The 57,671-nt window shown below is 33.7% G+C and carries 52 protein-coding genes and 3 tRNA genes (2 of these 55 only partly in view); 36 read left to right on the forward strand and 19 right to left on the reverse strand.

Features of this window, described 5'->3' with window-relative positions; translation table 11 throughout:
* Positions 1-2,922, reverse strand: partial view of a SusC/RagA family TonB-linked outer membrane protein gene (locus LUU93_RS01220; RefSeq protein WP_232677129.1) — the 5' portion only. 57 nt of this gene lie to the left of the window's left edge; 2,922 of the gene's 2,979 nt are visible here — the first part of the coding sequence; it begins with the start codon at positions 2,920-2,922; its stop codon lies beyond the left edge, outside the window.
* 235 nt (positions 2,923-3,157) lie between these two features.
* Between LUU93_RS01220 and LUU93_RS01225 the strand changes: the two genes are divergently transcribed.
* The 12 genes from LUU93_RS01225 (at position 3,158) to LUU93_RS01280 (ending at position 19,200) form a co-directional block, all read left to right on the forward strand.
* Positions 3,158-4,189, forward strand: a complete 1,032-nt coding sequence (locus tag LUU93_RS01225; RefSeq protein ID WP_232677132.1) for a LacI family DNA-binding transcriptional regulator — start codon at positions 3,158-3,160, stop codon at positions 4,187-4,189.
* A gap of 175 nt (positions 4,190-4,364) precedes the next feature.
* Positions 4,365-5,720: an MFS transporter gene (locus tag LUU93_RS01230; RefSeq protein ID WP_111379555.1), complete on the forward strand. Its 1,356-nt coding sequence runs from the start codon at positions 4,365-4,367 to the stop codon at positions 5,718-5,720.
* A gap of 18 nt (positions 5,721-5,738) precedes the next feature.
* A complete protein-coding gene (pgmB, locus tag LUU93_RS01235) occupies positions 5,739-6,392 on the forward strand; it encodes a beta-phosphoglucomutase (protein WP_160780788.1) in 654 nt (217 codons plus the stop codon).
* Between the two features lie 138 nt (positions 6,393-6,530).
* Complete coding sequence (locus tag LUU93_RS01240; RefSeq protein WP_232677144.1) at positions 6,531-8,834, forward strand: glycoside hydrolase family 65 protein; 2,304 nt, start codon at positions 6,531-6,533, stop codon at positions 8,832-8,834.
* A 26-nt stretch (positions 8,835-8,860) separates the two neighbouring features.
* Complete coding sequence (locus LUU93_RS01245; RefSeq protein ID WP_232677156.1) at positions 8,861-10,975, forward strand: glycoside hydrolase family 97 protein; 2,115 nt, start codon at positions 8,861-8,863, stop codon at positions 10,973-10,975.
* Between the two features lie 221 nt (positions 10,976-11,196).
* A complete protein-coding gene (locus LUU93_RS01250; protein ID WP_232677159.1) occupies positions 11,197-13,062 on the forward strand; it encodes a glycoside hydrolase family 13 protein in 1,866 nt (621 codons plus the stop codon).
* 218 nt (positions 13,063-13,280) lie between these two features.
* Entirely contained in the window at positions 13,281-14,942 is a 1,662-nt protein-coding gene (locus tag LUU93_RS01255) for an alpha-amylase family glycosyl hydrolase (protein ID WP_232677162.1), read from the forward strand.
* Positions 14,943-15,132: 190 nt separating this feature from the next.
* On the forward strand, positions 15,133-15,810 hold the full coding sequence (locus tag LUU93_RS01260; protein WP_232677163.1) for a glycerophosphodiester phosphodiesterase: 678 nt from the start codon (positions 15,133-15,135) through the stop codon (positions 15,808-15,810).
* A 226-nt stretch (positions 15,811-16,036) separates the two neighbouring features.
* Positions 16,037-17,245 (forward strand): BaiN/RdsA family NAD(P)/FAD-dependent oxidoreductase, encoded by a 1,209-nt coding sequence (locus tag LUU93_RS01265; protein WP_232677167.1) that lies wholly within the window; start codon positions 16,037-16,039, stop codon positions 17,243-17,245.
* Between the two features lie 6 nt (positions 17,246-17,251).
* Entirely contained in the window at positions 17,252-17,899 is a 648-nt protein-coding gene (locus tag LUU93_RS01270) for an HAD family hydrolase (RefSeq protein ID WP_232677169.1), read from the forward strand.
* Between the two features lies 1 nt (position 17,900).
* Positions 17,901-18,473 carry a Crp/Fnr family transcriptional regulator gene (locus tag LUU93_RS01275; RefSeq protein WP_232677171.1) on the forward strand — a complete coding sequence of 191 codons (573 nt, stop codon included), beginning with the start codon at positions 17,901-17,903 and terminating at the stop codon, positions 18,471-18,473.
* Between the two features lie 61 nt (positions 18,474-18,534).
* Positions 18,535-19,200 carry an MBL fold metallo-hydrolase gene (locus tag LUU93_RS01280; protein ID WP_232677174.1) on the forward strand — a complete coding sequence of 222 codons (666 nt, stop codon included), beginning with the start codon at positions 18,535-18,537 and terminating at the stop codon, positions 19,198-19,200.
* A gap of 28 nt (positions 19,201-19,228) precedes the next feature.
* On the opposite strand, the gene LUU93_RS01285 is transcribed toward LUU93_RS01280, so the two are convergent.
* A complete protein-coding gene (locus LUU93_RS01285; protein WP_232677177.1) occupies positions 19,229-19,705 on the reverse strand; it encodes a TspO/MBR family protein in 477 nt (158 codons plus the stop codon).
* Positions 19,706-19,856: 151 nt separating this feature from the next.
* Here LUU93_RS01285 and LUU93_RS01290 point away from each other — a divergent pair, with 151 nt between their 5' ends.
* The 8 genes from LUU93_RS01290 to LUU93_RS01325 all read left to right on the forward strand — a co-directional run bounded on the left by LUU93_RS01290 (position 19,857) and on the right by LUU93_RS01325 (position 25,729).
* On the forward strand, positions 19,857-20,960 hold the full coding sequence (locus LUU93_RS01290) for a diphosphomevalonate decarboxylase (protein WP_232677179.1): 1,104 nt from the start codon (positions 19,857-19,859) through the stop codon (positions 20,958-20,960).
* Positions 20,961-20,991: 31 nt separating this feature from the next.
* Entirely contained in the window at positions 20,992-21,210 is a 219-nt protein-coding gene (locus LUU93_RS01295) for a hypothetical protein (protein ID WP_232677182.1), read from the forward strand.
* Entirely contained in the window at positions 21,210-21,503 is a 294-nt protein-coding gene (locus LUU93_RS01300) for a type II toxin-antitoxin system RelE/ParE family toxin (protein ID WP_232677185.1), read from the forward strand. Before LUU93_RS01295 ends, LUU93_RS01300 begins: the two co-directional genes overlap by 1 nt.
* Before the next feature lie 15 nt (positions 21,504-21,518).
* Positions 21,519-22,457 (forward strand): mevalonate kinase family protein, encoded by a 939-nt coding sequence (locus LUU93_RS01305; protein WP_232677203.1) that lies wholly within the window; start codon positions 21,519-21,521, stop codon positions 22,455-22,457.
* A gap of 65 nt (positions 22,458-22,522) precedes the next feature.
* Positions 22,523-23,113 carry a DUF502 domain-containing protein gene (locus tag LUU93_RS01310; RefSeq protein ID WP_232677223.1) on the forward strand — a complete coding sequence of 197 codons (591 nt, stop codon included), beginning with the start codon at positions 22,523-22,525 and terminating at the stop codon, positions 23,111-23,113.
* Positions 23,114-23,174: 61 nt separating this feature from the next.
* Positions 23,175-24,131, forward strand: coding sequence for a geranylgeranylglycerol-phosphate geranylgeranyltransferase (locus tag LUU93_RS01315; protein ID WP_232677225.1), 957 nt, complete (start codon positions 23,175-23,177; stop codon positions 24,129-24,131).
* 6 nt (positions 24,132-24,137) lie between these two features.
* Positions 24,138-24,695: a hypothetical protein gene (locus LUU93_RS01320; protein WP_232677236.1), complete on the forward strand. Its 558-nt coding sequence runs from the start codon at positions 24,138-24,140 to the stop codon at positions 24,693-24,695.
* A 125-nt stretch (positions 24,696-24,820) separates the two neighbouring features.
* Positions 24,821-25,729: a pseudouridine synthase gene (locus tag LUU93_RS01325; protein WP_232677244.1), complete on the forward strand. Its 909-nt coding sequence runs from the start codon at positions 24,821-24,823 to the stop codon at positions 25,727-25,729.
* Positions 25,730-25,795: 66 nt separating this feature from the next.
* Here LUU93_RS01325 and LUU93_RS01330 read toward each other — a convergent pair whose 3' ends face one another.
* Positions 25,796-26,398 carry a DUF937 domain-containing protein gene (locus tag LUU93_RS01330; RefSeq protein WP_232677255.1) on the reverse strand — a complete coding sequence of 201 codons (603 nt, stop codon included), beginning with the start codon at positions 26,396-26,398 and terminating at the stop codon, positions 25,796-25,798.
* 283 nt (positions 26,399-26,681) lie between these two features.
* A complete protein-coding gene (locus LUU93_RS01335; RefSeq protein WP_232677280.1) occupies positions 26,682-27,182 on the reverse strand; it encodes a DUF456 domain-containing protein in 501 nt (166 codons plus the stop codon).
* Positions 27,183-27,227: 45 nt separating this feature from the next.
* Between LUU93_RS01335 and LUU93_RS01340 the strand changes: the two genes are divergently transcribed.
* Positions 27,228-27,608: a hypothetical protein gene (locus tag LUU93_RS01340; RefSeq protein WP_232677282.1), complete on the forward strand. Its 381-nt coding sequence runs from the start codon at positions 27,228-27,230 to the stop codon at positions 27,606-27,608.
* Between the two features lie 48 nt (positions 27,609-27,656).
* Positions 27,657-28,136 (forward strand): hypothetical protein, encoded by a 480-nt coding sequence (locus LUU93_RS01345; protein WP_232677283.1) that lies wholly within the window; start codon positions 27,657-27,659, stop codon positions 28,134-28,136.
* Positions 28,137-28,258: 122 nt separating this feature from the next.
* On the opposite strand, the gene LUU93_RS01350 is transcribed toward LUU93_RS01345, so the two are convergent.
* Positions 28,259-29,362 carry a glycosyltransferase family 2 protein gene (locus tag LUU93_RS01350; protein WP_232677294.1) on the reverse strand — a complete coding sequence of 368 codons (1,104 nt, stop codon included), beginning with the start codon at positions 29,360-29,362 and terminating at the stop codon, positions 28,259-28,261.
* On the reverse strand, positions 29,359-30,303 hold the full coding sequence (locus tag LUU93_RS01355; RefSeq protein ID WP_232677302.1) for a lysylphosphatidylglycerol synthase domain-containing protein: 945 nt from the start codon (positions 30,301-30,303) through the stop codon (positions 29,359-29,361). Before LUU93_RS01355 ends, LUU93_RS01350 begins: the two co-directional genes overlap by 4 nt.
* Before the next feature lie 139 nt (positions 30,304-30,442).
* Between LUU93_RS01355 and ruvC the strand changes: the two genes are divergently transcribed.
* From ruvC to LUU93_RS01390, 7 genes are all read left to right on the forward strand, one after another.
* Positions 30,443-30,997: a crossover junction endodeoxyribonuclease RuvC gene (ruvC, locus tag LUU93_RS01360; protein WP_053469969.1), complete on the forward strand. Its 555-nt coding sequence runs from the start codon at positions 30,443-30,445 to the stop codon at positions 30,995-30,997.
* Between the two features lie 80 nt (positions 30,998-31,077).
* Positions 31,078-32,229 carry a radical SAM family heme chaperone HemW gene (gene hemW, locus LUU93_RS01365; RefSeq protein WP_232677309.1) on the forward strand — a complete coding sequence of 384 codons (1,152 nt, stop codon included), beginning with the start codon at positions 31,078-31,080 and terminating at the stop codon, positions 32,227-32,229.
* Between the two features lie 78 nt (positions 32,230-32,307).
* Positions 32,308-33,084, forward strand: a complete 777-nt coding sequence (locus LUU93_RS01370; RefSeq protein ID WP_232677312.1) for a cyclase family protein — start codon at positions 32,308-32,310, stop codon at positions 33,082-33,084.
* 59 nt (positions 33,085-33,143) lie between these two features.
* Positions 33,144-33,542, forward strand: a complete 399-nt coding sequence (locus LUU93_RS01375) for a GNAT family N-acetyltransferase (protein ID WP_232677315.1) — start codon at positions 33,144-33,146, stop codon at positions 33,540-33,542.
* Positions 33,542-33,892 (forward strand): DUF4260 domain-containing protein, encoded by a 351-nt coding sequence (locus LUU93_RS01380; protein ID WP_232677813.1) that lies wholly within the window; start codon positions 33,542-33,544, stop codon positions 33,890-33,892. Before LUU93_RS01375 ends, LUU93_RS01380 begins: the two co-directional genes overlap by 1 nt.
* Positions 33,893-33,900: 8 nt before the next feature.
* A complete protein-coding gene (locus tag LUU93_RS01385) occupies positions 33,901-34,269 on the forward strand; it encodes an MmcQ/YjbR family DNA-binding protein (protein WP_232677317.1) in 369 nt (122 codons plus the stop codon).
* A 109-nt stretch (positions 34,270-34,378) separates the two neighbouring features.
* Entirely contained in the window at positions 34,379-35,086 is a 708-nt protein-coding gene (locus LUU93_RS01390) for a PH domain-containing protein (protein WP_232677330.1), read from the forward strand.
* 138 nt (positions 35,087-35,224) lie between these two features.
* On the opposite strand, the gene LUU93_RS01395 is transcribed toward LUU93_RS01390, so the two are convergent.
* Positions 35,225-36,325 (reverse strand): DUF4407 domain-containing protein, encoded by a 1,101-nt coding sequence (locus tag LUU93_RS01395; RefSeq protein WP_232677332.1) that lies wholly within the window; start codon positions 36,323-36,325, stop codon positions 35,225-35,227.
* Between the two features lie 263 nt (positions 36,326-36,588).
* Here LUU93_RS01395 and LUU93_RS01400 point away from each other — a divergent pair, with 263 nt between their 5' ends.
* The gene (locus LUU93_RS01400) at positions 36,589-39,399 is read left to right on the forward strand and encodes a TonB-dependent receptor (protein ID WP_232677341.1); all 2,811 of its coding nucleotides are present in this window, start codon (positions 36,589-36,591) and stop codon (positions 39,397-39,399) included.
* A gap of 75 nt (positions 39,400-39,474) precedes the next feature.
* A complete protein-coding gene (locus LUU93_RS01405; RefSeq protein ID WP_232677357.1) occupies positions 39,475-40,533 on the forward strand; it encodes a phytase in 1,059 nt (352 codons plus the stop codon).
* A gap of 199 nt (positions 40,534-40,732) precedes the next feature.
* Here the strand turns inward: LUU93_RS01405 and pckA are convergent, their stop codons facing one another.
* A complete protein-coding gene (gene pckA / locus LUU93_RS01410) occupies positions 40,733-42,337 on the reverse strand; it encodes a phosphoenolpyruvate carboxykinase (ATP) (RefSeq protein ID WP_232677370.1) in 1,605 nt (534 codons plus the stop codon).
* Positions 42,338-42,543: 206 nt separating this feature from the next.
* Positions 42,544-42,930: a DUF423 domain-containing protein gene (locus LUU93_RS01415; protein WP_232677372.1), complete on the reverse strand. Its 387-nt coding sequence runs from the start codon at positions 42,928-42,930 to the stop codon at positions 42,544-42,546.
* A 187-nt stretch (positions 42,931-43,117) separates the two neighbouring features.
* On the opposite strand from LUU93_RS01415, the gene LUU93_RS01420 reads away from it, so the two are divergent.
* Positions 43,118-44,482: a saccharopine dehydrogenase family protein gene (locus tag LUU93_RS01420; RefSeq protein WP_232677377.1), complete on the forward strand. Its 1,365-nt coding sequence runs from the start codon at positions 43,118-43,120 to the stop codon at positions 44,480-44,482.
* Positions 44,483-44,601: 119 nt separating this feature from the next.
* Here the strand turns inward: LUU93_RS01420 and LUU93_RS01425 are convergent, their stop codons facing one another.
* The 3 genes from LUU93_RS01425 to LUU93_RS01435 form a co-directional block, all read right to left on the reverse strand.
* The gene (locus LUU93_RS01425) at positions 44,602-46,017 is read right to left on the reverse strand and encodes an N-acetylmuramoyl-L-alanine amidase (RefSeq protein WP_232677378.1); all 1,416 of its coding nucleotides are present in this window, start codon (positions 46,015-46,017) and stop codon (positions 44,602-44,604) included.
* Entirely contained in the window at positions 46,014-46,385 is a 372-nt protein-coding gene (locus LUU93_RS01430) for a BlaI/MecI/CopY family transcriptional regulator (RefSeq protein WP_056207485.1), read from the reverse strand. Before LUU93_RS01430 ends, LUU93_RS01425 begins: the two co-directional genes overlap by 4 nt.
* A gap of 466 nt (positions 46,386-46,851) precedes the next feature.
* On the reverse strand, positions 46,852-48,240 hold the full coding sequence (locus LUU93_RS01435) for a dipeptidase (RefSeq protein ID WP_232677380.1): 1,389 nt from the start codon (positions 48,238-48,240) through the stop codon (positions 46,852-46,854).
* Between the two features lie 109 nt (positions 48,241-48,349).
* Here LUU93_RS01435 and LUU93_RS01440 point away from each other — a divergent pair.
* From LUU93_RS01440 to LUU93_RS01455, 4 genes are all read left to right on the forward strand, one after another.
* Positions 48,350-48,431 (forward strand) — tRNA-Leu (locus LUU93_RS01440).
* A gap of 156 nt (positions 48,432-48,587) precedes the next feature.
* Positions 48,588-49,346: a hypothetical protein gene (locus LUU93_RS01445; RefSeq protein ID WP_232677382.1), complete on the forward strand. Its 759-nt coding sequence runs from the start codon at positions 48,588-48,590 to the stop codon at positions 49,344-49,346.
* 41 nt (positions 49,347-49,387) lie between these two features.
* The gene (locus LUU93_RS01450; RefSeq protein WP_232677385.1) at positions 49,388-49,951 is read left to right on the forward strand and encodes a hypothetical protein; all 564 of its coding nucleotides are present in this window, start codon (positions 49,388-49,390) and stop codon (positions 49,949-49,951) included.
* Between the two features lie 184 nt (positions 49,952-50,135).
* A complete protein-coding gene (locus LUU93_RS01455; protein WP_232677387.1) occupies positions 50,136-50,981 on the forward strand; it encodes a class I SAM-dependent methyltransferase in 846 nt (281 codons plus the stop codon).
* A gap of 433 nt (positions 50,982-51,414) precedes the next feature.
* On the opposite strand, the gene LUU93_RS01460 is transcribed toward LUU93_RS01455, so the two are convergent.
* The 7 genes from LUU93_RS01460 to trxA form a co-directional block, all read right to left on the reverse strand.
* On the reverse strand, positions 51,415-51,648 hold the full coding sequence (locus LUU93_RS01460; RefSeq protein WP_232677393.1) for a hypothetical protein: 234 nt from the start codon (positions 51,646-51,648) through the stop codon (positions 51,415-51,417).
* Positions 51,649-51,867: 219 nt separating this feature from the next.
* Positions 51,868-52,527, reverse strand: coding sequence for an HAD family hydrolase (locus LUU93_RS01465; protein WP_232677394.1), 660 nt, complete (start codon positions 52,525-52,527; stop codon positions 51,868-51,870).
* 372 nt (positions 52,528-52,899) lie between these two features.
* Positions 52,900-52,973: transfer RNA gene (locus tag LUU93_RS01470), tRNA-Asp, on the reverse strand.
* Between the two features lie 548 nt (positions 52,974-53,521).
* Positions 53,522-53,595: transfer RNA gene (locus LUU93_RS01475), tRNA-Asp, on the reverse strand.
* Between the two features lie 86 nt (positions 53,596-53,681).
* Positions 53,682-54,608 (reverse strand): DUF58 domain-containing protein, encoded by a 927-nt coding sequence (locus LUU93_RS01480; protein WP_232677400.1) that lies wholly within the window; start codon positions 54,606-54,608, stop codon positions 53,682-53,684.
* A complete protein-coding gene (locus LUU93_RS01485; RefSeq protein WP_232677412.1) occupies positions 54,605-57,178 on the reverse strand; it encodes a M1 family aminopeptidase in 2,574 nt (857 codons plus the stop codon). Before LUU93_RS01485 ends, LUU93_RS01480 begins: the two co-directional genes overlap by 4 nt.
* A 226-nt stretch (positions 57,179-57,404) precedes the next feature.
* Positions 57,405-57,671 carry the 3' portion of a thioredoxin gene (gene trxA / locus LUU93_RS01490; protein ID WP_012023423.1) on the reverse strand. The gene runs 51 nt beyond the window's last position, so 267 of the gene's 318 nt are visible here — the last part of the coding sequence; its start codon lies off the right edge, out of view; it ends in the stop codon at positions 57,405-57,407.

Here is a 57,671-nt window from a genome sequence, read left to right on the forward strand (position 1 = left end):
ATCGATTCCGTTGAATCTTTCAGGATCTAAACCATTATATTTCGTAAGTACAAAAACATTTTGAACTCCCGCTGTAAATCTTAAAGAAGCAGCTTTGATTAATGATTTGTCGAAAGTATAACCAAGTGTAATATTATCTAATTTTATAAAAGAAGCATCTTTTATGTAGTAGTTAGATAAATAACGTTGTGTACCATTATCTTCATATCTAAAACCTGTGTTTAGATAATCTGCACTCACATTTGATAAATCTGTATCTCTTCTTAATGCAGCATCAGAATATCCTAAATTAGAACTTACGTTATCGAAAATATAATTTCCTAAACTTGCTCTCCAGTTCATTGTAAAATCAAACTTTTTGTAGTTTAAAGTAGAGAACAAACCAAATGTATAATCTGGAGCTGGTTTATGGAATCTGTAACGATCTGAAGCGTCAATTTTTCCATCACCATTTCTATCTACATAAGCACCTGCGATTGGTTTTTTATTGGCATCATATAATTGTTCGTATACCAAGAATGATCTAGGTGCATACCCTACAGAGTTTACCTGAATTTGATTTCCAGATCCTCCGGCAATATTGTCTCCTGTTAAATAACCTTGAAAACCAGGAACTGTAATACCTAAATCATCAATCTTTTGATCAATATATGTTGTATTAAAAGCTAAGTTCCAAGTTAAATTATCACTTTTAATAATATCAGATTGAATATTAAACTCAATACCTTTTGTTCTTACACTACCAATATTATAAGTACCCTGATTTCTGATATTAGCTCCATCAGGAACCACAACATCTGCTAATAAATCACTTGATTTTTTATCAAAATAGTTTACCGTTCCAGTAATTCTATCATTTAAAAATCCAAAATCAATACCAACATTCATCTCAGTTAACTCTTCCCATTTGATATTTTCATTATATCCTTCTGGTCTTGCAGTAGAATATACCTGACCACCAAAAATATACTGTGTATTAATAGTTCCAAGCGTTACTCTTTTTAAATAATCATATGAGGCATTAGCAACATCTTGCTGACCAGTTGATCCATAACCAAACCTTAACTTAAGACTTGATAATGTTGAATTGTCTTTTAAGAAAGCCTCTTCAGCAACATTCCATGCTAAAGCAACTCCACCAAAATCTCCCCATCTGTATTTTTCTGAAAAACGAGAACTTCCGTCTCTTCTATAATTCAGAGTTACTAAGTATCTACTATCATATCCTAAATTAACACGTCCAAAATAAGACTGTAAATTAATATCTGGACTAGTATTTACATCTTCATTAGGATTTGGCTGTCTTAACTCCCCAGACTGGTATCTTTCTCTTGAAAATAATTGGTAATTATAACCAGCCGTTGCATCAACTTTAAATTTTCCTAAATCTTTAGTATAATTAAAATAAGCATTCAAGTTTTTATTTTGAAGCATATCTGTGTATTTAGAGTAGTTCCCTAAATTCACATAATCAGGGCCATTAAATGGCTTTGGCTGATACCCTAAAATACTTTCTGTACTTACTGTAGTATTTCCGTTACTGTCAAATCTGTCGATACCAGCTTCAACAACAGCTCTTAAATCTTCGAAGAAATGGAATTTGTAGTCTAATCTAACATTTCCCCATTTTCTTGTTGAAGTAGCTCTTCTTTGATCCTGGTTTAATCTTGCAACAGGGTTTCTTGCTGGCAATAATGGTACATTTCCAGTAGGTTCTAACCATTCAAAATAGCCTCCATATCGAGAACCTGCTTCATAAACTGGCTGTGTTGGATCAAATCCGATTGCACTTCCAATAACTGCTCCTTCGTCCTGAAATTGGTTTTTACCAAAAGATAAATTTCCGTTAATGTCAATTTTTAAATGATTATCAAATAAAACAGGATTTAACGATATCGATGTCGTAGTTCTTTCAAAAGAAGTATTTCTTAAGATTCCAGGATTATCAACATTACCAACAGATAATCTAACAGGTAATTTATTAAATAAAGCACCACTTACAGAGATATTGTTGTTTGTTGTTAAAGCAGTATGGAAAATTTCGTCTTGCCAGTTTGTATTTGCTGTTCCAAGTAAAGATTTTTGAGCAGCTGAACCTTTTTCGTTAACTAACGCACGAAATTGATCAGCATCTAAAACATCAACCTGATTTGCAACTGTATTAATACCAACTTGAGAACTGAAATTAACTTTTACACCACCTTTTGAACCTTTTTTAGTCGTAATAACGATTACACCACTCGCTGCACGAGATCCATAAATTGCAGCAGCCGATGCATCTTTTAATACTGTAAAAGATTCAATATCGTTAGGATCAATAGTAGATAAAATACTTGTAGCTCCACTAGGTACATCATTACTTAAAGGAAGGCCGTCTAAAACGATTAAAGGCTCATTTGAAGCACTTAAGGAAGATCCTCCACGAATCCTGATATCAGCTTTTGCTCCAGGAGCTCCACCGCCTACTACGTTTACACCAGAGATACGACCACTAATTAAACTTTCTGGAGTTACGTTGATACCTTTGTTAAATTCTTTAGCAGAAATTTGAGATACTGACCCTGTTGCATCTTTTTTCTTAACAGTTCCATAACCTACCTGTACGACAACTTCTTTAAGTTGATTCGTATCTTCTTCTAAAGAAACGTTAAGAGTTTTTTGTCCGGTATAATCAATGGTTTGTGTTTTGTAGCCAATAAAAGAAACTACTATTTTATTTCCATTTTTAACATTTGACAGCTGGTAATTACCATCAAATCCGGTAGATGCACCGCTTGGGGCACCTTGTACATTAATATTTACTCCTGGTATTGGCTGACCTGTTGCTTTATCAACAACAGTCCCATTTAGAGTGTTTTGAGCTAACACAGTAAACGGCAACAATAGGAATAAAAATAACAACTTTTTGTAAATTGTTTTCATACTTTTTGTTTAAATTAGTTTGAGTTTGTGATTGTTAGTTAAGTTTTTAATTTTACTTCGAATTTCAAAATTAGGAATTTATTAACACGACCAACCACTCACGATTTTTATTGGTTTACGAAAACGTGGTAGTGTTGAAAACTTTCTATTTTTTGTAATCTTTTAAGTCAAAAATTGTCAATTATAAAAATTTCAGATACCTTTATTATTAATTAGATTTTTTTCAATTCACGCCATGAAACGCAAAATAACCTTAAAACAGATCGCAAAGGAACTCGATGTCTCTATTTCAACTGTCTCAAAATCACTTAGAAACAGCCTTGAAATCGGAGAAGAAACACGATTAAAAGTGCAGGCTTTTGCAAAGTTTTACAACTATAAACCAAACAATATTGCCCTTAGTTTAAAAAATCGAAAAACCAAAAGTATTGGCATTATTATTCCGGAAATTGTACATTATTTTTTCTCGACTGTCATTAATGGAGTTGAACAAGTGGCAAACGAATACGGATATAGCGTAGTTATCTGTGTATCAGACGATTCTTTTGATAAAGAAGTTCTAAATATGGAGATGTTGGCCAACGGAAGTATCGATGGTTTTATCATGTCCCTTTCTAAAGAAACACAATTTAAAGGCGACTTTCATCATATCACTGAAGTTATAAATCAAGGGATGCCTGTTGTAATGTTTGACCGCGTTACCAACGACATTTTATGTGATAAAGTAATTATTGATGATAAATCTGCAGCATACGAAGCTGTTCAGAGTTTAATTGACAATGGTCGCAAAAAGATTGCTTTGGTAACTACAGTTGATTATGTAAGCGTTGGAAAACTTAGAACTGATGGTTACGAAAAAGCCTTACTAGATAATGGACTGCCATTTAATGAGGATCTTATTATCAAAATTGAGGATGTAGATACCTGCGAAATTACAATCAGTCAGCTATTGCACGATCGTGCTTTTGATGCTGTTTTTGCTGTAAATGAGCTTTTTGCAGTAACTATTATCAAAACAGCTAATAAAATGGGATTAAAAGTTCCTGAAGATTTGGCCGTAATTGCATTTACCGATGGAATTATTTCAAAATACTCAACTCCAAGTATTACAACTGTAAGCCAAAACGGTGAAAAAATGGGGAATAAAGCCGCTAAAATGCTTATAGAAAGAATAGAAGCAGAAGAAGATGACGACGAAGAACACAATGAAAATTATATTACAGAAGTCATAGAAACTCATCTTATTAAAAGAGAATCTACTGACTAATTTTCTTAAAATCAATACTTTCTATAGCCATAAAAAATATTTATGACTTTTTTATTAGCATATATAAAAAAATAATTTATAATTTTACGCCCGTCAAGGCTTTTAGTTTTACTTCGAAAGGAACAAAGTTTTGATAAGCAAAGCGCTTATCGTATAATTTTCACAAATTACGATAATGGAAAAGCGTAAATTAAGTTTCTGGGAAATCTGGAACATGAGTTTCGGATTCTTAGGAATCCAAATGGGGTTTGCACTTCAGAATGCAAATGCCAGCAGAATTCTTCAAATTTTTGGTGCCGACGTACATGAACTTTCGTGGTTCTGGATTATTGCTCCTCTTATGGGATTAATAGTTCAGCCTATCATTGGTCATTACAGCGACAAAACCTGGGGAAGATTCGGCAGACGAAAACCTTTCTTTTTAGTAGGAGCTGTTTTAGCTTCGGTTGGATTAATTCTAATGCCGCAGGCTAACATTTTCATTTCTGTTTTACCAGCCTTATGGGTTGGAGCTGGAATGTTAATGATTATGGACGCTTCTTTCAACATTGCAATGGAACCTTTCCGTGCTCTTGTCGGAGACAATTTAAGAACAGACCAGCGTACTGCAGGATTTAGTATTCAAACTTCATTAATTGGTTTTGGAGCCGTAATTGGTTCTGCATTGCCATACATTCTTACGAAATATTTTGGCGTGCCAAACAGCACAGTTCCTGGAAGCGTTCCGTTAAATCTAACGTTGTCTTTTATTATCGGAGCGGCGGTTTTAATCGGCTCAATCTTGGTTACGCTATTCACAACAAAAGAATATTCGCCAGAAGAATTAGCAAAATTTGAAGATCCACAAAATGATGCAATTCCTGATTCTGAAGAAAAATCAAAAATCACAGACATCTTTACCGATTTTGCAAAAATGCCTGTTACAATGCGTCAGTTAAGCTGGGTGCAGTTTTTCTCTTGGTTCGGATTATTCGGAATGTGGGTTTTTACCACTCCGGCAATCGCACACCACATTTACGGTTTACCATTAGAAGATACGTCAAGCCAGCAATATCAAGACGCTGGTGACTGGGTCGGAATCCTATTTGGCGTTTACAACTTAGTTTCTGCCATTGTCGCTTTGTTTTTCTTGCCTTATATCGCTAAAAAAATCGGAAGAAAAGCGACACATTCACTTTCATTAATCATTGGAGGAATTGGATTAATTTCTATCTATTTCATGCCAAATGAAGACTGGGTTGTATTGCCAATGATTTTAATTGGTGTTGCTTGGGCAAGTATTTTGGCCATGCCTTATGCAATTCTTGCGGGTTCTATTACACCAAAAAAAATGGGAGTTTACATGGGAATCTTCAACTTCTTTGTTGTTATTCCTCAAATTGTAAATGCTCTAATTGGTGGTCCAATTGTAAAATACCTTTACAACGGAGACGCAATTTATGCCTTAGTTACTAGCGGAGTTAGTTTCTTAATCGCCGCAGCTTTAGTATCTAAAGTAAAAGACGTAGACGACTTTACTCAAAAATCATAATAAAGAATTTTCCACACAATGAGCAAAAAAGCATTCATATTCGATCTTGACGGAGTGATCGTTGATACCGCTAAATACCACTTTTTGGCTTGGCAGAAAATTGCCAAATCGTTAAATATCAATTTTACCCATGAAGATAACGAACTTCTAAAAGGTGTTAGCCGCGTTCGTTCGCTAGACATTATACTTGGGTTAGGCAATGTTCAGGCTACTCAAGAACAAAAAGATCAATGGTTAATTCAAAAAAATGAAGACTACTTATCTTATTTAGTTGACATGGATGAAAGTGAGGTTCTTCCAGGAGTTTTAAAAATTCTAAAACTATTAAAAGATAAAAATCAAGGAATTGCATTGGGTTCTGCCAGCAAAAATGCAAGACCAATTCTAGAAAAAACTGGGGTTCTATCTTACTTCGATGTTATTGTTGACGGAAACGATGTCAGCAATGCAAAACCAGACCCGGAAGTTTTCTTAAAAGCAGCTCAATTATTAAACATTGATCCAAAAAATTCAATTGTATTTGAAGATTCTGTTGCCGGAATTCAGGCAGCAAACATCGCAGAAATGGTAAGTGTGGGAATTGGTGAGGAAACAATTTTACATGAAGCTGATCATATTTTTAAAGATTTTACCCAAATCGAAACAAGCTTTATTGAAGAGTTAATTGGATAATTAGAAAATGTGTCAATGAGATAATGTTGCTCATCGACAAATATTCTAATCAACAATTTCTCAAATGAATGTAAAAAGTTAATAAGAAACCAAGGCAATTATCTAATTACCAAATTGCCGAATTATCTAATTTAAAAGATGAACCAAGATTATATAAAACCAGACAATTGGTATATTATTGAAGAAGGATTTGATGCAGAGAGAGTAAAATCTTCTGAAAGTCTTTTTAGTATCGGGAACGGCGCTATGGGACAACGCGCCAATTTTGAAGAATCTTATTCTGCAGAAACTTTTCAGGGAAGTTATATTGCTGGAATTTATTATCCAGATAAAACAAAAGTGGGCTGGTGGAAAAACGGTTATCCGAAATATTTTGCCAAAGTATTAAACGCTCCAAACTGGATTGGAATTGACATTGAAATCAACGAAGAAAATCTTGATTTAAATACTTGCACCGAAGTTAGAAACTTCCGCAGAGAATTGAATATGAAAGAAGGGTGGTACAACCGTTCTTTTGAAGCTGTTCTAAAAAACGGAACTGAAATCGCAGTTAACGTTCGTCGTTTTCTTTCATTAGATTTAGACGAAGCCGGAATCATTAAATACGATATTACACCTTTAAATAAAGATGCTAAAATCGTTTACAAACCTTATGTTGACGCAGGTGTAACTAATGAAGATGCTAACTGGGAAGAAAAATTCTGGGAACCGCTGGAAGTTAAAAAGGGCACAAACGAAGCTTTTGTAACGGCTCAAACGTTTAAAACGCATTTTAAAGTTACAACTTTCATGCACAATACGATTTTGGCAAACGGAGAAAATATCAATGTTTCGCCATCGACAATCGATTCAACGGTAGATAAAGTTCAGTACACTTACGGAACTATTATCGCAAAAGGACAAACCTCAACAATTCAGAAAATTGGAGGTTACACGGTTTCTTTAAACCACGAAAATACTTTGGCTGGAGCCGAAAAAGTAATCAAATCTGCAGTTGCTTTAGGTTATGAAACCTTGCTTCAAAACCAAATTGATGCTTGGGCAAAAGTTTGGGAAATGTCAGATATTACTATTGAAGGCGATGTAAAAGCACAACAGGGAATTCGTTTTAACATCTTCCAATTAAACCAAACGTATTCAGGAAAAGATTCTCGTTTAAATATTGGTCCAAAAGGTTTCACCGGAGAAAAATACGGCGGATCAACTTATTGGGACACTGAGGCATATTGCATTCCGTTTTACATGGCTACAAAAGATCAGCAAGTTGCAAGAAACTTATTGACGTACCGTTACAATCAATTAGACAAAGCGATTGAAAATGCTAAAGATAATTTAGGTTTCAAAAACGGCGCAGCATTGTATCCAATGGTGACCATGAACGGTGAAGAATGCCACAACGAATGGGAAATCACACACGAAGAAATCCACAGAAATGGTGCGATTGCTTTTGCGATTTACAACTATAACCGTTACACGGGCGATTACTCTTATATTCCAGAGAAAGGTTTAGAAGTTTTAATCGGAATTGCGCGTTTCTGGCATCAGAGAGCTTCTTTCTCAAAAGATAAAAATCAGTACGTAATTCTTGGAGTTACAGGGCCAAACGAATACGAAAACAATATCAACAATAATTTCTATACCAATTATATTGCAAAATGGTGTATTGATTTTGCTGCTGAACAAATTGAAAAAGTAGCTTCAGAATATCCTGCAGATCATAAAAGAATTCTTGAAAAAGTAAATCTTTCTGTAGAAGAGATTAAAGAATGGAAAAAAGTGGCAGATGATATGTACTTTCCTATTTCTGAAGAACTAGGAATCTACTTACAACAAGATGGTTTCTTAGACAAAGATTTAGTTCCAGTAAAAGATTTAGATAAATCACAACGCCCTATCAACCAAAAATGGTCTTGGGATCGCGTATTACGTTCGCCATATATTAAACAGGCTGACGTTCTACAAGGTTTTTATTTCTTCGAAGATCATTTTTCTAAAGAAGAATTAAAACGCAATTTCGAATTTTATGAATCATTTACCGTACACGAAAGTTCGCTTTCGCCTTGCGTGCATTCGATTCAAGCTGCAGCTTTAGATAAAATGGACATGGCATATACATTTTATTTAAGAACTTCTCGTTTGGATTTAGATGATTATAATAAAGAAGTGGAAGAAGGTTGCCATATCACGTCAATGGCCGGAACTTGGATGAGTATCGTGGAAGGCTTTGGAGGAATGCGTGTTAAAAATGACCAATTGCATTTCTCTCCAAAAATCCCAAAAGAATGGAACGGTTACTCTTTTAAAATTAATTTCAGAAACCAAATTTTAAAAGTAGCTGTAAATCACAACGAAACAACTTTTACTGTAGACGGCGATCAAGATTTAACAATTATCGTAAATGGAAATCCTGTAACTGCAAGTAAATTTGTACAAATAAATTAAATACAATACTCTAAAAATCAAAAAACATGAAAAACTTATTTTTCGCAAGTTTAATTTTGTTCGCGTTTAGCACGGTTGCAAAAGCGCAGCAGTTAAAATCACCCGAAGGCAAGTTCGTAATGGAATTTTCTCTTCAAAATGACGGAACTCCAACGTACAATTTAAAATACAAAAACAAAGAAGTTGTAAAAACCAGTAAATTAGGTCTTGAACTTAAAGATGATAAAAAATCTTTATTGAATGACTTTACAGTTGTTGATACAAAAACTTCGACTTTTGATGAAACTTGGAAACCAGTTTGGGGAGAAGTTGATCACATCAGAAATCATTATAATGAATTGGCTGTTACTTTAAATCAAAAAGGAACAGACAGACAAATCGTTATCCGTTTCCGTTTATTCGACGACGGTTTAGGATTTAGATATGAATTTCCAGCACAAAAGAATCTTACTTACTTTGTAATCAAAGAAGAAAGATCGCAATTTGCCATGACTGGAGATCATACTGCTTTCTGGATCCCAGGAGATTATGATACTCAGGAATACGATTACACAAAATCAAAATTATCTGAAATTAGAGGTTTATCTCAAAAAGCTTATACAGCAAACGTTTCTCAAAGATCTTTTTCACCAACAGGAGTTCAGACTTCTTTGATGTTAAAAACTGCTGACGGAATCTACATCAACTTACACGAAGCGGCTTTGATAGACTATTCTTGTATGCACTTGAATTTAGACGATAAAAACCTAGTTTTCGAATCTTGGTTAACGCCAGATGCAAAAGGAGACAAAGGTCACATGCAAGCGCCAAATCACTCTCCTTGGAGAACGATTATCGTGAGCGATGATGCTAGAGAAATCTTAGCTTCAAAAATGACTTATAACTTAAACGATCCTTCAAAAATTGAAAATACTTCTTGGATTAAGCCAGTAAAATATGTTGGCGTTTGGTGGGAAATGATTACAGGAAAAAGCACTTGGTCTTACACAAATGATTATCCAACAGTTCAATTGGGGGTTACAGATTTCGCGAAAGCAAAACCAAACGGAACGCATGGTGCAAACAATGCTAACGTAAAAAAATACATTGATTTCGCTGCTGCAAATGGTTTCGACGCTGTTTTAGTTGAAGGATGGAATGAAGGCTGGGAAGACTGGTTTGGACATTCTAAAGATTATGTTTTTGATTTCTTAACTCCTTACCCGGATTTCGACGTAAAAGGTTTGCACGAATACGCAAAATCGAAAGGTGTAAAAATCATCATGCACCACGAAACTTCAGGATCTGTTCGTAACTACGAGCGCCACATGGATGCTGCTTACAAGTTCATGAATGATAACGGATACGATGCTGTAAAAAGCGGTTACGTAGGTGATATCTTGCCAAGAGGTGAAAACCATTACAGCCAATGGATTGTAAACCATTACCAATATGCAATCGAAAAAGCAGCAGATTATAAAATTATGGTGAATGCTCACGAAGCAGTTCGCCCAACAGGAATTGCAAGAACGTATCCTAACTTAATTGGAAACGAAGCAGCAAGAGGAACAGAATACCAAGCTTTTGGAGGTTCTAAATCAAATCACGTAACGGTTTTACCATTTACACGTTTAATCGGTGGTCCAATGGATTATACTCCGGGAATCTTCGAAATGGATATCAGTAAAATGAATCCTGACAACAAATCGCATGTAAACAGTACAATTGCAAATCAATTGGCATTATATGTAACAATGTACAGTCCGTTGCAAATGGCAGCTGATACTCCAGAAAACTACAACCGTTTTCCAGATGCATTCCAATTCATTAAAGATGTGGCTGTAGACTGGTCTGAAAGCAAATATATTGAAGCTGAACCAGGAGATTTCATTACAGTTGCTCGTAAAGCAAAAGGAACAAACAACTGGTTCGTTGGAAACGTAAACGGAGAAACTCCACGTACTTCAAACATCGATTTCAGCTTCCTTGAAAAAGGTAAAAAATACACTGCAACAATTTATGCTGATGCAAAAGATGCGCATTACAAAACTAATCCGCAAGCTTATACAATCAAGAAAATTGTTGTAACAAACAAATCAAAATTATCTCAGTTTTCTGCTCCGGGAGGAGGTTATGCGATAAGCATTATTGAAACAAAGTAATTTTTTTAAAGACAAGTAATTTCCCCCATAGATTACTTGTCTTTTTTTTAAATTTCAAAAAGCTTATCCTAACAGGTTTTTAAAACCTGTTAGGTATATTATATGAAGGCAACAGTCCTGCAAGGTTTCCAAAACCTTGTAGGTTTTTTATAACTTCTCTTCTACTCATTGATACCTACAAGGTTTTAAAAACCTTGCAGGAAATCGAAAAAATACAAACTATGAAAAACCAAAAAACATCACTTATCTATAAACTAATCCTGTTGTTTATTTTGTTGTTTTCCGCTTCCGCGAAAGCGCAAATCCAAAAAGTAGAACCACCGTTTTGGTACGCAGGAATGAAAAATTCGGAACTGCAGATTATGTTCTACGGAAAAAATATTACACAATACGAAGCTTCTGTATCTAATAATGTTGTGATTAAAAATGTAGAAAAAACAGAAAATCCAAACTACCTTTTCGTAACTATTGATACAAAAGATGTAAAAGCTTCTGAATTGATTTTCTCTTTTAAAAACAATAATAAAGTTGCCTTTAAACAAAAATATGTTCTTAAAGAAAGAAGAGCCAATTCTGCGGACAGAAAGAGTTACGATGCCTCTGATTTAATTTACCTAATCATGCCAGATCGTTTTGCTAACGGAAATCCGAAAAACGACAGCGATGTTTCTTTAACTGAAAAAGGAAACCGTCAAGATCCAAGCGGACGTCACGGCGGAGATATCGAAGGAATCATCAAAAACCTAGATTATATTTCGTCACTTGGTGCAACTACAATTTGGAGCACGCCTTTATGCGAAGACAATGACAAACAGCATTCGTATCATACTTACGGGCAATCTGATGTTTATAAAATTGATCCGCGTTATGGAACAAACGAAGATTATGCTCGTTTATCGGCAGAAATGCATAAAAAGAACATGAAACTGGTTATGGATTATGTAACCAATCACTGGGGAATTACACACTGGATGATGAAGGATATTCCAACCAAAACATGGTTCAATCAATTCGAAACTTTTACACAAACACATCACCGTCGTGAAGTAATTACAGATATTCACGCCTCAAAAATAGATCAGGAAGTTTGTGTTGATGGATGGTTTGTACCTTCGATGCCAGATTTGAATTTAAGAAATCCTTTAGTTGCAAAATACTTAACTCAAAACGCAATCTGGTGGATTGAATTCGCTAATCTTGACGGATTCAGAGTAGACACTTATAACTATTCGGATAAAACCGCCATGGCAAATTGGGCAAAATCTATTACAGATGAGTATCCAAACTTTAATATTGTGGGCGAAATCTGGATGCACAATCAGGCAAATTTAGCTTTTTGGCAAAAAGACAGTAAAATTGGTGCGATCGAAAATTACAATTCAAACCTTCCAAGTGTAATGGATTTTACGCTTCAAAGCCAAATTACTTCTGCTTTCAACGAAAATGAGCCAAGCTGGGACAATGGACTTATTAAATTCTACAACAATTTTGCCATGGATTTTTTATATCCAAATACCAATAATATTTTGGTTTTTTCTGAAAATCATGACACAGATCGTATGAACGAAAAGTTCAAATATGATTTGCCAAAATATAAACTGGCGATGACTTTGTTGGCAACCGTTCGCGGAATTCCGCAAATCTATTACGGTTCAGAAATTGGAATGGGCGGTGATAAAGGCAAAGGCGGAGATGCCGATATTCGTCAGGATTTCCCAGGCGGATGGGCTGGCGACAAAAACAACGCCTTTACAAAAGAAGGCCGAACGGCAGAACAAGCTGCTTTCTTTGATTTCTCTTCAAAATTATTCAACTGGAGAAAAACAAACGAAGCGGTTCATTTCGGAAAAATGACGCATTATATTCCTGAGAACAACACTTATGTATATTTTAGATATACAGATGCTAAAACGGTTATGGTAGTTTTTAATAACAACGCAAAAGAACAGGTTGTAAAAACAAACCGCTTCAAAGAAAGCATCAAAAACTACAAATCAGGAAAAGATGTTATTTCAGGAAAAACATTCGATTTAGCTTCTGAAATCACATTGGAACCAAAATCAGCTTTGGTTTTAGAATTGGAATAAAGCTTAACCGCGAAGTTCGCAGGATCTTTTTGCCACAGATTATAAAGATTAGCACAGATTTGTTTGCCACGAATTTCACTAATTTTCACAAATTTAAATATGATAAATTAATTCGTGGAGATTCGTGTAATTCGTGGCAAAAGAAAAAAATCATTTTAATCTGTGTAATCTGTGGCTATTTTTTTCAACATGATGTTTATCTAAAAAACTCTTAAATAATGAAAAAATACACTTCCCTTTTTTTATCTTTAGTATACTTAACAATGAGTTGTTCTGGCTCAAAATCAGTTACAATGAATAATACTTCGAAAACACCTTTCGTTTGGGAAGGAGCAAATGTTTATTTTTTACTTACAGATCGTTTTTACAATGGAAATCCTTCAAACGACATCAATTTCAACCGAACCAAAACTCCCGGAAAATTACGCGGATTTGAAGGCGGTGACATTATCGGAATAACTAAAAAAATCGAATCAGGTTATTTTGAAAAATTAGGAATCAATGCCATTTGGCTTACGCCGATTGTAGAACAGATTCACGATGGCGTTGACGAAGGAACTGGATTGAGTTATGGCTTTCATGGCTATTGGGCAAAAGACTGGACAGCTCTTGATCCGAACTTCGGAACAAAAGAAGACTTAGCAAATCTGGTAAAAAAAGCACACGAAAGAGGTATCAGAATAGTTCTTGACGGAGTTATCAATCATACTGGGCCAGTAACTCCAGAAGATCCAGTTTGGCCTTCAGACTGGGTTAGAACCGGTGTTGTCTGCGATTATAAATCTTTCGAAAATACAACCATGTGTACTTTGGTTGACAATCTTCCGGATGTTAGAACTGAAAGTAATCAAGAAGTAGCGCTCCCTCCTTTTTTAGTTGAAAAATGGAAAAAAGAAGGACGTTATGAAAAAGAAATTGCTTCGTTAGACGAATTTTTTAAAAGAACAGGTTACCCAAGAACTCCGAAATATTACATCATAAAATGGCTTACCGATTATATTTTAGAATTTGGCGTTGATGGCTACAGAGGCGACACCGTAAAACATACCGACGAAAAGGTTTGGGCCGATTTCAAAAAAGAATGTGATTACGCTTTTGAAACTTGGAAAAAACATCATCCGTTGGAAGTTTTAGATCAAAACCCATTTTATACCATTGCCGAAGTTTACGGTTACGGAATAAGTGGCGGACAGGATTATGATTTTGGAGATAGAAAAGTCAATTATTTTCAGAATGGTTTCAACAGCATGATCAACTTTGAATTTAAATGGAATGCTGCTCAAAACGATTATGAAGGTTTATTTTCGAAATATTCGAATGCTTTGAACAATGATCTAAAGGGTTATTCGGTTTTAAACTATATGTCTTCACACGACGACGGACAGCCTTTTGATGCCAATCGAGTAAAAGGTATTGAAACGGGAACCAAATTATTACTTTCGCCGGGAATGTCTCAGGTTTATTACGGCGACGAATCTAATCGTTCTTTAGTTTTTGAAGGGACTCAAGGTGATGCAACTCTACGTTCAAATATGAATTGGGATGACATTCAGAACAATCCTGAAACTCAGAAAACACTTTTGCATTGGCAGAAATTAGGACAGTTTAGAAGAAATCATCCTGCGGTTGGAGCTGGAGTTCATAAACTCATTAATCCGTATCCTTATACTTTTTCCAGAACATTTACAAAAGGCTCTTTTACAGATAAAGTGGTTATGGGAGTAGATTTACCAAAAGGCAAAAAAGAACTTCCCGTTGGCGATGTCTTCCCAAACGGAACAAAACTAAAAGATGCTTATTCAAATCAAGAAGTTGAAGTTGTTGATGGAAAAGTGATTATTGACAATGATTTTGACATTGTTTTACTGGAAATGCTTTAAAATTTAACGGCAAAGATCGCAAGGAAAAATCGCAAGGTTCACAAAGTTTTTTAGCCACAGATTATTAGGATTAAAAGGATTTTTAAAAATCTGCGTTAATCTGTGTAATCTGTGGCTAACTTTTTTTATAATCCTTGCGACCTTTGCGTAAAACTTTGCGACCTTTGCGGTTAGAAAAAAACACTGCAAAATGCTCAAAATTGCACATCGAGGCGCCAAAGCCTACGAACCTGAAAATACTTTACAAGCTTTCCAAAAAGCCCTAGACATAAATTCAGACGGCATTGAACTTGATGTTCATCTAAGTTCAGATGAAAGTATAATCGTAATTCATGACGAAACCATAGACAGAACCACCAATGGAAAAGGTCTTGTAAATGATTTTACTTTAGCTGAATTGAAATCATTTTTAATTGAGGAAAAATACCAAATTCCAACTTTAAACGAGGTTTTTGATTTGGTTGACAAAAAATGTTTCATCAATATCGAATTAAAAGGTTTAGGAACTGCCTCTAAAGTTATTCCATTAATTGAAGAATATATCTTAGAAAAAGACTGGAAATACGAGCATTTTATCATTTCAAGTTTTGATTGGAATATGTTGGAGGAAACATCAAACCTAAATCCGAATATTCCAATTGGTGTTTTAACAGAAGAAAATCTTGATACCGCTTTGGCTTTCGCCGAAAAAATAAAAGCAAAAGCCATTCATCCTGATTTTAATTTATTGAATGAAGAAAATGTTCGACAAATTCAGGAAAAAGGATTCTTAGTTTTGCCATGGACAGTAAACTCAGAAAAAGACATTCAAAAAGTAATAAGTTATAACGTAAACGGAATTATCTCTGATAATCCAGACAAAATATAAGTATAGCCACAGATTGCACAGATTAACACATATTTGTTTGCCACGAATTTCACGAATTGACACAAATTTATCATCCTAAAATAATTCGTGGAAATTAGTGAAATTCGTGGCGAAAGAAAAAATCCTTTTAATCTGTGTAATCTGTGGCAAGAAAAAAATTAGTGCCAATTCGTGTAATTGCTACGCCAGTTCGCTATCGCTCGAGTCGTGGCAAAAAGATAAAAATATGATCAAAAATTTCGACATAATCATCGTTGGCGGAGGCGCTGCAGGTTTTTTTACCGCGATTAATATTGCAGAGAAAAATCCAAAACTGAAAATTGCCATTTTAGAAAGAGGAAAAGAAGTCCTTTCTAAAGTCCGCGTTTCTGGCGGCGGACGATGCAACGTTACGCACGCTTGTTTTGAGCCAAACGAATTAGTAAAATTTTATCCTCGTGGCGAAAAAGAACTTCGAGGGCCTTTTCATCAATTTTGTTCTGGAGACACAATTGAATGGTTCGAAAAACACGGTGTAGAATTAAAAATCGAAGAAGACGGAAGAATGTTTCCGGTTTCAAATTCATCACAAACGATTATTGATTGTTTCCTTAAAGCAACCGAAAAACTGGGCATAAAAGTATTGACAGGACAAAGTGTACAATCCATTTTCAAAAAAGAAAATCACTGGAAAATTGATACACAAAGCGACAATTTCGCTGCCGAAAAATTAGTAATGGCAACAGGAAGTAATCCTAAAATCTGGCAAATGCTTCAGGAACACGGACACGCAATTGTAAGCCCTGTTCCTTCCCTATTTACTTTCAATATCAAAGATTCCAGAATTAAAGAATTACCAGGTGTTGCCGCGCAAGTTACGGTTAATGTAAAAGACACTAAACTAGAATCGACAGGACCTTTACTAATAACGCACTGGGGAATGAGCGGACCAGCGATCTTAAAACTTTCAGCTTGGGGCGCACGTATTCTGCACGACAAAAATTATCAGTTTACCATTTTTGTGAATTGGTTAAATGATGTTGATTTTGAAGACGCCGAAAAAATCCTAAAAGATTTAAAACAAGAACACGCTAAAAAAGCGGTTTCCAAAAAATCTCCTTTCGATTTTCCGAATCGTTTATGGGAGAGTTTAGTTTTAGCTTCTGGAATTGATTCGGAAACAAAATGGGCAGATCTATCTAAAAATCAATTGCAGAACCTAACTTCACAACTCACAAAAGCCGAATTTAAAGTCAACGGAAAAAGCACTTTTAAAGAGGAATTTGTAACAGCTGGCGGAATCGATTTGAAGGAAATCAACTTTAAAACAATGGAAAGCAAAATACACGAGAACCTTTATTTTGCTGGTGAAATTGTCAATATTGATGCCATAACAGGAGGATTTAATTTTCAGAATGCCTGGACAAGCGGGTTTATTCTGGCTCAAAATATTTAATACAAAATGAAATTTAAAGGAATTATTTTCGATTTAGACGGAACGCTTGTAGATTCATTACATGATATCTCAGATGCAATGAATAAAGTGCTTACTGCTTTAAATTATCCCACACATACTTACGATACTTATCAATATTTTATTGGGAGCGGTTTACGAAATCTAGTTAGCAAAGCTTTACCCGCTGCAAACAGTTCTGATGATGAAATCGAAAGTTGTTTTGAATGTATGGTTGAAGAATATACTAAAATCTGTACGTTGAAAACAAAACCTTATGACGGAATTGTTGAGTTGTTGGAAAACCTGACTTCACAAAATATCAAAATGGCTGTTTTCTCGAACAAAGCCGATGAATTAACGAAGAAAATAGCATCAGAAATATTCCCAAATCATTTCGATGCGACAGTTGGTTTAAGCACAGAAGCGCTTAAAAAACCAAATCCGTTTGAGGCCTTAGAAATTGGCAAGAAATGGAATTTAAAACCCGAAGAAATCCTTTTTGTCGGCGATTCTGATATCGATATGCAAACGGCTGTAAACGCAAATATGTTTCCGGTTGGCGTTACTTGGGGTTACAGAACTGAGGAAGAATTGAAAAACAGCGGTGCAAAATTGGTTGTCAATAAGGCTTCAGAATTAATTGAGATTTTATAAAATGCATCTTTCATTACAAAAACAAATCACAGCAATTGCCTCTTTTTCTGAAAATGAAATCGGGACAATTGCTTCTTGTTTTGACTATGAAACGTTTAATGCCAAAGAATATCTTTCGTCTATGGGAAAAATCAGCAATAAGATTTTCTTTATTGTTGAAGGTTTAGCACGGGTTTATTACTTAAAAGATGGTAAAGAAATTACCACTTATTTAAGTTGTGATGAAGGTTTTATTGCTTCCTATTCCAGCTTTATAAATCAATCTACTTCTTTTGAAAATATTCAGTGCATTGAAGATTGCGAAGTGCTTTCGATTACTTTTGAGAAAATGCAATTTCTATATAATGAAATCCCGAATTGGGAACGTGTCGGGAGAATTTTAGCGGAGCAGAATTATCTTTGTATGGCAGACAGAATTCTAAAACTTCAAATGATTCCTGCCAAAGAAAAATACCAGACTTTTTTAGCTTCGGCTCCAGCCAAAATAATTCAGCGCACGCCTTTAATTTATATCGCTTCTTTTATCGGAATTACTCCAGAATCCTTGAGCAGAATCCGTCAGGACATTTCTTAACATTTATCAAGTGGATTGAAAAACGGAATTCAAATCTTTGTCAAAATAAAATTTGAAAAAGATGAAGAATATCGCCAAAGACGTTTACCACATTCCGTTATTTCCAAGAAATGCCATAAATTGTTATTTGATTGAAGATGTCTTAATTGATGCCGGAATTAGAACTTCTGCCAATAAAATATTAAAAGTAATAAAAGGCAAATCTATTACCCAACACGTACTAACACACGCACACGCAGATCATCAAGGAAGCAGTAAAGTAATCTGTGAAACTTTGAACATTCCACTTTTGTGCAGTGAACCTGAAAAAGAATTCGCCGAAAACGGAAATGTAACCACAGAATATCCAAATCCGAATCACGTCATCTCAAAATTTCAGAAGAATTTCTGGGCTGGAAAAGGGCATTTGGTTTCTCAAACTTTAAAAGAAGGAGATAAAATCGGCGGATTTACAGTTGTTGAAACTCCAGGGCATTCACGAGGTCATTTGTCGTTTTTCAGAGAGAAAGACGGCATATTAATTGTCGGTGATGCTATGACCAATATGAATTTGCTGACTACAAAAGTTGGGCTACACAAACCACCTCGTTTATTTACTTCAAACCAAGAAACCAATAGAAAATCCATTCTAAAATTGGCTTCATTACAACCCAAAATATTGTGCTTTGGTCACGGTTCTGTTCTGTTTGATAAAGGTGAATTGAAGGAATTAGTCAGAAGGTTTTGATTTAGTTTTTTAAACCTGAAATCAAAAACTATTTATTCAGCCACCAAATACTCGCATTTAAAACCGTTGCAAATCCAACCCATGCTAAATACGGAATCAATAAATAACCTGAAATTTTATTTATTCTGGTAAATTTTAAATAAGTTTCGTAAATCATCAGCCATAAAAGAATTATTTCTATTAAAGCTAAAAGCGGATTTTTTAATCCGAAGAATAAATACGACCAAATCGCATTTAAGGTTAATTGAATCAAAAAGAAAAGAAGTGCCGTTTTTACTTTTTCGGTTTGTTCTTTTATTTTATTCCAAACCAGCGCTGCCGCAATGGCCATAAAAATATAAAGCGTAGTCCAAACGGGCATAAAAATCCAATTTGGCGGATTAAAAACAGGTTTCGCAATTGTTGGATACCAGCTTTCTACACTCGGTCTTGTTACCACACTTGCAGAATATCCTACTGCTAAACAAATAATTAAAGCTATAATGATTTTTACCGTCTTGTTCATTTTATCAAATTTTGTATCCAAAAATAGTCAAAAGATATTTGGAAACCATATAAGTCATATAAGTTCATTTTAGCAAAGCTTGCTTATAATTTCTTATATAACTTATATGGTGAAATATTTTAAAAACTATCTTTGCCAAAATTTATATTTCATGTTTACAGCAGCTGATTTTATTCCAAATAAATATACTTCAACAATCGAAAACGGAAACTTTGAATGGAGCGCTCCCAGCAATATTGCATTAGTTAAATATTGGGGGAAAAAAGACAATCAAATTCCAGCAAATCCTTCAGTAAGTTTTACTTTGAATAATTGTAAAACGATTACGAAATTAGGGTTTTCGAAGAAAAGCATTTCGACTTCGCTCAATGTGACAAATGATGGCTTTTCTTTTGATTTACTTTTTGAAGGAAAACCAAAAGAAGACTTTAAACCAAAGATTCAGAAGTTTTTAGAAAGAGTTGAAGTTTATCTGCCGTTTTTAAAAGATTATCATTTTACGATTGATACACAGAATACATTTCCGCACAGTTCCGGAATTGCATCTTCGGCTTCTGGAATGGCTGCTTTGGCAATGAATTTTATGAGTTTAGAAAGAAAACTAAACCCAGAAATGACAGAGGATTATTTCTATCAAAAAGCTTCATTTTTGGCTCGTTTAGGTTCAGGAAGTGCCTGCCGAAGTGTAAAAGGAAATGTTGTTGTTTGGGGAAATCAGGCAAATATTCAAGGAAGCACTGATTTATTTGGAGTTGAATTTCCGTATACGATTCATGAGAATTTCAAAAATTATCAGGATACAATTTTATTAGTTGATAAAGGTGAAAAACAAGTTTCGAGTACTGTTGGACATGATTTAATGCACAATCATCCTTATGCCAAAAGACGTTTTGCTCAGGCACACGAAAATCTTGATAAATTAATTGCCATTTTTGAAAACGGAAATTTAGACGAATTCATTAAAGTTGTAGAAAGTGAAGCATTGACTTTACACGCAATGATGATGACATCAATTCCATATTTTATTTTGATGAAACCAAACACGCTGGAAATCATAAATGCGATCTGGAAATTTAGGCAAGAAACCCAAATTCCAGTATGTTTTACCCTTGATGCCGGAGCAAATGTGCATGTCCTTTATCCCGAAAACGTTAGCGAAAAAGTATTACAATTTATTCAGGACAAATTAGTTGTATTTTGTCAGAATAGTCAATACATTTGCGACAAAATTGGACACGGTGCGATTGCATTATAATTTTCCGTATCTTTAGTTTAAATTTTTGGTTATGGATATTCAATTAGAAAAACGCGAAGCGATGGAGATGTTGAAAAAAACTGATGATCCTTCAATCATTATGGCAGTTGCGAAATTGCTTAGAAAAAATAAAAAAGATTGGTGGGACGATTTGACTGATCAACAAAAAGAGGATATAGCTCAAAGTGAATTAGAATTTGAAAGAGGAGAATTTACGAGCTATGAGGATGTGATGAAAAAATACAAATAATGAATCTTAAAGTAAGTTTTTCAAAAACAGCGGAGAAAAATTTAGATTCAGTTTTAATGTTCATTGAAGCAAGATGGTCTGAAAAATCAAAAAAGATGTTTATTATCAAATTTGAAAAAGCAATTTCAATAATGGTGATGAATCCAGAAATTTTTCCAAAATCATCCATAAACAAGAAATACCGAAAATGTGTTATAACAAAACAATCAAGTTTATTGTATAGTTTTAGCGCAAATGAAATTAGAATTCATAATATTTTCGACACTAGGCAAAACCCAAATAAAATTAAGTAAGACATAAAATAAATCATGAAAGGACCCTTATTTTACTCAAAAATATTACTCTTTGGAGAATACGGAATTATTCGCGACTCTAAAGGACTTTCTATTCCTTATAATTTTTATAATGGTGCTTTAAAGAAGTCTGAAGAGCCTTCGGCAGAAGCAATTGTATCAAACAAAAGCTTAAAAAGCTTTGCTTCTTATCTTGAAGTCTTACAGACACAGCAGTCAGAATTGGTTACGTTTGATTTAGCTGCTCTTAAAAATGATGTCGAAACCGGAATGTATTTCGATTCAAGTATCCCGCAAGGATACGGAGTTGGAAGCAGCGGCGCGCTTGTGGCAGCTATTTATGACAAATATGCAAATAATAAAATCACGGTTTTAGAGAATTTAACACGTGAAAAACTATTACAGTTAAAGAATATATTTTCTCAAATGGAGAGTTTTTTCCACGGAAAAAGTTCTGGTTTAGATCCGTTAAACAGCTATTTGAGTATCCCGATTTTAATTAATTCTAAAGATAATATTGAAGCAACCGGAATTCCGACGCAGAGTTTTGACGGAAAAGGTGCTGTATTTTTATTAGACTCTGGAATTGTTGGTGAAACCGCTCCAATGGTTAACATTTTCATGGAAAACCTAAAAGATAAAGGTTTCCGTACTATGCTTAAAAACCAATTCGTAAAATATACTGACGCATGTGTAGAAAACTTTTTACATGGCGACATGAAGTCTTTGTTTACCAATACTAAAAAACTTTCAAAAGTAGTTTTAAACAATTTTAAACCAATGATTCCGGAACAATTTCATGGAATATGGCAAAATGGAATTGACACAAACGATTATTACTTAAAACTTTGTGGTTCTGGCGGAGGTGGTTATATCCTTGGCTTTACTGAAGACTTGGAACGTGCAAAAGCCTCATTAAAAGATTATAAACTGGAAGTAGTTTATCAGTTTTAACTCTTAAAAACTAAGGTTATTTGAGTATATTTTCATAAGTTTTAAATCCTAAAAAGTTACTTATTATGAAAAGTGTTTTAAGAATAATCAAAGCAACTTTTTTAGGAGGAATTCTATTTTTAGCACCTTTAGTCGTACTGCTTATTATTCTTGAAAAAGGATACGGCATAATTCAAAAAATCACACTTCCGCTTGTAAATTTCCTTCCAAGAGTACACGTTTTAGGAATTGCACTTCAGGAACTTGTTGGAACCATAATCTTAATTCTTATTTGTTTTACAGCGGGTTTACTAGCCAGAACTGCCGGTGCAAAAAAAATAATCCAAAAATTAGAAAATGGCATTTTAAGTTTTGTTCCCGGATATTCATTTATGAAAAACATGAATGAAAATATTATGGGACTTGAATCTAAACAAGATTTAAAAGTCATTTTAGTTCCTACAGATGCAGGCTGGCAATTTGCTTTTTTAATAGAACAAATAAATGAAAACAATTTTACTGTTTTTATTCCCAATGCGCCAAATCCGTGGAGTGGTTCTGTTTGTTTTGTAGAAAAAAAAGACATTAAAGAAATTAATATAACACAAAAAGAAGCGTTGGCCTGCATTCGAAAACTAGGTTATGGCTCTAAAGAATTGTTAAAAAACAGACTCTAAATTTCAGGTTTAAAAAATATCCTTTAACTTCCCTTAATCTAATCCAACACCACAATAATTTATGTTAAGCAGACAGCACAAACTTTTAGTAATGAAAATTGTTAGTTTGTTTTCTGTGGTACGCGGTTACAACATTCCTATTATTGTTTTAGCACAATATTTATCGGCAATTTTTATTCTGGCTCCAGAAAAAAGAGCGTTGGATATCTTGCTGGATTTTTATTTGTTTTTGATTGTATTTGCTTCGGCGGTTACGATTGCTTCGGGTTATATTATCAATAATTTTTACGATAGTCAGAAAGATTTAATCAATCGACCTAATAAATCTATGTTGGATCGATTGGTGAGTCAGAAAACAAAACTGACGGTTTATTTTAGTTTGAATTTCTTAGCGGTTTTAATGGCTTCGATTGTTTCATGGCGCGCTTTTTTATTCTTTTCGGCTTATATTTTCCTGATTTGGTTTTACTCACATAAAATAAAAAAGTATCCAATTGTGGGAAATTTAACGGCTGCTTTTATGGCTGTAATTCCGTTTTTTGCGATTTTATTGTATTTCTATAATTCTATTTCTTTTGAAGAAATTGAGAATCACAGAAGTCATTTTGCGGTAATTTCTGCACACGCCATGTTTTTGTTTTTATTGCTTTTGATTCGGGAAATGATAAAGGATTTGGAGAACCTGAAAGGCGATTTAGCTAATGATTATCACACTATTCCAATTACATATAACGAAAAGGTTTCTAAACAAATTATTACGATTTTGACGTTTTTAACGGTAATTCCTGTTTATATTTTGGTGAATATTTATGATGTTGGTTATATGGATATTTACTTTTATGTGTGTTTTCTAGTTTTGCTTTTCTTTTTGCTTTATTTATGGAGATCGAATTCTAAAGAGCAATTTTTATTACTGCATAACGTATTGAAATTTTTGATTGTTTCGGGAGTTTTCTGCATTGTTTTGATTAATCCAAGTGTTTTGTGGCATGGACGTCAATTGATTTCTAATTTCTAAGAAGAAATGATAAGAAGAATAATTTCATTTTTAAAATCAAAACAAACATCAAAATCTTTTGAAAACAAAAATTCAGATATTCTTTTATTTGATGAAAATCCAAAAGATATTAATTTATTAATTGGTGATAAAATTTTAGAAATCAAAATTCATCTAGATCACGAAGAAACAAACGATTGGCTAGATACCAGCACTGCTTTTTTAAGACTAGAACAAAATGGAATTATTTGCTTTCCAATTTCAGGAGATGAATATTTTGAAAACACTTTTGTCAATAAAAAAGCGATTTCAATTTTAGAAAAATATCAAAAAGTTATTTACAACACAACAATAGAAGATATTTATTATTTTATTAATCCAGAAGAAAAAGAATTTGATGATTCACAAATGAGCTGCATCCTTCTGAATAATGGTTATATTCTGGAAGAAAACAGAATGTCTCCGAAAGGATTAGCCGGGGCTAATATGTTTTGTAAAACTATTGAGGAATTTAAAACTGAATTTGCTAATTACACATTAGAAATTTATTCCGTAAAAGATAAAGCAAAAAAAACTTTTAATTAAAATATCTAAAAAAGATCAATTTCAACACTTCAAATCATCTTAAAATTGAAAGCTATCAATCTAAGAACATTGAACTTAAGATTTATTAGCAGGAAAAAACTATCTTTGCACAAATTACAGAATTTATGAACAATAAGGAAGGCAATAATAAAAGAGGCGGATCGAGACCAAATAGCTCAAGATCAAACTCAAGCAAGCCAAAACCTCCTATGGCTAAGCGTGCGCAAGGGCCTAAAAAAGTGAAACCTGAAGTTAAGGCAGCGCAGGAAGCAGCATCTGAAAAAATTAGAAAACAAAATCAGCCGGCAAAGAGACAAAAGGCTTCTGACGAAATTCGTTTGAACAAATACATCTCAAATTCTGGGGTTTGTTCTCGTCGTGATGCCGATATATATATTCAGTCTGGAAACGTAAAAGTAAATGGTGTTCCGGTTACTGAAATGGGTTATTTAGTAAAATTGAATGATGTTGTAAATTTTGACGGTGTTGTTTTAACTCCTGAAAAGAAAGAATATATCTTACTAAACAAGCCTAAAAACTTTACAACTGCGCTTGACGAAGGTCAGGAATACCGTAACGTTCTGGAACTAGTACGTGGTTCTACCAATGCAAAAATTGCTGCAGTTGGAAGAATGGACAAAAATACAACTGGATTATTGTTGTTTACAAACGATACTGATATGATTCGTAAGTTTACTTTACCGAATCAGAAATCGTCTAAAATTTATCAGGTATCTTTAGACAAAAATTTGAAATTTGAGGATTTAGAAAAAATCAGCAAAGGTTTAGTTCTTGACGGGCATCGTGTGTTTGTTGAAGAAGTCAGCTACATTGAAAAAGAAGCAAAAAGTGAAGTTGGTCTTAAACTAAAATCATCTAATGTAAAAGTAGTTCGCGCCATTTTCGAACACTTTGATTATGATGTTTTGCGTATTGACCGCGTGGCTTTTGCTGGCTTAACTAAGAAGAATCTTCCTAGAGGAAACTGGCGCTTTTTGACAGATCAAGAAGTTATCAATTTGAAAAATTCTTAGTAGATTTTTTCAAATTTGATTTAAATATTAATCCTGTTTTACGTTGTAAAATGGGATTTTTTTTATTCAGAAACTGAAAAAGTTATGTCCAAAAAGTGTGAAGATTGATCTCCCGATGTTTTGATTTTTGTCTTCAACAGATTCGTAACATGAAAATCCTAAGATGATTTTGATTCCTGGCTGAATGCTGTTTAAAATGTCTCTTTTTTGTTCTTCCAGCAGTAATTTTAAACTGTCAAGTAATTGTATATTGTTTTTAAGATAAGAGACTACAAGTAGTGCAGAGAAATTAAGTATTTCGCGGGCAGTTTCGCTTTTAATTCCGACTTCGTTTGAAATCATTTCAGAAATTCTGCCTTTTTTATTAGTGAAGATTTCTTTTAGCAGTGCATTTCCTTCTATACGATAACAGTCGTCAACTGATAAAATTCTGCCCGAAGCAAAATCGACTTCCTGGTAAAAACCGGAATTATCTTCAATTAGTGAAACAATTTCTTTATAAAAGCCTGATTCTTCGGCCTTATTGTAGAGACCCATTAAAACTGTACCGATCGAAACATCAATTCCCTTTATCAGGAGTGCATCATTTTCAAAATAAAATTTGTTTAGTTTTGAAACAACGTTAGAAGAAATAAAACGTCTAAGCTCAATTTGTAGGTTTGGGGTCATACTCATAACTTATTAGATAATAATTTATACTCATTCAAAATAATCGATAAAGTGGGGCTTTTTATCGTTTATCAGGATAAAAATATAAAATATTTTAACATATCCAAAAAATAAGTGGAGAATTTACACGTTAGATTATAAGCACTTTAACAGAAAAAACTCTAAATACCAGTAAATATAACCTTTTCGTAATCAAAGAAAAGTGAAATATTTTCTTAATTTTTTTCAAGTTTTTCTTAAAAAAAATAAAAAATAAGAAAAAAGCTAATTATTTGTTATATAATTAAAACAATATATTCCGATATTCCCATATTGTGTGTAGAAAAATTCCGAAGTATATAATACAGAATAAGAAATTAATAAAACTCGATGCCAGGAAACCAAGAAGAGAGCCTGTTGCGGCTTTAATTGCACGTTTATGATTTGTTGAATCGTAAATTAATTCACCAATTAAAGCCCCGGCAAAAGGGCCAATTATAACTCCAAAAGGTATTGGAGCCAGAATTCCAACTATTAACCCAATGTTTGTACCCCAAACACCGTAGGGGCTTCCACCAAACTTTTTGGTGCCTTTTGCCGGAATTATATAATCTAAAACCGTAATTATTATAGTGAGTAAAAGCGTTATTCCTAAAAGCCAGTAATTATTTTCTACTGCTTTTGTTAAATACAGCAGCAATAAGCCAACCCAACAACTTGAAAGACCGGGTAAGACAGGTAAAAAACTTCCTAAAATACCCACAATCATGCATACAAAACCTAACGTTAATAATAGTAAATCCATATATTTTTGTAATTTTGCCCTTACAAACTTTTATAAAAATTAAAAATGCGTCCTTATTTGCAATTTATTCTTTTGTTGTCTTTGATTTTTTCAATCAATACGGCATGTGCGCAAACCAAAAAACTCTCCGTCGACGATCAATTACTGCAAGACAGTATTTATAAAAGCAACAAAAAGAAGATATTAAACTTTTCTATGAAAGAATTTGATACTCTTTTTTTTGAATTTTTTACTCATAAAAATGACCCGGATGTTCTTTTAACAAAAACCGAGTTTTACAATTATACGGTTCAAATTGCAGCCTTTTCTGACCGCCTTGCAAAATTATATCCTGACCAAAAGGAAGTTGCTGCACAAAACAAAGAACATTGGCTTTCAGAAAGGTATGAAGATTATTTAGAATACAAAGATTCTCAAAAAAAATAATTGTATTTTTATACTTCAGTTTAATTTATCCAATTCAACATCAAAGCCTTGAAGCAGTTTTCTATCTTTATTCTTTTACTATTTTTAAATTCTTGTCAATATTTTGAGAAGAAGGTCCCTTCTGAAAAAGAATTACTGCAAAAGGAATTAAAATCTATAAATTGGAAAGAGGTTGACGAGTATCCAACTGTTGCTGAATGCGAAACAATCAGCGATAAAAAACAGCGCCAAAAATGCTTTTTTGAAGTAATGTCACAGCTTATTCAGGAAAAACTAAACGTTGACAGCTTATCTATTTTATATCCTGATCTTGACACTATACAGGTAAAAGTGACTGTTTTTCCTAACTCAAAAATGAAATTCGAACCTGAATTTCAAAAAGATTCTGTTTTTTACGACACTATCAGAATTGACAGTGTTCTACATGCTCGTTTAGTTGATTTCCCTAAAGTAAATCCGGCTATAAAACGCGGTCTTCCTGTAAAAACACAGTTTACCCTGCCTGTAATTATTAAAGCTAAAGAATAGTTTTTTTTCACCATATAAGTGATATAAGTTCATTTAAAACTTGGTGTGAAATTTTACTTAAAACAAAACATAATTAGATTTGGCTTTAACTTAAAGCTCTTATATAACTTATATGGTTTAAACTATTTTATAAAACGGCGATCCTTCCATTCATATGAACCAAATAAGCTATACAAAGCTACAGCTGAACTGAAAAACGGGTAAAATAAACTACTTAATAAAAGGCTTTTGATTCTGGTTTTTGTCAAAAATTGATTGGTTTTATAAAGCAGAATAAAGTCTGTTGTGAATTTTAAAAAAGCAAATAAGACAAAAAATGGATAATGCCAGATTCTTAAAAGAAATAAGAAAAACGCGATCACAAAACTCAAATTTCCAAAAAAAACAATTATTCCTAAAAATTTTCCAAATGCGCTTTTATAAGAACTTGTTTTTGCCGCCCAGCGAACTCTTTGATAGAATAATGATTTCCAGTTTTCGGTTGGTTTTGTGAGCACAATTGCTTCTATAGCCTTTAAATAATGAACTTCATTTGGAAATTTTTCTACTGCTTTTTGCAGTAAAAAAACATCATCTCCGCTGGCAATTTTGTCATTTCCATCAAACCCGCTTAAACTTTGAAACATTGATTTCGTATAGGCAAAATTAGCTCCGTTACACATAAATCTTTTGCCTAAACCAAAACTTCCAATGGTTGCACCTTGTAAACTGGTTAAATCTAATTGTTGAAAATGGTGTAGAAAAGAATTCTCGCAATCATACGAAACCGCACCGGCAAGCATTGAAACTTTATTTTCCTGAATATAATTATCGAAAGTCAAAAGCCAGTTTTCCGGAACAATACAATCTGCATCTGTTGTTATTACCCAATTGGTTTTTACGTGCTGCATTGCAGTTGTAATGGCGTCTTTTTTAGGAGAATTTGATACCCGAATGTTATTTATAATTGATAATTGATAATTAACAATTGATGATTGAAACTTTTCATTTGAAGAATCATCAACTAAAATTACTTCAAATAAATCTGTGGGATAATTTAAGTTTGAAAAGCTATTTAAAAGTTCTGGAAGATTTTCTTCTTCATTTCGAAACGGAACTATAATTGTAAAACTCGTCTTTGGACTTAAACCTTTATTTTGGTAGTTTTTCACTTTAAAAAAGCCCTGAATAAGTGAACTGATACTTATTATGTATATGGTCAATATTTCAAATAAACCAAAAATCATGCGACTTTTTTGGTTTTAAAATTCAGCACAAAATAACTTCCTAAAACTACTGGCAAAACCACATTAAGAAACCACATTAAGGTGCTTATAAAAACTACAATCCATTCATTTACACCCAGAATTCCGAAGAAATAAATAGCAACGCTCCCTTTTACCGCAAAATCTAAAAACTGAAAAGTCGGCAAAGAGGAAGCTAAAAAATAAACCGATGCAATAGTTGCCATCAAAATAAAATAAGGCAGTTCGACATCAAAAGCTAAAAACAAAAAGTAATACTGATGGGAGAAAACTAAATATCTTAAAACTCCTAAAAGAATATTTTTTTGATGAATTGACTTTGGAATTTCATTGATTTTATGAATTAATTTTTCGATTGAATATCCCTTGATTTTGATCTTTTTCAGAGAAAACAAAACAATCAAAATCACAACAAAACCACCAAACAAAATGGCTACGGTTTTTGAGGTAATTACATTGTATTTAGCATTGAAATACATCAATCCAAATATTCCGAAAATAACGGTCAGAATCATTTGAATTCCGTTGCAGATTAAGTTTAGGAAAACTACTTTTTTGGTTTCAGCTTTTGGGTAATACAACGCTTTTCCGGCGTACTCTCCTACTCCGTTTGGTGTAAAAATTCCGGCGGTTAAAGCTGCTAAAACCTGTTTTGTGGCCTCATAACCTGAAATCTCATGAATTACTTTGGCAAGATTCTGCCATTTTAAAATCTCAAAATAACGATTCAAAACACTCAAAAGCAGAATAAAAGAAATCCCTAAAACCGATTGATTTTTTCGGAACAAAGCAATGAACTTCTGCCAGTCAAGTTTATCATTATTTGCCAGCTGATCGTAAATAAAATAAAATGCGCCGCCTACAATCAAAAGTTTGACTAGAAGAACAAGGAATTGCTTAGCTTTGTGAGGAATTGAAATCATGCTGCAAAAGTAAGCAAAAGTATTGCGAAAATGCTATTTCACAAAGATTCACGAAGAAATCGCAAAGACACACGGAGACAATAAAAACTTTGTGAATCTCTGTGATAACTTAGTGAAACTTTGTGTAACCCAACAAAGAATGACAAAAGAACGCATCATATTAGGAATTGACCCCGGAACCACAATTATGGGTTTTGGATTGATAAGAGTCATCAATAAAAAAATGGAATTTTTGCAGTTAAACGAATTGCAATTGTCCAAATACGACAATCATTACCAGAAACTAAAAATCATTTTTGAAAGAACCATTGAATTAATTGAAACGCATCATCCAGATGAAATTGCGATTGAAGCGCCTTTCTTTGGGAAAAACGTACAGTCGATGTTGAAATTGGGCCGCGCACAAGGCGTTGCAATGGCTGCGGGACTTTCAAGAGATATTCCGATTACGGAATACGAACCAAAAAAGATAAAAATGGCAATTACCGGCAACGGAAATGCGAGTAAAGAACAGGTTGCAAAAATGCTGCAACAACTTTTAGGCTTAAAAGAATTACCTAAAAATCTGGATTCAACCGATGGTTTGGCGGCAGCAGTTTGTCATTTCTTTAATTCAGGGAAAATTGTAGCTGGAAAAAGCTATACAGGCTGGGATGCTTTTGTGAAACAGAACGAGGATAAAATTAGGAAATGAGAAAATTAGTCAATTAGAAAATTTCTTATAGACTAGTTTTCATTATCTAATTATCAAATTGACACATTATCTAATTAAAAATGAGCGGTATCTACATCCATATTCCATTTTGCAAACAGGCTTGCCATTATTGCGACTTTCATTTTTCTACTTCAATGAAAAAGAAAGACGAAATGGTTTTGGCTTTGGCTAAAGAAATTGGCATGCGTAAAAATGAGCTTCTCGACTCCGCTCGAAGTGACAACGAAATAGAAACCATATATTTTGGCGGCGGAACTCCTTCTGTATTATCAAATGACGAGATAAAGTTTTTAATTTCAGAAGTTTATAAAAATTATAAAGTTTCAGAAAATCCGGAAATTACATTGGAAGCAAATCCCGATGATTTATCTGCTGAACGAATTTTGGAATTATCTAAAAGTCCAATAAATAGGTTAAGTATTGGAATTCAGTCTTTTTATGAAGAAGATTTGCAGCTGATGAACCGCGCTCATAATTCGGCGGAAGCCAAAAAATGTTTAGAAGAAGCGACAAAGTATTTTGATAATATTTCGCTTGATTTGATTTACGGGATTCCGGGAATGAGCGATGAAATGTGGAAACAAAATATCGAAACAGCTTTGAGTTTTGGTATTCCGCATATTTCGAGTTATGCTTTGACTGTTGAACCAAAAACAGCTTTAAGCAAATTAATTCAAACCGGAAAAATTGCTGAACCTCAGGATGAAGCTGCATCGAATCATTTTATGATTTTGGTCGAAACGCTTCAAAAAAATGGTTTTATTCATTACGAATTATCCAATTTTGGAAAAGATAATTATTTCTCCAAAAACAATTCGGCTTATTGGCTGGGCAAAAAATATATCGGAATCGGGCCTTCTGCACACAGTTATGACGGAATAAAGAGAGGCTGGAATATTGCAAATAATTCGCTTTACTTAAAATCGATTCAAAATGATGAACTTCCAATTGAAACGGAAATCCTGACTGTTTCAGATCGTTATAATGAATATATTATGACAGGATTACGAACGATTTGGGGCGTTTCGTTAGAGAGAATTGAAAAGGAATTTGGTTTGGAATATTTGAATTATCTGAAAAAACAATCACAAAAATTCTTAAACGACGATTTGCTTTCAATCGAAAATAATATTCTAAAACCAACTCCAAAAGGAAAATTTTTAACGGATGGAATTGCTTCAGATTTATTTTATCTAAATTTGGAAGAATAAAATTAGCCACGAAGGCACAAAGGCACAAATCAATTAAACTTTGTGACTTAGCGTCTTTGCGGCATAAAACCTAAACTTGTGTTAGCCAAAATCAACGACTTCGAAATCGACTTATCAAAACCTATTGATATCTCTATTCCATTAACAAATACAGACGAAAACCCTATTGCCTGGTATATCGAAAAACCAGTTATTGAACCTGTAGTTTTTGGAGATTGGATTGGGAAAGTTTCAGAAGGAAAATCATCTACGAATTTTAATAATATTTTCTTCAATCCGCATGGGCATGGAACACATACGGAGTGTTTGGGACATATTACCAATGATTTTTACAGCATTAATCAATCGCTTAAACAGTTTTTCTTTTTTGCCAACTTGATTACGGTTGAGCCAGAGGAAATTGGAGATGATTTAGTGATTACAAAAGAATTAATTGAAAAGGCGTTGAGCACTTCGACTTCGCTCAGCGTGACAGCTTTAGTAATTCGAACGCTTCCAAATCAAAAGGAAAAAAAATCAAGGAAATATTCGAATACAAATCCGCCTTATTTGTCTGAAGAAGCTGCGATTTTCATCCGCGAAAGCGAAATTCAGCATTTATTGATCGATTTGCCAAGTGTTGATAAAGAACATGACGAAGGCAAATTATTAGCACATAAAGCGTTTTGGAATGTAAAAGACACCGTTAATCTAAATGCTGATGCGCGATTGAATGCAACAATTACGGAAATGATTTATGTTCCAGACGAAATTGAAGATGGAAATTATATACTAAATCTTCAAATCGCTTCGTTTGAAAATGACGCAAGTCCATCAAAACCAATATTATATAAAATTTTAGATTTTAGAATGTAGATTTTAGATTACTCTACTGCAAAAAATCTAAAATCTTAACTCTAAAATCTAAAATTAAAATGATTAGTGTTTCAACAGATAAAACCAAACTCGACGTTCCGTTTATACAAAACTTTTTAAAAGACATTTATTGGGCAGCGGGACGAACTATTGAGGAAGTACAAACCACAATTGATGCTTCGATTTGTTTTGGAATTTATTTAAATGACAAACAAATTGGCTTTGCGCGTGTCATTACAGATTATGTTGTTTTTGCTTATTTAATGGATGTTTTTATAACCGAAGAACATCGAGGAAAAGGATATTCATCGATTTTAATTGAAACGATGATGAACGATCCTTTACTTAAAGATGTTAAAATTTGGAGATTGGCAACTACGGATGCTCACTTTTTATACGAGAAATTTGGATTTACAAAACTGAATCATCCTGAAAAAATGATGGAAAAAATAATATGATGAACACAATTATTAAACTCGAAGAAACGGCTTTATTTATTCTCGGAATATTTCTTTTTAACCGCTTAAATTACGACTGGTGGTGGTTTTTGGTTTTAATATTAGCTCCGGATTTATCTATGATTGGATATGTTTTTGGCAATAAAACAGGTGCATTTCTGTATAACCTCTTTCATCATAAAGGAATTGCGCTTTTAATTTATGCTTTAGGATATTATTTGAATATTGAAAGTATTCAATTAGCTGGAATTATTTTATTTTCACATTCGGCAGTGGATCGTGTTTTTGATTACGGATTGAAATATGAAAAGGGTTTTAAATACACGCATTTAGGTGAAATTGGTAAATAATAAATGATATGAATTTAGAAACGTTTTACGAATATTGTCTTTCGAAAAAAGGTGTGAGCGAGCATTTTCCTTTTGATGAAGATACTTTGGTTTTTAAAGTGGGCGGTAAAATGTTTGCTTTATCCTCTTTATCACAATGGGAAAAAAATGAACCATCGGTAAATTTAAAATGCGATCCAGAACGCGCGCAGGAACTCAGAGCTGAATACGATGAGATAAAACCAGGATTTCATATGAGTAAAGTGCATTGGAATACGGTTGCATTAAACGGAAATCTCCCAGTGAAATTTATCAAAGAACTCATAGATCATTCATATGAATTGGTTTTCAAAAGTTTGACAAAGAAAATTCAGAATGAAATTATCGACCCGAGGTAATTTTTTTACCGAACTGGCGGAGCAATTAGAAAATTAGGCATTACATTTGCACGATAAGAAAAAAAACTTAGCAACTTAGTTACTATATAACTTAGCAACTTATACAACCATGAAAGAACAATTTAAAAAATTTCTAAACGAAGAACAGGATCCAAAAGCGATTGAAAAAATCACTTCGAAACTTAACGATTTATTGATGAAAGGCGAAGAAGTTGGATACATCGCAGTGCAAAAAAAACCTGCAATTACTGTTTTTCCTGATAGCATTGTATTAACAAACAAGCGTATCATTATCTGTAAACCTAAAAATTTAGGTCTTTCTATGGATTTTACAGATTATACCTGGGATGATATTGCCAGTACTTTTGTAAAAGAAAACATCTTAGGTTCTGAATTTTCATTTGGTACAAAAACAGATTTAGCTGTTTCTATTGATTATATTCCAAAAATTCAGGCTAGAAAAATTTATACTTACGCTAAAGAGCAATTGGATTTATTAAAAAATCCAGTTTCTGCAGGAACTCCTGTTCAGGAAGTTGTTGAACCAGTTTTTGAAGAGGAAACAGAAGAAATTGAAGAAGTTGAAACTGAAGAGGTAACAAACTTTGCTGAAATTTTACCAGCAGCACCAGTATATACTGAAACTTTTGAAACAATTCAGCCAGCACAGCCTTCAACCGGAGAACGCAAATTAAGCGAATTATCTAAAGAAGAACTTTTTGATAAATTACAGAATTACAAAAAACTTCTTGACAATGGTTTAATCATGCAGGGAGAATATGATGCTTACAAAAAAGAGATTTTAAGCTACATGTAAGTAAGTCTTAAAGTCAAAAGTTGAAAGTCTTAAAGTTTTTGACTTTGTCTAAAATAAAAAAGCCAAAAATAGAGAAATTCTATTTCTGGCTTTTACTTTTTTATATGACTTTAAGACTTTCGACTTTCCAACTTTCGACTAAAACGTAGCTTTCTGTTTGTCTAAAAAGTTATGCGATTGTAATTCTAATAATTCCTTTGCATTTTTTCGTTGCAAGTCGTACAGGGTTTTATCCTCGGCAATATCAGCGTATACTCTGTCATGCATTTCTGCACTTGTTTTCATTAATAATTCACGTTGGTATTTATTTTGTTCCAAAGTAGCTTTCATTGCTGTTTCAGCTTCTTCTTGTTTAAAATCAAATTCCCCTTTTGGAGCTAATAATTTGGCTATAATTGGAGAAGTTTCGATTGCCAGAAACAACAACATTATAAAAAATGACGGAAGCCATGGCAGTTTGTTTAACGCATTTATACGTGCCATTAATCCGTCGAAACCTTCAATTATTGGCTGTGTCTGCGAAACTTTTTTATCTAAATCGGCCTGAAGTTGTTTTCCAGCCTTTTCTTTCTCGGCAATTTTAGCTTCGTTTGTCTTTTTCAGAGTTTCATATTCTTTTAAAGCAGCATCGTGCTTTTCTCGTTTTTCTTTATAAACCGGACCCTTTCCTAGTTTTTTAGTTCCGGCTGTTCCTTCGGCCTCTGTAATATAAGTTGAATATAATGCATTTACTTCTTTTTCTTTCTTTACAATATCCGCTTTCAAAGCCGCTATTTCTGCTTTATTTTTATCTAAATCTGTTTTGAAATAAGTCCCAATTTGCTTTTTATTGGCCAATTCCATTTCGTTTTTCTCTTTCAATAAAACGGTATTGATTTCTTTTTCAAAGATTTTAATTTCTAAAGGTTTCGAAATTACAATAGCAATAATAATCGCAAGCATAATACGTGGAGTCGCCTGCAGGAATTCATCCATAAAGCGGTCTCTCTTTTTAATTGTAGAAACGATAAATCGGTCTAAATTAAAAATAAGTAAACTCCATACAAACCCAAAAATTAAAGCCGGATAAATAGAATCAAAAACGGTGAAAAGCGCATAGGCACTGGCTAAAAACGCCATTACAGCGGTAAAGAATACGGTGGCACCAATACCAACATATTTGGTTTGTTCGCCTTCTGAACATCCTTCTAATAAATCTCGGTCAGCACCGGAACAAAGGATAAAAAATTGTTTTAACATGATTGATGATTTTTGATTGTGATTACTTCGTCAGTTCGCCTTTCAGGCTCGTGTGATTACGGCAAATTTAACGCCAAATTTTCAATTACGTTCAAAATATCGATTTGTTTTTAGCTGCAAATCAATTATTTGAGACTTAAATGTTAGTTAAACATTAATAAGAATAAGGAATAACTGACTAATCATAACACTATGTTAATTTTTTTAAAGGGTTTTAGTAATACAAAGAGTATAGTTTCGCAAGGAATCAAACTAAACTTACAATGAAAAAAATCCATTTATTACTAATGTTCTTATTTTTAGCTCTTTCTGGTTATGCTCAAAAAGCCATAATTTCCGGAAAAGTGCTTGATATAGATGATAAACTTCCTTTGCCTGGTGCGATGATCCAGGTTATTGGTGAAAACAAATACACTGTTTCTGACTACAATGGTCGTTTCGAATTATTAAATATTAATGTCGGAACTTATAAAGTTGAAGTAAAATATATTGGATATACTGCAATTACTCACGAAATTACAGTTGAACAAGGAAAAAACAATGTTTTAGATTTTGCCCTTAAAACTTCAGGAACAGAGTTGAGCGAAGTTGTAGTTGGAGATATCTTAAAAGGTCAGGCAAAAGCGCTAAATCAGCAAAAAAACAATAAAAATATTGGGAACGTAATTTCATCTGATCAAATGGGTCGTTTCCCAGATGCTAACGTTGGAGACGCTTTAAAGCGTGTTCCGGGTATTACAATGCAAAATGATCAGGGTGAAGCCCGTAATATTATCATTAGAGGTTTAGCACCATCCTTAAATTCAGTTACTTTAAATGGAGACCGTATTCCTTCTGCTGAAGGTGATAACAGAAACGTACAAATGGACTTGATTCCGTCTGATATGATTTCGACTATTGAAGTAAACAAAACTTTGACATCAGATATGGATGCTGATGCTATTGGAGGTTCTGTAAACTTAATTACAAGAGCGACTCCAAATGGTGAAAGAATTTCTGCAACACTTGCGGGAGGTTATTTGCCAATACGTGAGCACGCCAGTTACACGGCAGGTTTTGTATACGGAAATCGTTTTTTCGATAATAAATTAGGCGCTGTTTTCAGCGGTTCTTATAACAATGTTGATTACGGATCTGATAACGTAGAAAACGAATGGGTAAAAGATGATTTTGGAAATGAATATTTACAAGCTTCAGAAATTAGAAAATATAATGTACAGCGTATTCGCCGCAGCGGTTCTGTTGCATTAGATTATAAATTTGATGAAAATAACACCATTTTCGCCAATGCAATTTACAACTGGAGAGATGATAGAGAAAATCGTTTTAGAACGACTTACGATGATATTGAACCTATTTACAATGGTGAACAAATTACAGGATTTGAAGGTCGTGTAAAGCGTGAAACTAAAGGCGGTGTTGACAGCCGCCGCAACAAAAACAGAAGACTTGAAGATCAAAGAGTACAAAATTATTCTATTCGCGGAGAGCATTTAATCAACTCAAAATTAGATTTAGACTGGTCTGCCAATTATGCAAAAGCCAGAGAATACCGTCCGGGAGAGCGTTATATCGAGTATCGTCAGACTGGTTTAGAAATGACTGAAAATTTTTCTGATTTAAAATTCCCATTGGTTACAACAACTGGAGAAGCTTTGGATCAATTTGAATTTGATTCGGTTTCTGAAAATACAGATGAAACCAGCGAAAGCGAATTTGGAGCAAAAGTTAACATCCGTTTTCCTTTTACCATTATTCCTGCTCAAAAAGGAAGATTGAGAACAGGTCTTAGACTTCGTTTGAAAGAAAAAGAAAGAAACAATACTTTCTTTACTTATGAGCCAATTAATGACGGAATGGATTTATTATCTGAAATTTCGACAACTACTTTTGATGGAAAAAATTTCAATCCGGGAACTAAATATATACCGGGAACCTTTGCTTCGGCAAGTTTCTTGGGAAATCTTGATTTAAATAATGCCGCTTTATTTGATAAAGAATCAGATCCTTCAGAATTTTTAGCGGTAAACTATAATGCAAAAGAAAGTATTTATGCTGCGTATGTAAGATGGGATCAGGATTTTAACGATAAACTTTCGATGGTTTTAGGTTTCCGTTTAGAGAATACTCATATTGATTATACAGGAAACCGAGTTTTGGATGAAGAAGAATTAGAGAGTAAAATCAACACAACAAACTCTTATACTAATGTAATGCCGAGTATTTCTTTTCAATATAATGCTACAAAAGATTTAGTTTTAAGAGCTGCTGCAACTACGGCTTTAGCAAGACCAAACTATTATGCATTAGCTCCTTATGTAAACAATATTGCTTCAGATAAAGAGATTACAGCCGGAAACCCGGATCTTGATGCAACATACTCATACAATTATGATTTCATGGCCGAGAATTATTTCAAATCTGTTGGTTTAATTTCGGGAGGAGTTTTCTACAAAAGATTAAACGATTTCATTTACAACTACAGTGATAATGAATACGACAGTGTAAAATTTGCAAATGATTTCCCTAATCAGACAAACCCAATTCCGGTTGGCGAAAATTGGTCATTTTTACAATCACGAAATGGTGACACTGTTGATGTTTACGGATTTGAAGTTGCTTTTCAACGTCAGTTAGATTTCCTTCCGGGTCAATTCTTAAAAGGTTTTGCTGTTTATTTAAACTATACGTACACAAAATCTAAAGCAAAAGGAATTTCCGATGAAGATGGAAACGAGAGAAAAGACATCAGCCTTCCGGGAACCACTCCGCATATGTTTAATGGGTCTTTATCTTGGGAAAACAAACGTTTTTCTGCAAGAATATCAACCAACTTTACATCAGATTATTTAGATGAATTAGGTTCTGAGTCGTATAAAGACAGTTATTATGACAAACAATTCTTTTTAGATGCAAACGCTGCTTTCAAGATTACGCCAAAACTTCGTCTTTTTGCCGAAGCGAATAACTTAACAAATCAGCCATTGCGTTACTACCAAGGAATTGAAACGCACACAAAACAAGTAGAATATTACCAAGCCCGTTACAATTTTGGGTTGAAATTAGACTTGTAATAATCCATTTATAAATTTCTTAAATTAGACAGGACTTTACCGTTCTGTCTAATTTTATTTAAAATAAAATACCTAATGAAAAACAAATCTATACTTGCTTTTTTATTTTTAAGCCTTTCATTTACAGCTTGTAAAGACGATAAATTAGCACCAATTCAACCAAATGCGGTAAAACCAACAACGGTTACTGAAGCGTTGCCTCACGATACAGATGATCCTTCAATATGGATTAACCCCGCCGATGCTTCAAAAAGTATTATTGTGGGAACGGACAAAGATACCGACGGCGGTTTGTATGCTTTTGATTTGAATGGAAAAATCCTTAAAAAATCAATTGTTTTACAACGTCCAAACAATGTTGATATCGCTTACGGATTAATCATTGACGGGAAAAAAGTAGATATTGCCGTTACAACAGAACGTGAAACCAACAAAATAAGAATCTTTAGTCTGCCAGATTTAGAGCCGATTGACAATGGCGGAATTCCGGTTTTTGAAGGTGATGCAGAAAGAGATCCGATGGGAGTTTCTTTATACACACGCCCAGGCGATCAGAAGATTTTTGCTATTGTGGGAAGAAAAACGGGTCCGACAGGAAGTTATTTATGGCAGTATGAACTTTCTGGAAACGGAAAATTTGCTGCTGCAAAAGTGGTCCGTAAATTTGGAACTTACAGCGGTAAAAAAGAAATTGAAGCAATTGCAGTTGATAACGAATTAGGTTTTGTTTACTATTGCGACGAACAAGTTGGCATTAGAAAATACAAAGCTGATCCGGCTTTAAATGACAATAAAGAACTGGCTTTCTTTGGTCAAAAAGACTTTAAAGCTGATCACGAAGGAATTGCGATTTACAAAAAAACAGATTCTACAGGATATATTCTAGTTTCAAACCAACAGGCAAATTCTTTTATGGTTTATCCGAGAGAAGGCACAAAAGGAAATCCAAACAAGCACAATTTATTGGCAGAAGTTCCAACGTCAACAATTGAATGCGATGGTGCCGATGTTACAAGCGTAAACTTAGGCCCAAAATACAAAAACGGACTTTTCATAGCCATGAGCAACGGAATGACATTTCATTATTATGCGTGGGATTTGATTCAGAAACGTATTGATGAAGGGAAGAAATAAAGTGATTAGTGATCCGTTTTTAAAATGACGATAAATTTTGTCAGGCTGAGCGAAGTCGAAGCCCAACAACGTAAAAGCCCTTCGACTTCGCTCAGGGTGACATTTAGCCGTGACTGAACACTAAAAATCTGAGCACTGAATACTAAAAAAAGCTGTTCATAACTGAACAGCTTTTTTAATTTGAATTAAATAATTCCTTTTATTCTGTAATCGGTGCTCCGGCTAAGATTTCAGCATTGGCAAACTCTTCAAATTTGGCAAAATTAGCTTTGAATTTCTGAGCTAATTCCAGCGCTTTTTTATCGTATAAATCTTTGTCTTCCCAAGTATTTCTAGGATTTAAAATCTCACTTGGAACATTTGGACAAGATTGTGGTTTTGCAATTCCAAATACTTTGTGGTTTACATACTCTACATTATCCAGTTCTCCGTTTAATGCAGCGGTAATCATAGCACGTGTGTATTTTAGTTTCATACGGCTTCCTGTTCCGTATGCACCGCCTGTCCATCCTGTGTTGATTAACCAAACTTTTACATCGGCATCTTTCATTTTTTTGCTTAACATTTCAGCATATTTAGTTGGATGTAAAGGCATAAAAGGCGCTCCAAAACAAGCAGAGAAATTAGGCTGTGGTTCTGTAACTCCAGCTTCAGTTCCGGCAACTTTTGCTGTATAACCAGAAATAAAGTGGTAAGCAGCCTGCCCAGGGGTTAATCTTGAAATTGGAGGCAGGATTCCGAAAGAATCTGCTGTAAGGAAAAATATATTTTTTGGGTTATGACCAATAGAACCCGGCTGAATATTGTCAATATGTGTTATTGGGTAACTTACACGAGTGTTTTGAGTAATCGAAATATCATCATAATCTACTTCTTTAGTTCCAGCTTTAAAAACAACATTTTCTAAAAGCGCACCTTTTTTAATCGCTCTAAAAATGTCTGGTTCATTTTCTTCTGTTAAGTTGATTACTTTAGCGTAGCATCCGCCTTCGAAGTTAAAAACTGTGTTTTCAGCAGTCCATCCGTGTTCATCGTCACCGATTAATTTACGTTCCGGATCTGCAGATAAAGTGGTTTTTCCTGTTCCGGATAATCCGAAGAAAATAGCTGTATCTCCATTTTTACCAACATTGGCACTGCAATGCATTGGTAATGTATTTTCAAAAACCGGTAAAATGAAGTTTAAAGCAGAGAAAATTCCTTTTTTCATTTCTCCAGTATAACCAGTTCCGCCAATTAAAGCTACTTTTTTAGTAAAATCTAAAATAGCAAAATTAGACTGACGTGTTCCGTCTACAGCAGGATCTGCCATAAAACTTGGAGCACAAACTACAGTCCATTCTGGAGTAAAGTTAGCAAGTTCAGACTCTTCTGGTCTTAAGAACATATTGTAGCAAAACAAATTTGACCATGCTGTTTCGGTAACAACACGAACGTTTAGTCTGTAATTTGGATCAGAACAAACGTAAGCATCACGAACAAAAACCTCTTTGTCTGATAAAAACTTGGTTACCTTATTATATAATTTCTCAAAAGCTTCTGGTGCAAACGGGATATTTACATTTCCCCACCATACTTTATCTTCTGTAATGCTGTCTTTTACAATAAAACGATCTTGTGGAGAACGTCCTGTAAATTCACCTGTATTAATTGCCAAAGCACCTGTAGAGGCCTCAACACCTTGTCCTGACTGCACAGTTATTGCATGCAGTTCATCTGCTGATAACTGGTAACGAACCGTTGCATTTTCTATCCCTAATTCTTTTAACGAAATCGATTGCGCGAAAAGTGTGTTATTGTCCATAAATTTAATGTTGTGTTGTATGTTATTTTTTGGTGCAACAAAATATAATTTTACTAGTTCTTAAGCGTAAAACCCAAGTTTGCAAATTGTTATATTTTTTATCAAAGCAGATAAAAAGCAATAAAAATTCACATAAGTAACGTTATATGTTAATTATGAGACAAAATTAAAGATTAATTTTTACACAGAATTTTTTTTTCTGGATTTTATGATTTTTTCCTCAAAATAGTAAGAAATAATACCGCCCAGCCAATAATTAATAAGAATCCGCCCAAAGGTGTTGCGAATACGATAATCTTAGAATCAAAAACTGTAAGACTTTTTGTAGCTAATAAATAAATAGATCCGCTAAAGAGAACAACACCTGCAACAACCAGATTATAGATTGTTTTCACGGTTTTTTCAGCAATGTCTTTTCGGGTTGAAAGAAAAAGTAAAAAAAGAGCGTGGTACATTTGGTAACGAACACCAACCTCAAAAGTGTTTAACTCCTCGACGGCCAGATATTTCTTTAATAAATGGGCTCCAAAAGCACCAAAAATAATGGCCAGCATTCCTATAAAGGCTCCAGTCAAAACTATTCTTCTTTTCATATTTTCCAGACTTTTAATTTAAAACAAAAATACTTCATCCTATTCAATTTTCATTTTAGTTTTTAAAATATTTCAGTCCTAAAAATGACTTTTTTGATTAATTTACGAATTAAATAATTATCATTTTTTAAATTAAATTTGTTATATTTATAACATTTTAATATGTTTGTGTTAAATATTAGAGTTTATGAGAAGTGTTTTAATAATTGGAGCCGGCAGATCAGCATCTTCGCTGATTCGCTATTTACTGGCAAAATCAGAAACTGAAAACCTGCATCTTGTTGTTGCCGATTTATCTTTGGCTTTGGCCGAGAAAAAAACACAAAAACATCCAAATGCAACTCCAATTGCTTTAGATATATTTAATACCGAAGAAAGACGTGCTGCAATCGAAAACGCTTCGATTGTAATTTCGATGCTTCCGGCACATTTACATATCGAAATTGCAAAAGACTGTCTGCAGTTCAAAAAACATCTTGTAACTGCATCCTATATAAGTGATGCAATGCAGGCTTTGGATGAAGACGCCAAAAAGAATGACTTAATTTTCATGAACGAAATTGGTCTTGATCCTGGAATCGACCATATGAGTGCCATGAAAGTTATTGACGAAATTACCTCAAAAGGCGGCAATATGCTTTTGTTTGAATCATTTTGCGGTGGTTTAGTTGCTCCCGAATCTGATAATAATTTATGGAATTACAAATTTACCTGGGCACCGCGAAATGTAGTTTTGGCCGGACAAGGCGGAGCAGCAAAATTTATTCAGGAAGGCACTTATAAATATATTCCATACAGTGCTTTATTTCGCCGGACTGAATTTCTTGAAGTCGAAGGTTACGGAAAATTTGAAGCATATTCAAACCGCGATTCTTTAAAATACAAATCAATTTACGGACTTGACAATGTCCTGACCTTATATAGAGGAACAATTAGAAGAGTTGGTTTTTCGAAAGCCTGGAATATGTTCGTGCAGCTAGGAATGACAGATGACAGTTATGTTATCGAAGATTCTGAAAACATGAGTTATCGCCAATTCATGAATTCGTTTCTTCCTTATCATCCAACAGATTCTGTTGAAATTAAAACCCGCTTTATCCTTAAAATCGATCAGGACGACATTATGTGGGATAAACTTTTAGAACTGGATTTATTCAACCCAAACAAAAAAGTGGGTCTGCCAAATGCAACTCCGGCTCAAATTTTAGAAAAAATCTTAACCGACAGCTGGGCTCTGGAACCAAATGATAAAGATATGATCGTAATGTATCATAAATTTGGTTATGAACTAAACGGAGAAAAGAAACAAATCGATTCAAAAATGGTTTGTATTGGCGACGATCAAACTTATACCGCAATGGCAAAAACAGTTGGACTTCCCGTTGCGATGGCAACTTTACTTATTTTAAACGGAAAAATTACAACTCCAGGCGTTCAGCTTCCGATAAAAAAAGAAGTTTACGAACCTATATTAAAGGAATTAGAGGAGTACGGTGTTATTTTTAACGAACAAACTGTACCTTATTTTGGATACAATCCTGATTTATTTTAATCTAGATCCCGCTTTTATTTTTAGAATTTTTTTTAGTTTATTTTTCCGCTTCTATCTTTTTAGAAGCGGAATTTTTTTAGGTTCAAAGGGACAGAGCCATAGGGTTTCTTGGCAGACGTTTATATTTTTATGAATTCAATGATTTTATTTGCAATTTCATTTTGTCCATTTTCGCTAATCAGATAAGTTCTGTCATTTTCATTTGACAAATAGCCAATTTCTACTAATAATGCAGGGCATTTTGAATTTTTGAGTACAAAGTAGTTTGCATCTTTAACCTCACCTCTGGCAAGTTTTCCATTTGAGATTTTATCAACTAAATTTTCAGCCTTCTCCTTTGATTCTTCATAAAAAGCATTTTGTTTTGAAACATATGCATTTATCCCATTTTCATTCAAATTTTTTGAACTATTTATATGTAAAGAAATAACCAAACTTGGGTTTATCTTATTTATTTTCGATACCCTTTCGCTTAATTGAATAAAGCTGTCATCTTTTCTAAGCAAAATAATTTCAATTTCATCTTTACCATTCAATAAGTTTATTTTATTCGCAATATTTTCTACAATTTTCTTTTCTTGCTCGGCACCAATTTGCGCTCCAATATCTTCTCCTCCATGTCCGGCATCAATTACTATAGTTTTTTTGCTGCTCAATGGCAATGGTTTGAAAGCTAATATCAAAAAGATGGTTAAAAGGCCTAAAACAGCTAAAGACTGCATCATTAAAGCTTTTGTTTTTGAAGTGATTTTTGTCATCATAATAAGTCGTTTTTTTGTTGATAAAAAATTTAAATTACTAGTTAAATAAATTGGTTGGGAAATGTTGAATTTGTTGAGCAAAAGGTTCTGATATAAATAAACATCATTATGTGATGCTATTACATTTTCATCTGCCAAAAACTCATGATTAAGCTGAATGGCTTTTTTGTAAAAAATAAAGATAGGATTGAACCAAAATAACGTTTTCAAAACTTCTATAAAAATCACATCAAGAGTATGTTTTTGCTTTACATGGGCAATTTCATGCGTAAACAATTCTTGTTCTATTAGTCCATTTTCAAAATCATTTTGATTCATGTAAATGGAATTCCAAAACGAATAAGGCAATGTTTTCTCTGAGAGCAAAACCATTCTTATGTTTTGATGCACAATGATTTTAGATACTTTAGCCTTAGATGTGATTTTATGAATATTTTGAACAAACCGATAACTTAGTATTAAAGTAATTAAACCATAAGTTATCCATAATAGTAAAAGCCAGTAATTGGTTTGTTCTTCTGTGTTTATATTTATTAATTCTGTTTGAATCGGAAGATGATCTGTATTAGTCGGAAACGGAATTGCATTATTGTACACAATAGGAATATCTTGTTGAATTTCAAAAGACATAAAAGGAATCACTATTGAAAACAATAAACTGACTAATAGAAAGTACCTGTTGAAACGAAACATTTTTTCTTTTTTCAAGAACAAATGATATACAGCCAAAAGAACGCTTAAGCTAACTGCTGATTTTATTAGAAAGTCTGTCATTTTTTCTTTTTTTGAATTTCTGAATCGATAATTTTTCTAAGATCTTCTAATTCTGAAGCGGATAGATTTGTTTCGGTTGTAAAAAACGAAGCAAACTGCGAAGCTGAATTATTAAAGAAATTGCTAATAAGTCCTTTTACATGTTTTGAGAAATAATCTGTTTTTTTTACCAAAGGATAATATTCTCTCGAATTTCCAAATTCATTGTAAGCAACAAATTTTTTGTCAATCATTCGTTTTAAAAGCGTTGCTACGGTTGTTGTTGCCGGTTTTGGTTTTGGATACGCTTCCAGTAAATCTTTCATAAAAGCTTTTTCAAGCTTCCAAAGATGTTCCATTAATTGTTCTTCTGAGTTTGATAGCTGCATTTTTTTAAGGTTCTGAGTTACTAAGGTTCTAAGTTTTTTTACATTTTTTCAACTCTACATTTATAGATATTGTTCTACAAATGTAGAGTTTAAATTTTAATATGCAAATTTTTTTAAGAAAAATTTCTTTTAAGTTTCAAAGTAACAGAGATTTAAAGGATATTTTTTTAATTGCCTCCAGTTTTAGCTGGAGGTATAGAAGGAATACAAGAGAAAAGGCTTTAGCCAAATTTCCACTGCATTTATATAAAAAACAACACCTATAATTCGGCTAAAGCCAATGCTAATCTCTTTTAAAACCTCCAGCTAAAGCTGGAGGCAATTGAAAAAATCTTTGTTTCTTTCCAAAAAAAAATCCGTTCATTTCTGAACGGATTCTATATCTTAAAAATTAATCTTTGCGACCTTGCTCCCGATAACTACCGGGATTGCGAGCAAAAACCATAGCGAACTTTGCGGTTAAAAACTACTTAGAAAGCTCCACAAAATATTTATAAAACAATGGAATAGTTTCAATTCCTTTCAAGTAATTAAAGATTCCGAAATGTTCATTTGGCGAGTGAATTGCGTCGCTGTCCAAACCAAATCCCATTAAAATCGTTTTGCTTTTTAGTTCTTTCTCAAACAAAGCCACAATTGGAATACTTCCACCAGAACGAACCGGAATTGCCGGAACTCCAAACGTTTCTGTATACGCTTTATTTGCAGCCTGATATCCAATACTGTCAATTGGCGTAACATAACCTTGTCCGCCGTGGTGAGGTGTAACTTTTACCTTAACTCCAGCCGGAGCAATACTTGTGAAATGTTTTGTAAAAAGTTCTGTAATCTCAACCCAATCCTGATTTGGAACCAAACGCATCGAGATTTTAGCAAACGCTTTACTCGCAATAACCGTTTTGGCACCTTCGCCAGTGTAACCGCCCCAGATTCCGTTTACGTCTAAAGTCGGACGGATTGAGTTGCGCTCGTTTGTTACATAACCTTTTTCGCCATAAACATCAGCAATGTTTAAAGCGTTTTTATATTTTTCTAAACTAAAAGGCGCTTTTGCCATTTCAGCTCTTTCCTCTGCAGATAATTCCTGAACTTTATCATAGAATCCCGGAATTGTAATATGATTGTTTTCGTCGTGAAGAGAAGCGATCATTTTTGCCAAAATATTAATTGGGTTCGCCACTGCCCCGCCGTATAAACCAGAATGTAAATCGCGGTTTGGACCTGTAACTTCTACCTCAACATAACTCAAACCTCTTAAACCTGTCGTAATCGATGGCTGCTGGTTAGAAATCATTCCAGTATCTGAAATCAAAATAACGTCATTTTTCAGTTTTTCCTGATTGCGTTCTACGAACCAGGCCAAACTTGCAGAACCTACTTCTTCTTCACCTTCAATCATGAATTTTACGTTACAAGGCAACACATTGTTCTGCACCATATATTCAAGTGCTTTTACGTGCATGAACATCTGACCTTTGTCGTCACACGCTCCACGGGCGAAGATTGCACCTTCCGGGTGAATATCTGTTGTTTTTATAACTGGTTCAAAAGGTGGTGAAGTCCATAATTCTAATGGATCTGGCGGTTGAACATCGTAGTGTCCGTAAACTAAAACTGTCGGAAGATTTGGGTCGATTATTTTTTCTCCATAAATAATTGGATAACCCGGAGTATCGCAAACTTCAACTAAATCGCAGCCTGCTTTTGATAAACTTTCTTTTACAGCCTCTGCTGTGTCAATAACATCTTGAGAATATGCGGTGTCAGCACTTACCGACGGAATCTTTAATAATTCGATCAATTCATTGATAAACCGATCTTTATGTTGTTGAACGTAGGACTTAATATTTTCCATTTAAATTATTTTTATAGAAAACCAAAAGTACAAAAAAGAGAATTAATATTTTTTTTGAAATTTTTCTTTGAATATTCGAAAGTATGCTTATCTTTGCACCCACAATTACGCGGATATGGTGAAATTGGTAGACATGCCAGACTTAGGATCTGGTGCCGCAAGGCGTGTAGGTTCGAGTCCTATTATCCGCACTAAAAAAGCTTCTGAAGATTTTTCAGAAGCTTTTTTGTTTTTGGTGCGTTTTACTTTTTGTTATTAAAATTGTTGATAAGCAATTTACTACAATATCATTTTATTGGTTTCTATTTTTATTTTTGAAACTCTCAAAATTAACTTACAACGTAAAAATGATAGACGATTTAAAAAAGTCATTTGATCAAATTATATACGAAAGAACGACCAGCCCGTTTTATGGTTCTTTTATAATTTCATGGTGTTTATGGAACTGGAAAATTATATATCTGACCTTTTTTGTTTCCCAAGACAAAATTGATTCAAACAAAATTGATTACATAGTCACTAATTTTTCAGCTTTTAAAAACATATTTATTTTCCCTCTACTTTCTTCAATCTTCATTATAACTCTGGTTCCTTTTATAACCAATGGTGCATATTGGCTTTCATTAAAATTCAATAAATGGAGGGTCGACCAAAAAAATTTAGTCGATGGAAAACAATTGTTAAGCATAGAACAATCAATTGAATTAAGAGAACAAATTTCTAAGCAAGAAGAAAGATTTGCCAAACTCGTAGAAGATAAAAACCTCGAAATAAAACAACTGAATTTACAAATACAAGAATATCAAAAAAAAGAACCAACTGTAACCTTAGAAAAACTTCTTGAAACAGACAATAGTATCACCCCTTCAGATGAACTATCTCTTTTTGCTGATAGAGTAAAAAGTAATCCTGAAGAGCTTAAACAATATGAAAATATCATATTTTATATTCAAAAAGGATATTCCCCAGCAGAGTCTTCAGACGTTTCTACAAAATTTTTAGCATTGTTAGAATCTTACGATATAGTTAGTCGACAACCAAACACTTTATATGTAGTAACTGAGACGGGGAAAAAATTCTATAGACTTGTACATAGCACAAATTAACTACCAAACATAATAACATAACGAATTTCAACATAGAATAAATGAAAAAAATATACTCATGGATTATCGATAAATGGTTAGCAGGTTTTATAACAGCAAGTTTCTTTTTTATCTTGAAGCTATATATCGAATTACCAGAAGATTCAAAATCTAATTTTTTTAATTTTGGATGGTTAAAGGAAATTTTCAACATGCAAATCCCTTTATATTTTGCAATTTTGATAGTGCTTTTTTTAATTATCATTACTCGTTTTGAAAAGTTAAGACTAAAACGTGGATTTACTTCAGAAAAATCACACGAAAGCAAAACTCCATATAATCATTACAAAAATTATAAAAGTGATATTTTTGGAGTAAAAAAATCAAAATGGAGCTGGGATTATAAATGGTTGGCTCACAGACAATCATTTGAAATTACCGACTTAAAACCTAACTGTCCTGTTTGCGATACAACAATGGATTTAGATGATTATAGTTATCATTCAGCAGATTGCCATAAATGCAGATTAGATGGAAAAAATTATACTTTCCGAATCAGCGAAAACATCAGTGATGTTTCTAAAGAAATTATTCGAAAAATAAAAAATAACGAAGTGTCAACATAAACACAAAATACTAATAATAAAACAATTAACACCAAAACCAATCCAACAAAAAGATTTCTTCCGTATCTTTGCCAATCAAAAAAAATCTGCCAAAAAACTCTTCTCTTTGCCTATTACAGAACAAATTCCCCAAATTTTGTTTCGGTTATAAAATTCATTTTTCAACAACCTAACAATAAACAAAATGGAACCACAACTACAAGAAATTCGAGAACAGCAGAAAGCATCTTGGAACAAATTTTCTCCAGGCTGGAAAAAATGGGATCATGAAATTCTGGATTTTATGAGGCCTTTTGCCGATGAAATCATTCGTTCAATAAACCCAAAAGAATCAGACGTAATTTTAGATGTCGCGGCTGGAACTGGCGAACCGGGTTTGAGCATTGCCACGATGCTTTCTGACGGAAAAGTCGTTATTACAGATCTCGCTGACGATATGCTTACAATTGCCCGCGAAAATGCTTTTAGAAAAGGAATTACAAATGTTGAATTTACTGCTTGCGATGTAAGCGAACTTCCTTTTTACGACAATACCTTCGATGCCATAAGCTGTCGAATGGGTTTTATGTTTTTTCCAGATATGCTTTTAGCGGCAAAAGAAATGTATCGGGTTCTGAAACCTGGCGGCAAAATCGCAGCTGCAGTTTGGAGCAGTCCTGAGAAAAATTTTTGGGTCACTGCTGTTGGCGGAACAATTAACAGAAACATGCAGCTCACTCCTCCGCCTCCCGAAGCTCCGGGTATGTTTCGCTGTTCCAAAAGCGGTTTAATGACCGATATTTTTAAACAGGCCGGATTTAAAAATACTACCGAAACAGAACTAACTGGCAAATTAAATTGCGGTACTGCAGATGTTTATTGGAATCTGATCACAGAAATTGCCGCACCTTTTGTTGCTGCGCTCAGCAATGCTGATGATGCGATGAAAGAAAAAATCAAACAAGAAGTTTTTACTTTAGTAAATGAAAAATTCCCTGACGGAAATGTCATTATCGACGGGAACGCACTTGTGATTGCAGCAGAGAAATGATTTATAACCTATAAACAATCCAAAATCCATCTAGTTTGTCATTCCGAGGAACGAGGAATCTCACGCGCAGATCTACAAAGATTGGCGCTTTTCTTTGCGGAATTACTTGTGCTATTCCTCGTTCCTCGGAATGACAAAAAAATGACGATTATGATTGCGAAGATGGATTAAAATCCATCCCTACAATATAATTTGTTCCTACGGAACGCTATATAAAATTCCAAAGGAATGATTTATTTTGCAGCAACGTCCCGAAGCTTCGGGATTAATCCATTGAAGACAAAGTAACCACAAAGATTATCATCTTGACGAATGGAGATTTTAGCACCACGACGGGTTGTACACATGAAAAAATTATTGGGAAACATCTCAATTTTTGTCGATTTGCTGTTTTAGTTTCTCCTTTCGTCGAAATGAAAATAATATCTTTTATTTAATCAACATCCAAATAAGGATCAAGAACTTCTGCCAATTTATTCAGCCAATAAAAATTATCATCAATATTGTTTAATTCAGATTCTAAGGTTTCGCAACCTCGCATTGAACATAACGAAAGAGCGTAATTTACCTGTCGTATTGTTTTTGCTAAATCTTTTCGTCCGATGGAATGAATTAAAAAGTCTTTTATTCTTGTTTCAATTTCTTCTGAAAAATGATTTGTACTCATAATTTTATAATTTAAAATATTGCAAAAATCATCAGGAACATTTATTTTATATAGGCAAATATACCTTCAACTCTAATTATTTTTTTCATATAGAAAATCAAATTTTCGGCTAAAGCCTTTCTCTTTCAAGTATAAAAAAACCTCCAGCTAAAGCAGGAGGCAATTCAAATTATACTCATTTATTTAAATGAACTTATATTTCTTATATGGCTTAAAATTTTAGCTGTTTAATAATTCCAAAATTTTATCGACATTAATTTCGCTGTAATCATTAATATAAAAATCACATACAGGAAGCTCTTCTTTTGTATGCGTACTCAAAACACCAACTACTTTCATTCCGGCATTTAATCCCGCTGTAATGCCCGAAAAAGAATCCTCGAAAACCACACAATCAGACGGAGAAACACCTACACGCTCTGCCGATTTTAGATATACTTCTGGATTTGGTTTATGAAACTTAACATCTTCGCTGGACATCATCGAATCCATTTTATGGGCAATTTGTAATGTATTTATAATCAAATCAAGATTCGCACGCGGCGCCGATGTTGCAACAGCGGTTTTAAAACCGCGAGATTTTAATTCGCTTAAAAAATCCAAATAATGCGGAATCGTATCGACTTTGTCTTTGTAAATTTCACGAAACATTCCTTCTTTTTCGTCTTCAAGTTTTAGAAGTTCTTCTCCCGCAATGGGGCGCTTGAAGAAATGCGTCATAATATAACTATTATGTTTTCCGTACATATGTTCTTCAAATTCTTCGTTGGTATAAGGAATTTGATATTTATCGAAAAACGCCTCAAAAGCCTTCACATGATGCGGATTGGTTTGAGAAATCACGCCATCCATATCAAAAATTACACATTGCTGTTTCATTCTATATTTTTGTTTTTTAACGGCTGCAAGATAGGGTAATAAAGCGTTATTCCACAGTGATCCGCAAAGGTTTTTCGCGAAGATTCGCAGAATTTTTTAATCTCGCAGAGTTCGCACAAACGCAAAGTTTTTATTAAAACCATAACCAATGGTTTCAATCATTGGAGTGCAATGCATTGCCACAATATAAATCATTACAATACGTCTAAGGTTGAAACCTTGGGCTATATTTGAACTACAATATCCCAAACAGAATCCCCAAAACTTAAATAACCTTTGTGGGCTTTGTGTAAATCTTAGTCTTAGCTCTTTTGCAGTTAAACCAAAAAAACAAAAAAGCCTTTCTTAACGGAAAGGCTTTTTCTAATATTGCGGTCTGGACGGGACTCGAACCCGCGACCCCATGCGTGACAGGCATGTATTCTAACCAACTGAACTACCAAACCTACTGCGTTATTGTGAATGCAAAAATACAACAGAACTTGGATTCTGCAAGGGTTTTGATGAATTAAAATTGAGAAAATTTTAATTGGTTGATTTTAAATAAATTCCAATCTTATGAAATTCCAAATTCAAATTAAAAATGACAATCTTCATCAAAGCCTATCGCTTAAACAAAGATTTTTCGTGCTTTTTATTCTTGTAAACATAGCTCGTGGTTCAACCACAGGAACGCAATCATGATCACAATTTGTATTTCCGTGGTTAAACCACGGGCTATGTTTAAAATCTAATTCAATAAATCATTATAAGCAAAAAATCCGCAAAGCTTAAAAAAACTTTGCGGACTTTGCGTAAATTATAGTGCTCTTTGCGGTTAAACTCAATATGTCTTAAATCAAAAAAGCCATCCACAAAAGTGGAAAGCTTTTCATTGGTCTAACTACTAAACCAGCTGCGAGTTACAAAGTCGCAGCAAAACAACACAACTAATCTTAGATACCGTATTTGGGCAAAAAAGCCTTTCTTAACAGAAAGGCTTCTCCCAATATTGCGGTCTGGACGGGACTCGAACCCGCGACCCCATGCGTGACAGGCATGTATTCTAACCAACTGAACTACCAAACCTCTGCGTTATTGCGGTTGCAAAGATAGTACAGAATTTCGTTTCTGCAAGTGTTTTGATAAAAAAAATGAAATAAATTTTTAAATTCTTAGCCAAAGTTTTGTTTTTCAACCAAATATGTAGTCAATATTTTTTCAAAATTATCGCCAACATTTACCGGAACGTACTTAATTTGATTCTTTGCGCAGGTTAAAGCCAAGTTTTTAAAGTAAGCTTCTACCCTTTTTTCATATTCAACTTTAACATTATCGGCAAAAATCGAAACTTCTTCTCCCGATTCTAAGTCGATAAACTTTCTTGGTGCATTATCAAAATCAAATTTCAATTCGGTTTCATTATCAACCACATGAAACAAAACTACTTTATGTTTGTTGTGTTTTAAATGCTGTAGAGCGTTAAAAAGCTTTTCGTCATCTTCGGCCTGAAACATATCTGTAAACAAAATAATCATCGATCGACGGTGCATTTTCTCTGCTATTTGATGCAGATATGTAATGGTATCGGTCGTTTTTTTGACTTTTGACTGCACTAATAATTCTTCCAGTTTATTCAAAAGCATTCTGTGGTGACGATCGCTTCCTTTTTCTGGAGCATAATATTCGTATTTATCAGAGAAAACACTTAAACCTACGGCATCGCGCTGTTTCTTTAAAATATTCATTAAAACCGCCGAAGCCAAAACTGCAAAGCCAATCTTCTTTTCATAAAATGGCTGATTTGATTTCAGTTCGGGGTAATGCATCGACGACGAATTATCGACAATAAGATGACACCGTAAATTGGTTTCTTCTTCAAAACGTTTCGTATACAAACGGTCTGTTTTGGCAAATAATTTCCAATCGATATGTTTAGTGCTTTCGCCTGCGTTGTAGACTTTATGTTCAGCAAATTCAGCCGAAAATCCATGAAACGGACTTTTGTGCATTCCGGATATAAAACCTTCTACAACTTGATTTGCCAGCATTTCGAGGTGCTGAAAACTTGAAACTTTCTCTATTTCCGATTCGATTTTCATTCGGTTTCTTTTTTAATATTTTGTGCTTTATAAAGCAAATCTGCTGCCTGGAATAATTTCCTCTTCAGAATCGGACTAAAATTAGGGTTTTCTTTTAAGAATCGCTGTACTTCATCAAAAGCAAATTTCGACGAATATTTCCCAACGATATTATCCAGCCAGTCTTTCGGAAAGAAAATATCTCCCGTGCGCTGAATTTCATCAACCAAATCTAATGAAAATCTAATATACTTTTGCGCACTTTCCTGACGCAGCGGATGATGAATATTACTTAAACCAACCGAAACCCACGATTCTTTTTCACGGTTTTTATCGTCTTTTAAAGATTCCATAAAAGCATTGCGAACCAATTCGTCTTTTGACAATGACGGGAGCAGGAATTCAAAACGTTTTTGTTTATCTGGATTTGTAATAGTTGTTCTTGTTTTTTCTAATATTTCATCTGCTTTTTCATGTTTGAAAATCGCTAAATTCATCGCTATGTTGGTAAAATCGTCTTCATTTAATTTTAAACCCGGAATTACGATTTCTTTATTCCAAATTTGATATAATTTAGCTTTCGCCGAAGCGGAATACGCAGTTGAACTAAACAAACCAAATAAGGTCTTTTTTATATTAGCAGATAAATTAGTCTGCAGGCGTGAGTATAAAGTATAACTAAGTAAATTTTGAACTCTATCTTGTTGTTTTTGGGTTAAAAATCTCCAGTAAATAGAGCTCAGATTATTCGATACAATTCGCAAAACCAATTCATTTTCTTCGAATTGGATTCCTTTAAAAAAACAATTAAAAGTCTCATCCGCAGAAACATTTCCTATCAGCATATTTTCATAAAGGTTACTGTAAGCCGAAGCTCTCGCAACCTCATCTTTTAAAGCAGCAATATAATCTAAATTGTTTCCGTCAAGCGGAAAAACCCCGTATCCAAAACCGTTATAATTGTAAATAATTGTGTTTGGCTTTTCAAGTCCTGCAGCTTCTTTTAAAATAAGGTCTTTGTCTTTAATATTAACGTTTAAAACTTTCACATTATCATCATAAACGAAACCAATTTGAAAAACCTGAGGCCAGATATTATTGGATTTATCTTCGGCGTTTTGCTGAATTTCAAATTTTTTGATTCGGTCTTTAGAATCGTATTCAATCTTATCTGTAAAAACGGCCCTGCCTGATTTATTGACCCAGACTTCACTCCATTTTTTCATATCAAGCGGCGTTTCGGCATCCAGAATTTCTACGAGATTATTCCAGTCGGCATTGTCGTTGGCATATTTTTTAATGTATTTTTCAATTCCTTTTTGAAACGATTCTTTTCCCATCGAAGCTTCAAGCTGGCGCATCATAATTGGAGCTTTGTTGTAAATAATGGATCCATAAAGCGAACCGGCATCTTTTAAATTTGCCAAATGCTGTTTAATTGGATGTGTCCCCAAAGATCGATCTTCTGCGAAAGCACTAGCATAATGCGCTGTAAAAAATTGCAGATTATGATTGACTTTCGGGAAAATTGGATTCATAATTTTATCGGCCATAAAATTGGCAAAAACTTCTTTCATCCAAACATCATCAAACCATTTCATCGTTACCAAATCACCAAACCACATGTGAGAAGTTTCGTGAGCAATAAGTTTCGCTCGGTTTAATTTCTCACTGTCAGTTGCGCTGTTGTCCAAAAATAAAGTCGATTCTCTATATTGAATCGCGCCAACATGTTCCATTCCGCCATATTGAAAAACGGGAATTGAAGCAAAATCTAACTTTTGAAACGAAAATTTATAATGGGTATATTTTTCTAAAAAATCTAAAGACTGTTGATGCAGATCGAAAATAGTATCAGTACTGGTTTTTATCTTTTCAGGATTATTTTCGCGATACAACATTGTCATCTCTAAACCTGGTTTTTTCGTAACGCTTTTAAATTTTCCGGCAACGAAAGAAAACAAATATGTGCTCATTTTATCTGATTCCCCAAAAACATAATTCGTAAAATCACCTTTTTCGACTTTCTCTTTTACATCGGCTCCAGCCAAAACCGACCAATCTTTTGGCACAGAAAGACTCAGTTTATAAGTCGCTTTTATATCTGGCTGGTCAAAACAAGGGAATAATGTACTCGCACGATCAGGAACTAAAAGTGTGTAAAGAAAATCATCATTTCGGTTTAAAGATAAATTGCCTGCGATGAAGGAAACAGAGACTGTATTTTTCCCTAAAACTAAAGCCGAAGAAGCAATTATAATATGCCCTTTTTCATAAACAATTGCGATACTTTTTCTATTTACTTCAAGCGTTTTTATGTTTTGAAATTTCTCTTTAAAATCTAAAAGCAAAGGCTGGCTTAAATCAGACAATTTCAAGTTTACATTCAAATGAGAATTGATGTTTTCTTCTTTCTGATTCGGAATTTCAAAAGACAATTCGTATCGAATATCAGAAATCTGTTTTTTTCGAAATTGTGCCAATTGCTCTGAAACCCCATTTTCTAAAAACACACTTTCTTTTTCTTTTGATTGAGAAAAACCAATTGAAATCAATATAATAAAAGAAAAAAAAGTGTATAGAATTTTCATTTTTAAAGGAATATAAGACGCGTTAAAAATAAAAAAAGTTTACCACGAATTGCATGAATTTTTACAAATTATAGTATTGGCTGAAATGATAAAAACCAATCAAATCTGAAATAAAAAAATTAGTGGGAATTCGTGAAATTCTCGGCAAAAAAAATCTGAAATATTTAAAAAATAAGAAAGGCTTGACTCTCGTCAAACCTTTTTTATATAAATTATAATCTTACGATTACAACAAAGCGTCTAAGCTGTCAGCGTAGGTTTGTTTCGGAGCAACTCCTACTTGTTTTCCTACTACTTCACCGTTATGAAACACCAAAACGGTTGGTATGTTACGCACACCATATTTAGCAGCAAACTCCTGGTTAGCATCTACATCTACTTTACCAACCACAACTTTACCTGCATATTCATCGCTTAATTGGTCAATGATTGGACCAACCATTCTACAAGGACCGCACCATGCTGCCCAAAAATCTACCATTACTGGTTTATC

Source organism: Flavobacterium soyae (genome assembly GCF_021245985.1).
Taxonomy (GTDB): domain Bacteria; phylum Bacteroidota; class Bacteroidia; order Flavobacteriales; family Flavobacteriaceae; genus Flavobacterium; species Flavobacterium soyae.

Excerpts from the sequence above, each read along its gene's own strand:
- LUU93_RS01335 (WP_232677280.1), bottom strand. The coding sequence starts at position 27,182 with ATGGATTTACTATTATTAACGTTAGGTTTTGTATGCATGATTGTGGGT.
- LUU93_RS01380 (WP_232677813.1), top strand. The coding sequence starts at position 33,542 with ATGAACACAATTATTAAACTCGAAGAAACGGCTTTATTTATTCTCGGA.
- LUU93_RS01385 (WP_232677317.1), top strand. The coding sequence starts at position 33,901 with ATGAATTTAGAAACGTTTTACGAATATTGTCTTTCGAAAAAAGGTGTG.
- LUU93_RS01455 (WP_232677387.1), top strand. The coding sequence starts at position 50,136 with ATGGAACCACAACTACAAGAAATTCGAGAACAGCAGAAAGCATCTTGG.
- LUU93_RS01355 (WP_232677302.1), bottom strand. The coding sequence starts at position 30,303 with ATGATTTCAATTCCTCACAAAGCTAAGCAATTCCTTGTTCTTCTAGTC.
- LUU93_RS01485 (WP_232677412.1), bottom strand. The coding sequence starts at position 57,178 with ATGAAAATTCTATACACTTTTTTTTCTTTTATTATATTGATTTCAATT.
- pckA (WP_232677370.1), bottom strand. The coding sequence starts at position 42,337 with ATGGACAATAACACACTTTTCGCGCAATCGATTTCGTTAAAAGAATTA.
- LUU93_RS01320 (WP_232677236.1), top strand. The coding sequence starts at position 24,138 with ATGATAAGAAGAATAATTTCATTTTTAAAATCAAAACAAACATCAAAA.
- LUU93_RS01240 (WP_232677144.1), top strand. The coding sequence starts at position 6,531 with ATGAACCAAGATTATATAAAACCAGACAATTGGTATATTATTGAAGAA.
- LUU93_RS01420 (WP_232677377.1), top strand. The coding sequence starts at position 43,118 with ATGAGAAGTGTTTTAATAATTGGAGCCGGCAGATCAGCATCTTCGCTG.
- LUU93_RS01450 (WP_232677385.1), top strand. The coding sequence starts at position 49,388 with ATGAAAAAAATATACTCATGGATTATCGATAAATGGTTAGCAGGTTTT.
- LUU93_RS01430 (WP_056207485.1), bottom strand. The coding sequence starts at position 46,385 with ATGCAGCTATCAAACTCAGAAGAACAATTAATGGAACATCTTTGGAAG.
- LUU93_RS01330 (WP_232677255.1), bottom strand. The coding sequence starts at position 26,398 with ATGACCCCAAACCTACAAATTGAGCTTAGACGTTTTATTTCTTCTAAC.
- LUU93_RS01260 (WP_232677163.1), top strand. The coding sequence starts at position 15,133 with ATGCTCAAAATTGCACATCGAGGCGCCAAAGCCTACGAACCTGAAAAT.
- hemW (WP_232677309.1), top strand. The coding sequence starts at position 31,078 with ATGAGCGGTATCTACATCCATATTCCATTTTGCAAACAGGCTTGCCAT.
- LUU93_RS01480 (WP_232677400.1), bottom strand. The coding sequence starts at position 54,608 with ATGAAAATCGAATCGGAAATAGAGAAAGTTTCAAGTTTTCAGCACCTC.
- LUU93_RS01225 (WP_232677132.1), top strand. The coding sequence starts at position 3,158 with ATGAAACGCAAAATAACCTTAAAACAGATCGCAAAGGAACTCGATGTC.
- LUU93_RS01230 (WP_111379555.1), top strand. The coding sequence starts at position 4,365 with ATGGAAAAGCGTAAATTAAGTTTCTGGGAAATCTGGAACATGAGTTTC.
- LUU93_RS01300 (WP_232677185.1), top strand. The coding sequence starts at position 21,210 with ATGAATCTTAAAGTAAGTTTTTCAAAAACAGCGGAGAAAAATTTAGAT.
- ruvC (WP_053469969.1), top strand. The coding sequence starts at position 30,443 with ATGACAAAAGAACGCATCATATTAGGAATTGACCCCGGAACCACAATT.
- LUU93_RS01315 (WP_232677225.1), top strand. The coding sequence starts at position 23,175 with ATGTTAAGCAGACAGCACAAACTTTTAGTAATGAAAATTGTTAGTTTG.
- LUU93_RS01465 (WP_232677394.1), bottom strand. The coding sequence starts at position 52,527 with ATGAAACAGCAATGTGTAATTTTTGATATGGATGGCGTGATTTCTCAA.
- LUU93_RS01305 (WP_232677203.1), top strand. The coding sequence starts at position 21,519 with ATGAAAGGACCCTTATTTTACTCAAAAATATTACTCTTTGGAGAATAC.
- LUU93_RS01275 (WP_232677171.1), top strand. The coding sequence starts at position 17,901 with ATGCATCTTTCATTACAAAAACAAATCACAGCAATTGCCTCTTTTTCT.
- LUU93_RS01400 (WP_232677341.1), top strand. The coding sequence starts at position 36,589 with ATGAAAAAAATCCATTTATTACTAATGTTCTTATTTTTAGCTCTTTCT.
- LUU93_RS01390 (WP_232677330.1), top strand. The coding sequence starts at position 34,379 with ATGAAAGAACAATTTAAAAAATTTCTAAACGAAGAACAGGATCCAAAA.
- LUU93_RS01325 (WP_232677244.1), top strand. The coding sequence starts at position 24,821 with ATGAACAATAAGGAAGGCAATAATAAAAGAGGCGGATCGAGACCAAAT.
- LUU93_RS01290 (WP_232677179.1), top strand. The coding sequence starts at position 19,857 with ATGTTTACAGCAGCTGATTTTATTCCAAATAAATATACTTCAACAATC.
- LUU93_RS01395 (WP_232677332.1), bottom strand. The coding sequence starts at position 36,325 with ATGTTAAAACAATTTTTTATCCTTTGTTCCGGTGCTGACCGAGATTTA.
- LUU93_RS01265 (WP_232677167.1), top strand. The coding sequence starts at position 16,037 with ATGATCAAAAATTTCGACATAATCATCGTTGGCGGAGGCGCTGCAGGT.
- LUU93_RS01245 (WP_232677156.1), top strand. The coding sequence starts at position 8,861 with ATGAAAAACTTATTTTTCGCAAGTTTAATTTTGTTCGCGTTTAGCACG.
- LUU93_RS01460 (WP_232677393.1), bottom strand. The coding sequence starts at position 51,648 with ATGAGTACAAATCATTTTTCAGAAGAAATTGAAACAAGAATAAAAGAC.
- LUU93_RS01310 (WP_232677223.1), top strand. The coding sequence starts at position 22,523 with ATGAAAAGTGTTTTAAGAATAATCAAAGCAACTTTTTTAGGAGGAATT.
- LUU93_RS01255 (WP_232677162.1), top strand. The coding sequence starts at position 13,281 with ATGAAAAAATACACTTCCCTTTTTTTATCTTTAGTATACTTAACAATG.
- LUU93_RS01445 (WP_232677382.1), top strand. The coding sequence starts at position 48,588 with ATGATAGACGATTTAAAAAAGTCATTTGATCAAATTATATACGAAAGA.
- pgmB (WP_160780788.1), top strand. The coding sequence starts at position 5,739 with ATGAGCAAAAAAGCATTCATATTCGATCTTGACGGAGTGATCGTTGAT.
- LUU93_RS01375 (WP_232677315.1), top strand. The coding sequence starts at position 33,144 with ATGATTAGTGTTTCAACAGATAAAACCAAACTCGACGTTCCGTTTATA.
- LUU93_RS01280 (WP_232677174.1), top strand. The coding sequence starts at position 18,535 with ATGAAGAATATCGCCAAAGACGTTTACCACATTCCGTTATTTCCAAGA.
- LUU93_RS01250 (WP_232677159.1), top strand. The coding sequence starts at position 11,197 with ATGAAAAACCAAAAAACATCACTTATCTATAAACTAATCCTGTTGTTT.
- LUU93_RS01270 (WP_232677169.1), top strand. The coding sequence starts at position 17,252 with ATGAAATTTAAAGGAATTATTTTCGATTTAGACGGAACGCTTGTAGAT.
- LUU93_RS01295 (WP_232677182.1), top strand. The coding sequence starts at position 20,992 with ATGGATATTCAATTAGAAAAACGCGAAGCGATGGAGATGTTGAAAAAA.
- LUU93_RS01425 (WP_232677378.1), bottom strand. The coding sequence starts at position 46,017 with ATGACAGACTTTCTAATAAAATCAGCAGTTAGCTTAAGCGTTCTTTTG.
- LUU93_RS01350 (WP_232677294.1), bottom strand. The coding sequence starts at position 29,362 with ATGATTTTTGGTTTATTTGAAATATTGACCATATACATAATAAGTATC.
- LUU93_RS01405 (WP_232677357.1), top strand. The coding sequence starts at position 39,475 with ATGAAAAACAAATCTATACTTGCTTTTTTATTTTTAAGCCTTTCATTT.
- LUU93_RS01285 (WP_232677177.1), bottom strand. The coding sequence starts at position 19,705 with ATGAACAAGACGGTAAAAATCATTATAGCTTTAATTATTTGTTTAGCA.
- LUU93_RS01415 (WP_232677372.1), bottom strand. The coding sequence starts at position 42,930 with ATGAAAAGAAGAATAGTTTTGACTGGAGCCTTTATAGGAATGCTGGCC.
- LUU93_RS01435 (WP_232677380.1), bottom strand. The coding sequence starts at position 48,240 with ATGGAAAATATTAAGTCCTACGTTCAACAACATAAAGATCGGTTTATC.
- LUU93_RS01340 (WP_232677282.1), top strand. The coding sequence starts at position 27,228 with ATGCGTCCTTATTTGCAATTTATTCTTTTGTTGTCTTTGATTTTTTCA.